At 70.6% G+C, this 56,086-nt stretch carries 55 protein-coding genes (2 of these 55 only partly in view); 27 read left to right on the top strand and 28 right to left on the bottom strand.

The annotated features are described in order from the left end of the window. Window positions 1-1,009, top strand: the 3' portion of a protein-coding gene (locus OHA58_RS13210) for a hypothetical protein (RefSeq protein WP_405478877.1). The gene continues 134 nt to the left of window position 1, outside the view; 1,009 of the gene's 1,143 nt are visible here — the last part of the coding sequence; its start codon lies beyond the left edge, outside the window; it ends in the stop codon at window positions 1,007-1,009. A gap of 210 nt (window positions 1,010-1,219) precedes the next feature. Here the strand turns inward: OHA58_RS13210 and OHA58_RS13205 are convergent, their stop codons facing one another. Continuing rightward, window positions 1,220-2,059: a L,D-transpeptidase family protein gene (locus tag OHA58_RS13205; protein WP_405478876.1), complete on the bottom strand. Its 840-nt coding sequence runs from the start codon at window positions 2,057-2,059 to the stop codon at window positions 1,220-1,222. 247 nt (window positions 2,060-2,306) lie between these two features. Between OHA58_RS13205 and OHA58_RS13200 the strand changes: the two genes are divergently transcribed. Together OHA58_RS13200 and leuE are read left to right on the top strand one after the other, a co-directional pair. Continuing rightward, window positions 2,307-3,896, top strand: coding sequence for a methylmalonyl-CoA mutase (locus OHA58_RS13200; RefSeq protein ID WP_405478875.1), 1,590 nt, complete (start codon window positions 2,307-2,309; stop codon window positions 3,894-3,896). 91 nt (window positions 3,897-3,987) lie between these two features. After that, window positions 3,988-4,644 (top strand): leucine efflux protein LeuE, encoded by a 657-nt coding sequence (gene leuE, locus OHA58_RS13195; protein ID WP_405478874.1) that lies wholly within the window; start codon window positions 3,988-3,990, stop codon window positions 4,642-4,644. A gap of 20 nt (window positions 4,645-4,664) precedes the next feature. Here leuE and OHA58_RS13190 read toward each other — a convergent pair whose 3' ends face one another. From OHA58_RS13190 to OHA58_RS13175, 4 genes are all read right to left on the bottom strand, one after another. Beyond that, window positions 4,665-5,564 (bottom strand): class I SAM-dependent methyltransferase, encoded by a 900-nt coding sequence (locus tag OHA58_RS13190; protein WP_405478873.1) that lies wholly within the window; start codon window positions 5,562-5,564, stop codon window positions 4,665-4,667. Between the two features lie 94 nt (window positions 5,565-5,658). Then, the gene (locus OHA58_RS13185; RefSeq protein WP_405478872.1) at window positions 5,659-6,804 is read right to left on the bottom strand and encodes an acyltransferase family protein; all 1,146 of its coding nucleotides are present in this window, start codon (window positions 6,802-6,804) and stop codon (window positions 5,659-5,661) included. After that, the gene (locus OHA58_RS13180; RefSeq protein ID WP_405478871.1) at window positions 6,801-8,138 is read right to left on the bottom strand and encodes a polysialyltransferase family glycosyltransferase; all 1,338 of its coding nucleotides are present in this window, start codon (window positions 8,136-8,138) and stop codon (window positions 6,801-6,803) included. The genes OHA58_RS13185 and OHA58_RS13180 overlap by 4 nt, the downstream gene beginning before the upstream one ends. Beyond that, the gene (locus OHA58_RS13175) at window positions 8,135-9,115 is read right to left on the bottom strand and encodes a glycosyltransferase family 2 protein (RefSeq protein ID WP_116510712.1); all 981 of its coding nucleotides are present in this window, start codon (window positions 9,113-9,115) and stop codon (window positions 8,135-8,137) included. The genes OHA58_RS13180 and OHA58_RS13175 overlap by 4 nt, the downstream gene beginning before the upstream one ends. 198 nt (window positions 9,116-9,313) lie before the next feature. On the opposite strand from OHA58_RS13175, the gene OHA58_RS13170 reads away from it, so the two are divergent. From OHA58_RS13170 to OHA58_RS13110, 13 genes are all read left to right on the top strand, one after another. Further along, on the top strand, window positions 9,314-10,630 hold the full coding sequence (locus OHA58_RS13170; protein ID WP_405478870.1) for a DUF6716 putative glycosyltransferase: 1,317 nt from the start codon (window positions 9,314-9,316) through the stop codon (window positions 10,628-10,630). A gap of 26 nt (window positions 10,631-10,656) precedes the next feature. After that, window positions 10,657-11,958, top strand: coding sequence for a cytidylyltransferase domain-containing protein (locus tag OHA58_RS13165; RefSeq protein WP_405478869.1), 1,302 nt, complete (start codon window positions 10,657-10,659; stop codon window positions 11,956-11,958). A 14-nt stretch (window positions 11,959-11,972) separates the two neighbouring features. Then, the gene (locus OHA58_RS13160) at window positions 11,973-12,911 is read left to right on the top strand and encodes an N-acetylneuraminate synthase family protein (protein WP_405478868.1); all 939 of its coding nucleotides are present in this window, start codon (window positions 11,973-11,975) and stop codon (window positions 12,909-12,911) included. A gap of 86 nt (window positions 12,912-12,997) precedes the next feature. Beyond that, window positions 12,998-14,086 (top strand): hypothetical protein, encoded by a 1,089-nt coding sequence (locus OHA58_RS13155; RefSeq protein WP_405478867.1) that lies wholly within the window; start codon window positions 12,998-13,000, stop codon window positions 14,084-14,086. A 181-nt stretch (window positions 14,087-14,267) separates the two neighbouring features. Further along, window positions 14,268-15,050, top strand: coding sequence for a glycoside hydrolase domain-containing protein (locus OHA58_RS13150; protein ID WP_405484946.1), 783 nt, complete (start codon window positions 14,268-14,270; stop codon window positions 15,048-15,050). 169 nt (window positions 15,051-15,219) lie between these two features. After that, complete coding sequence (locus OHA58_RS13145; protein WP_405484944.1) at window positions 15,220-16,479, top strand: M20 family metallopeptidase; 1,260 nt, start codon at window positions 15,220-15,222, stop codon at window positions 16,477-16,479. Between the two features lie 209 nt (window positions 16,480-16,688). Continuing rightward, a complete protein-coding gene (locus OHA58_RS13140) occupies window positions 16,689-17,750 on the top strand; it encodes a BMP family ABC transporter substrate-binding protein (protein WP_326774390.1) in 1,062 nt (353 codons plus the stop codon). A 193-nt stretch (window positions 17,751-17,943) separates the two neighbouring features. Then, entirely contained in the window at window positions 17,944-19,575 is a 1,632-nt protein-coding gene (locus tag OHA58_RS13135; RefSeq protein WP_405484942.1) for an ABC transporter ATP-binding protein, read from the top strand. Continuing rightward, window positions 19,572-20,717 (top strand): ABC transporter permease, encoded by a 1,146-nt coding sequence (locus OHA58_RS13130; protein ID WP_405478866.1) that lies wholly within the window; start codon window positions 19,572-19,574, stop codon window positions 20,715-20,717. Before OHA58_RS13135 ends, OHA58_RS13130 begins: the two co-directional genes overlap by 4 nt. Beyond that, complete coding sequence (locus OHA58_RS13125) at window positions 20,714-22,003, top strand: ABC transporter permease (protein ID WP_405478865.1); 1,290 nt, start codon at window positions 20,714-20,716, stop codon at window positions 22,001-22,003. The genes OHA58_RS13130 and OHA58_RS13125 overlap by 4 nt, the downstream gene beginning before the upstream one ends. Next, complete coding sequence (locus tag OHA58_RS13120; RefSeq protein WP_405478864.1) at window positions 22,000-22,389, top strand: cytidine deaminase; 390 nt, start codon at window positions 22,000-22,002, stop codon at window positions 22,387-22,389. The genes OHA58_RS13125 and OHA58_RS13120 overlap by 4 nt, the downstream gene beginning before the upstream one ends. 113 nt (window positions 22,390-22,502) lie before the next feature. Next, window positions 22,503-23,780: a thymidine phosphorylase gene (locus OHA58_RS13115; protein WP_405478863.1), complete on the top strand. Its 1,278-nt coding sequence runs from the start codon at window positions 22,503-22,505 to the stop codon at window positions 23,778-23,780. A gap of 96 nt (window positions 23,781-23,876) precedes the next feature. Continuing rightward, entirely contained in the window at window positions 23,877-24,461 is a 585-nt protein-coding gene (locus OHA58_RS13110; RefSeq protein WP_405478862.1) for a Uma2 family endonuclease, read from the top strand. A 1-nt stretch (window position 24,462) separates the two neighbouring features. Here OHA58_RS13110 and OHA58_RS13105 read toward each other — a convergent pair whose 3' ends face one another. Then, window positions 24,463-25,386: an AEC family transporter gene (locus OHA58_RS13105; protein WP_405478861.1), complete on the bottom strand. Its 924-nt coding sequence runs from the start codon at window positions 25,384-25,386 to the stop codon at window positions 24,463-24,465. 349 nt (window positions 25,387-25,735) lie between these two features. On the opposite strand from OHA58_RS13105, the gene OHA58_RS13100 reads away from it, so the two are divergent. Next, window positions 25,736-26,107, top strand: coding sequence for an STAS domain-containing protein (locus tag OHA58_RS13100; protein ID WP_405478860.1), 372 nt, complete (start codon window positions 25,736-25,738; stop codon window positions 26,105-26,107). Here the strand turns inward: OHA58_RS13100 and OHA58_RS13095 are convergent. Together OHA58_RS13095 and OHA58_RS13090 are read right to left on the bottom strand one after the other, a co-directional pair. Further along, a complete protein-coding gene (locus tag OHA58_RS13095) occupies window positions 26,009-27,001 on the bottom strand; it encodes a sigma-70 family RNA polymerase sigma factor (protein WP_405478859.1) in 993 nt (330 codons plus the stop codon). The genes OHA58_RS13100 and OHA58_RS13095 overlap by 99 nt on opposite strands. 149 nt (window positions 27,002-27,150) lie before the next feature. Further along, entirely contained in the window at window positions 27,151-28,440 is a 1,290-nt protein-coding gene (locus OHA58_RS13090) for an MFS transporter (protein WP_405478858.1), read from the bottom strand. Window positions 28,441-28,502: 62 nt separating this feature from the next. Between OHA58_RS13090 and OHA58_RS13085 the strand changes: the two genes are divergently transcribed. After that, on the top strand, window positions 28,503-29,474 hold the full coding sequence (locus tag OHA58_RS13085) for a LysR family transcriptional regulator (RefSeq protein WP_405478857.1): 972 nt from the start codon (window positions 28,503-28,505) through the stop codon (window positions 29,472-29,474). Here the strand turns inward: OHA58_RS13085 and OHA58_RS13080 are convergent, their stop codons facing one another. Further along, window positions 29,475-30,233, bottom strand: a complete 759-nt coding sequence (locus tag OHA58_RS13080) for a prolyl oligopeptidase family serine peptidase (RefSeq protein ID WP_405478856.1) — start codon at window positions 30,231-30,233, stop codon at window positions 29,475-29,477. 113 nt (window positions 30,234-30,346) lie between these two features. On the opposite strand from OHA58_RS13080, the gene OHA58_RS13075 reads away from it, so the two are divergent. Both OHA58_RS13075 and OHA58_RS13070 read left to right on the top strand, forming a co-directional pair. Continuing rightward, a complete protein-coding gene (locus tag OHA58_RS13075; protein ID WP_405478855.1) occupies window positions 30,347-31,504 on the top strand; it encodes an adenosine deaminase in 1,158 nt (385 codons plus the stop codon). A 142-nt stretch (window positions 31,505-31,646) separates the two neighbouring features. Beyond that, the gene (locus OHA58_RS13070) at window positions 31,647-31,991 is read left to right on the top strand and encodes an ATP-binding protein (RefSeq protein WP_405478854.1); all 345 of its coding nucleotides are present in this window, start codon (window positions 31,647-31,649) and stop codon (window positions 31,989-31,991) included. A gap of 118 nt (window positions 31,992-32,109) precedes the next feature. Here the strand turns inward: OHA58_RS13070 and OHA58_RS13065 are convergent, their stop codons facing one another. The 5 genes from OHA58_RS13065 to afsQ1 form a co-directional block, all read right to left on the bottom strand. Continuing rightward, complete coding sequence (locus OHA58_RS13065) at window positions 32,110-32,310, bottom strand: PspC domain-containing protein (RefSeq protein ID WP_100594716.1); 201 nt, start codon at window positions 32,308-32,310, stop codon at window positions 32,110-32,112. Between the two features lie 108 nt (window positions 32,311-32,418). After that, window positions 32,419-32,961 carry a VanZ family protein gene (locus OHA58_RS13060; protein WP_405478853.1) on the bottom strand — a complete coding sequence of 181 codons (543 nt, stop codon included), beginning with the start codon at window positions 32,959-32,961 and terminating at the stop codon, window positions 32,419-32,421. Window positions 32,962-33,038: 77 nt separating this feature from the next. Next, entirely contained in the window at window positions 33,039-33,650 is a 612-nt protein-coding gene (locus tag OHA58_RS13055; protein WP_405478852.1) for a hypothetical protein, read from the bottom strand. Further along, window positions 33,647-35,227, bottom strand: coding sequence for an ATP-binding protein (locus tag OHA58_RS13050; RefSeq protein ID WP_405478851.1), 1,581 nt, complete (start codon window positions 35,225-35,227; stop codon window positions 33,647-33,649). The genes OHA58_RS13055 and OHA58_RS13050 overlap by 4 nt, the downstream gene beginning before the upstream one ends. Beyond that, entirely contained in the window at window positions 35,224-35,901 is a 678-nt protein-coding gene (gene afsQ1, locus OHA58_RS13045; protein WP_030682803.1) for a two-component system response regulator AfsQ1, read from the bottom strand. The genes OHA58_RS13050 and afsQ1 overlap by 4 nt, the downstream gene beginning before the upstream one ends. A gap of 238 nt (window positions 35,902-36,139) precedes the next feature. Here afsQ1 and OHA58_RS13040 point away from each other — a divergent pair, with 238 nt between their 5' ends. After that, window positions 36,140-36,913: a SigE family RNA polymerase sigma factor gene (locus OHA58_RS13040; protein ID WP_405478850.1), complete on the top strand. Its 774-nt coding sequence runs from the start codon at window positions 36,140-36,142 to the stop codon at window positions 36,911-36,913. A 160-nt stretch (window positions 36,914-37,073) separates the two neighbouring features. Here the strand turns inward: OHA58_RS13040 and OHA58_RS13035 are convergent, their stop codons facing one another. Beyond that, window positions 37,074-37,709, bottom strand: coding sequence for a uridine kinase (locus tag OHA58_RS13035; RefSeq protein WP_405478849.1), 636 nt, complete (start codon window positions 37,707-37,709; stop codon window positions 37,074-37,076). Between the two features lie 155 nt (window positions 37,710-37,864). On the opposite strand from OHA58_RS13035, the gene OHA58_RS13030 reads away from it, so the two are divergent. Further along, the gene (locus OHA58_RS13030; RefSeq protein WP_405478848.1) at window positions 37,865-38,281 is read left to right on the top strand and encodes a hypothetical protein; all 417 of its coding nucleotides are present in this window, start codon (window positions 37,865-37,867) and stop codon (window positions 38,279-38,281) included. Window positions 38,282-38,326: 45 nt separating this feature from the next. On the opposite strand, the gene OHA58_RS13025 is transcribed toward OHA58_RS13030, so the two are convergent. Further along, complete coding sequence (locus tag OHA58_RS13025; protein ID WP_405478847.1) at window positions 38,327-39,859, bottom strand: MDR family MFS transporter; 1,533 nt, start codon at window positions 39,857-39,859, stop codon at window positions 38,327-38,329. A gap of 33 nt (window positions 39,860-39,892) precedes the next feature. After that, window positions 39,893-40,492, bottom strand: coding sequence for an NADPH-dependent FMN reductase (locus tag OHA58_RS13020; protein WP_405478846.1), 600 nt, complete (start codon window positions 40,490-40,492; stop codon window positions 39,893-39,895). Between the two features lie 121 nt (window positions 40,493-40,613). On the opposite strand from OHA58_RS13020, the gene OHA58_RS13015 reads away from it, so the two are divergent. Continuing rightward, window positions 40,614-41,360, top strand: a complete 747-nt coding sequence (locus OHA58_RS13015; protein ID WP_405478845.1) for a TetR/AcrR family transcriptional regulator — start codon at window positions 40,614-40,616, stop codon at window positions 41,358-41,360. A gap of 135 nt (window positions 41,361-41,495) precedes the next feature. On the opposite strand, the gene OHA58_RS13010 is transcribed toward OHA58_RS13015, so the two are convergent. From OHA58_RS13010 to deoC, 3 genes are read right to left on the bottom strand one after another with little or no spacing between them, the layout of a single operon-like run. Continuing rightward, window positions 41,496-42,392 (bottom strand): aldehyde dehydrogenase family protein, encoded by an 897-nt coding sequence (locus OHA58_RS13010; protein ID WP_405478844.1) that lies wholly within the window; start codon window positions 42,390-42,392, stop codon window positions 41,496-41,498. Then, window positions 42,393-43,844 carry an aldehyde dehydrogenase family protein gene (locus tag OHA58_RS13005; protein ID WP_405478843.1) on the bottom strand — a complete coding sequence of 484 codons (1,452 nt, stop codon included), beginning with the start codon at window positions 43,842-43,844 and terminating at the stop codon, window positions 42,393-42,395. A 3-nt stretch (window positions 43,845-43,847) separates the two neighbouring features. Continuing rightward, complete coding sequence (gene deoC / locus OHA58_RS13000) at window positions 43,848-44,798, bottom strand: deoxyribose-phosphate aldolase (RefSeq protein ID WP_116513451.1); 951 nt, start codon at window positions 44,796-44,798, stop codon at window positions 43,848-43,850. A 293-nt stretch (window positions 44,799-45,091) separates the two neighbouring features. Between deoC and OHA58_RS12995 the strand changes: the two genes are divergently transcribed. Beyond that, on the top strand, window positions 45,092-45,715 hold the full coding sequence (locus OHA58_RS12995; RefSeq protein WP_405478842.1) for a PH domain-containing protein: 624 nt from the start codon (window positions 45,092-45,094) through the stop codon (window positions 45,713-45,715). Window positions 45,716-45,764: 49 nt separating this feature from the next. On the opposite strand, the gene OHA58_RS12990 is transcribed toward OHA58_RS12995, so the two are convergent. The 3 genes from OHA58_RS12990 to OHA58_RS12980 all read right to left on the bottom strand — a co-directional run bounded on the left by OHA58_RS12990 (window position 45,765) and on the right by OHA58_RS12980 (window position 48,814). Next, window positions 45,765-47,408, bottom strand: coding sequence for a phospho-sugar mutase (locus OHA58_RS12990; protein WP_405484939.1), 1,644 nt, complete (start codon window positions 47,406-47,408; stop codon window positions 45,765-45,767). A gap of 39 nt (window positions 47,409-47,447) precedes the next feature. Then, entirely contained in the window at window positions 47,448-48,284 is an 837-nt protein-coding gene (locus OHA58_RS12985) for a purine-nucleoside phosphorylase (RefSeq protein ID WP_116510654.1), read from the bottom strand. 92 nt (window positions 48,285-48,376) lie between these two features. Next, window positions 48,377-48,814, bottom strand: coding sequence for a gamma-glutamylcyclotransferase (locus OHA58_RS12980; RefSeq protein ID WP_116510652.1), 438 nt, complete (start codon window positions 48,812-48,814; stop codon window positions 48,377-48,379). A gap of 116 nt (window positions 48,815-48,930) precedes the next feature. Here OHA58_RS12980 and OHA58_RS12975 point away from each other — a divergent pair, with 116 nt between their 5' ends. After that, complete coding sequence (locus OHA58_RS12975; RefSeq protein WP_100594701.1) at window positions 48,931-50,379, top strand: NAD(P)H-quinone dehydrogenase; 1,449 nt, start codon at window positions 48,931-48,933, stop codon at window positions 50,377-50,379. Window positions 50,380-50,561: 182 nt separating this feature from the next. Further along, the gene (locus OHA58_RS12970; RefSeq protein ID WP_116510650.1) at window positions 50,562-51,527 is read left to right on the top strand and encodes a DeoR/GlpR family DNA-binding transcription regulator; all 966 of its coding nucleotides are present in this window, start codon (window positions 50,562-50,564) and stop codon (window positions 51,525-51,527) included. Between the two features lie 73 nt (window positions 51,528-51,600). Here OHA58_RS12970 and OHA58_RS12965 read toward each other — a convergent pair whose 3' ends face one another. Together OHA58_RS12965 and OHA58_RS12960 are read right to left on the bottom strand one after the other, a co-directional pair. After that, entirely contained in the window at window positions 51,601-52,206 is a 606-nt protein-coding gene (locus OHA58_RS12965) for a TetR/AcrR family transcriptional regulator (protein ID WP_405478841.1), read from the bottom strand. Window positions 52,207-52,352: 146 nt separating this feature from the next. Beyond that, window positions 52,353-54,107, bottom strand: a complete 1,755-nt coding sequence (locus tag OHA58_RS12960; protein ID WP_405478840.1) for an acetyl/propionyl/methylcrotonyl-CoA carboxylase subunit alpha — start codon at window positions 54,105-54,107, stop codon at window positions 52,353-52,355. Window positions 54,108-54,463: 356 nt separating this feature from the next. On the opposite strand from OHA58_RS12960, the gene OHA58_RS12955 reads away from it, so the two are divergent. Further along, a complete protein-coding gene (locus OHA58_RS12955; protein WP_405478839.1) occupies window positions 54,464-54,937 on the top strand; it encodes a hypothetical protein in 474 nt (157 codons plus the stop codon). 25 nt (window positions 54,938-54,962) lie between these two features. Here OHA58_RS12955 and OHA58_RS12950 read toward each other — a convergent pair whose 3' ends face one another. The 3 genes from OHA58_RS12950 to OHA58_RS12940 all read right to left on the bottom strand — a co-directional run. Beyond that, window positions 54,963-55,598 (bottom strand): Maf family protein, encoded by a 636-nt coding sequence (locus OHA58_RS12950; protein ID WP_405478838.1) that lies wholly within the window; start codon window positions 55,596-55,598, stop codon window positions 54,963-54,965. A gap of 91 nt (window positions 55,599-55,689) precedes the next feature. Next, entirely contained in the window at window positions 55,690-55,818 is a 129-nt protein-coding gene (gene mmpB / locus OHA58_RS12945) for a morphogenic membrane protein MmpB (protein WP_264484688.1), read from the bottom strand. A gap of 71 nt (window positions 55,819-55,889) precedes the next feature. Beyond that, window positions 55,890-56,086, bottom strand: partial view of an acyl-CoA carboxylase epsilon subunit gene (locus tag OHA58_RS12940; protein ID WP_116510641.1) — the 3' portion only. It continues 13 nt past the right edge of the window; the window shows 197 of its 210 coding nt (coding positions 14-210); its start codon lies off the right edge, out of view; the stop codon is at window positions 55,890-55,892.

The raw sequence follows: 56,086 nt of genomic DNA, 5'->3' as shown, positions 1-56,086 counted from the left end.
CGTGACACGCGTAGACGGAGGCGAGCTGCCGGGCGAGGCGGCCGCGTTGGCCGCGTTCCGCAAGGCGCACGAATCCGTCGCGGAGGAGCCCGGCGCGGCGGCCCTGAAGGCACGCCGTGCCAGGCACCGCGGGGCTCTCGCCCCGGTCTCCTCGCTCCACGGAGCCGTGGGCCGGGAGAGCGACGCGAACGCAAATGCCGACGCCGACGCGCTCGCCGCTTCCGACGTCGGCAGTGTCCGCCTCGCGAGACCCGGCGCGCGGCCCGTCCGCTGGGGGCGCCCGGTGCGCTTCGGGATGGCCGCCGCGCTCGCCGGATGCATGATCGGCGGCGTCGCCGTCGCGGCCGGAACCGGAGTGCTCCCGTCGCCGTTCGGCGGTCCCAGCGAACCCGGGCCCGCCGCCAGCGTCTCCGCCGCCGCGTCTCCCGAACAGCCCCTCACCTCACCGTCGCCCGACATCTCGGAGACCGACGGCGGACGCTCGGGCAGCGCCGTGCCCGACGGCCACTCGCACGCGCCGGGCTCGGGCGCCCCGTCCCAGGACGACACGGCGGGCCGGCCCGGCCGGGCGACGACGCAGCCCGGCACCGGCCTGCGCGAATCGGACGCCGCGGACCGGGAGGCCTGGCGGCAGCACCTGGTCGACGCCTGCCGCAAGTATCGCAGCGGCACCCTGAGCGACTCCGAGGAGGAGCGCCTCAGGGCCGCCGCGAAGCGCATCGCCACGAAGAAGCGGGACCGTGACCCCGACCGGTTCTGCGCCCGGGTCCTCGAAGAGGCCGACGACTCCGGCAGCGGGGACGACGGCGGCAACAAGAACGACGACATGAACAGCGGCAAGGACGGCGACGAGGACAGCCAGAACGGCGAGGACTCCGGCGTCAGCGGCGCCGTGCCTTCCGCCTCGTGGGTCCCGTCCGATCCGGGCGACGCCGCCTCGGGCACCGGGCCGACGACGCCGTCCGCGACGGCCTCGGCCTCGTACAGTGCCGCGGCCGCGCAGCCCTGAGCCCGTCCTGACCTGCGGGAACAAAGAATTTCCCAGGCGGGTGTGACGTTTTTGGACGGCATGGCGCAGTAACAAGTGAGCCGACTGGTCATCGGCCGTGCACGAGCCGCGGGTTCCCCCCGTACCTTCGGCTCTGTGCCACTGGCGCGGGCGGGACACGTTCCCCCGGTCCCGCCCGCGCCCCACTCCCTCTCGCCACCTGTGCGCAGGTCACCAGTAGACGACGACCTTGTCGCCGTTGCGGACCTGTGCGAACAGCGACGCGATCTTCCTCTCGTCCCTCACGTTCACGCACCCGTGCGACGCCCCGCTGTAGCCGCGGGCCGCGAAGTCCGCCGAGTAGTGCACCGCTTGGCCGCCGCTGAAGAACATCGCGTACGGCATGGCCGTGTGGAAGATCGTCGAGACGTGGTGCCGGGACTTCCAGTACACGCTGAAGACGCCCTCGCGGGTGGGTGTGAACTGCGAGCCGAACCGCACGTCCGTGGTCATCAGCGCCTTGCCGTCGATCATCCACGTCAGCGTGCGGCTGGTCTTGCTGATGCAGACGACGCGGCCCGTCATGCAGCGCGGGTCCGGCTTCGCCGCGGGCTGCCCGCCGGACGCGTACAGCTCGTCGCGCGTCGGGGCGTGCGTCATCTTCACAAGACGCGCCCAGGTCACCGTGTCCGTGTTCCCCGTGCGCGGCAGGCCCCGCTTGCCCTGGAAGCCCTCGACCGCCTTGGTCGTCGCCGGGCCGTACTTTCCGTTCGGCCCCTCGAAGAGCCACGCGATCTGCCGCAGCCTGGCCTGGAGTTCGCGCACCTTGCCGCCGCTCGCGCCGCGCGCCATGAGGACCTTCGGCGGCGGCGTCGGTCTGACCGACGGGGTGCGGGAGGGGGACGGACCCGGCCCCTTCGCGTCGTCCGGTCTCTTCGCGTCGTCGGACGGGGCCGGTGGCGCCGAGGCGTTCGCCTTCGGCGGCGGCTGCTTGCCTCCGCTGTCGACGGCCCCTGCCCTGCAGCCGCCGACCAGGGCGATGACCCCGGCGACGGCGAGTGATCCACGCATGACGGTCGCACGCATCCGGGCCCCCGCAGTCTCGCCACTAGTCCGATGTGCCAACAGAGATGATTCCCGCGCGCGTCCGGTTGCGAACTCGGCGTAAGTGCCGCGCATTGTGGGATGGAGAAACGTGACGGACGCGCTGTGAGCAAGGTCCCAGCATGCGGCTCTCCACCGCGAGCAGGCGCGCCGCTACAGTCCGTCGCGGGGGTCGAACCGACTGGCAAGTAACAACCGAGCTGGAGGCACAACCATGGCGCGCGAGTCTGAGTCAGGACTGCCCATCGAGCCGGTCTACGGCCCCGATTCGCTGGCCGACTGGAACGCGGCCGAGAAGCTCGGCGAGCCCGGAAAGTACCCGTACACGCGGGGCGTCTACCCGTCGATGTACACCGGCCGCCCGTGGACGATGCGCCAGTACGCCGGCTTCGGCACCGCCGTCGAGTCCAACGCCCGCTACAAGCAGCTCATCGCCAACGGCACGATGGGCCTGTCGGTCGCCTTCGACCTGCCCACCCAGATGGGCCACGACTCGGACGCCCCGATCGCGTCCGGTGAGGTCGGCAAGGTCGGCGTGGCCATCGACTCGATCGACGACATGCGGATCCTGTTCGGCGGCATCCCGCTCGACAAGGTGTCCACGTCGATGACGATCAACGCCCCGGCGGCGCTGCTCCTGCTCATGTACCAGCTCGTCGGCGAGGAGCAGGGCGTCCCCGCGGACCAGCTGACCGGCACGATCCAGAACGACGTGCTGAAGGAGTACATCGCGCGGGGCACGTACATCTTCCCGCCGAAGCCCTCCCTGAGGCTGATCGCCGACATCTTCAAGTACTGCAAGGCCGAGATCCCGAAGTGGAACACCATCTCGATCTCCGGCTACCACATGGCCGAGGCCGGTGCCTCGCCCGCGCAGGAGATCGCGTTCACGCTCGCGGACGGCATCGAGTACGTGCGCACGGCCGTCGCGGCCGGCATGGACGTCGACGACTTCGCGCCGCGCCTGTCCTTCTTCTTCGTGGCCCGGACGACGATCCTGGAGGAGGTCGCCAAGTTCCGCGCGGCCCGCCGGATCTGGGCCAAGGTCATGAAGGAGGAGTTCGGCGCGAAGAACCCCAAGTCGCTGATGCTCCGCTTCCACACCCAGACCGCGGGCGTGCAGCTCACCGCCCAGCAGCCCGAGGTCAACCTCGTCCGCGTCGCCGTCCAGGGCCTCGGCGCCGTGCTCGGCGGCACGCAGTCGCTGCACACGAACTCCTTCGACGAGGCCATCGCGCTGCCGACCGACAAGTCCGCGCGCCTCGCCCTGCGCACCCAGCAGGTCCTCGCCTACGAGACCGACGTGACCGCCACCGTCGACCCGTTCGCCGGGTCGTACGTCGTCGAGAAGATGACGGACGACGTGGAGGCCGCCGCCCTCGAACTCATGACGAAGGTCGAGGACCTCGGTGGCGCGGTCAACGCCATCGAGCACGGCTTCCAGAAGAACGAGATCGAGCGCTCCGCGTACCGCATCGCGCAGGAGACCGACTCCGGCGAGCGCGTCGTGGTCGGCGTCAACCGCTACCAGCTCGACGCCGAGGAGCCGTACGAGCCGCTGCGGGTCGACCCGGCGATCGAGGCGCAGCAGGCCGACCGCCTCGCCAAGTTGCGCGCCGAGCGGGACCAGGAGGCCGTGGACGCTGCGCTCGCGGCGCTGAAGAAGGCCGCGGAGAGCGACGCGGACACAGCCAACGTCCTCTACCCGATGAAGGACGCCCTGCGCGCCCGCGCCACCGTCGGCGAGGTCTGCAACGCGCTGCGCGACGTGTGGGGCACGTACATCCCGACCGACGCGTTCTGAGGCCGTGGTCCGAGGCCGCGTTCTGAGGCCGCGTATCAGCCTCTGACCAGGGAGTGTCGTATAGCCCTATAGGCGTGCGACACTCCCTTTCATGCTCGGTGTCATCAATCTCCCGACCTATCTGGCCGGTCTCGTCCTCATCGTCCTGCTCCCAGGACCGAACTCTCTCTACGTGCTCTCCGTGGCCGCCCGCAAAGGCATACGCACCGGATACGCGGCCGCCGCGGGTGTCTTCACCGGGGACACGGTCCTGATGACACTGGCCGCGCTCGGCGCGGCCTCCGTGCTGCAGACGACGCCCGTGCTCTTCCTCGTCGTGAAGTACGCCGGAGCGGGCTATCTGACGTGGATGGCGATCGGCATGATCCGGTCGGCGCGGGCCCTGTGGAAGCAGCGCGGTGGGCCCGTCGTGGAGAGCGAGAAGCAGCCGGTCACCGGGAGCGGTGACGAGCACCCGTACCGCCGCGCCCTGATCGTCAGCCTCTTCAACCCGAAGGCGATCCTCTTCCTGATCTCCTTCTTCGTTCAGTTCGTGGACCCCGGTTACGCCTACCCGGCGCTGTCCTTCGTGGTCCTCGGCGGACTGCTCCAGACCGCGAGCTTCCTCTACCTCTCCACCCTGATCTTCAGCGGGACCCGCCTGGCCGGCGCCTTCCGGCGCCGCAAGCGGCTCTCGGCGGGCGCGACCACTGCGGCGGGCGTGCTGTTCCTGGGCTTCGCGGTGAAGCTGTCCCTCGCGGGGGCCTGAGGCCCCGGGCTGCTTTCGGCCTAGCCCCTACGGGCGCGGCGCACGGCCCGGGTGACCACCGGTGGTGTCAGGTCCACGGCGATACGGCGGGCAAGGCTCCGCCTGCGTACGGGGACCGGCTGCGGGGCGGGGGCGGCCTTCGGTTCCTCCGGCACCTCCACGTGGTGGCGGGAGCGCGGGGAGGCGGGCGCCTTGACCGCCTTCGACTTCACGCGGATCAGGCGGTGTCCGGCCGCCTGCTGCACGCTCAGGGCGATGTCGTCGCGCTCCCTGAGCATGTCGAGGAGCTCGTCCTGGAGGGGCGCGGGGTCCTCCCAAGTGGCGTACATCTTCTGGGTGCTCAGGCACAGCGGGCGCAGGCCGCGGTTGAGCACGGCCTCCCACGCGGCGACGGAGACGCCCGGCGTGTGCTCGGAGCGGAAGTCGTCCAGGACGACGATGCCGCCCGGGCCGAGCAGCTCGCGCGCCGCGCCGATGTCGCCGTACACGTGCTCGTAGAGGTGCGAGGCGTCGATGTGGACGAAGCGGCAGGAGCCGGGGTCGACCTCGGCGGAGATCACGGAGCTGGGCGCCTGGACGACCTTCGGCAGCTCGTCGTGGAACGAGAGGTAGTTCTCCTCGAAGGCCTGCCGGGTCAGTGAGGCGTACGACTTGGTGGCCTCGGCCCGGTTCGCCTCGTCCGGGGCGTCGCCCTCGAACAGGTCGCACACGGTGAATTTCTCGGCGCCGTCCAGGTGGTGTCCGAGAAGCACCGCGCTCTTGCCCATGTAGACGCCGAGCTCCAGCAGATCGCCGCGGACCTCGTGCCGCGCCTGCCGTTCGAGGAACCAGGTGAACAGGAGTCGGTCGAGCGGGGGAAACCAGCCGGGTACGTCGTCGAGGTCGATCGGGCGCCGGGCGGTGGTGTGCACAGCAGTCATGGGACGCGAACCTATGAGCTACTGATCGGCAGGGTCAAGGCGCTCACAGATCGCATCCGCCAACTGTGCAGCAAACTCCACAGGGCATGAATCCTCAGTGAATCCTGGCGGAAGCGGGGTTCAGGCGTTTGCGCAGGAAAGGTGCAAGCGGCTTCTCGACGAAGCGGTTCAGGAGCCACGCGAGGGTGAGCATCGCGGCCACCGTGAGGGTGAACGTCGCGGCCGACGGCAGCCCGAGACGCCGGTGCAGCACCTCGATCGTCACCCAGCCCAGATGCTCGTGGACCAGGTAGAACGGGTACGTCAGCGCACCGGCGACCGTCAGCCACCCCCAGTTGACCCGGTTCAGCAGCCCGAGCGCGATCGCGCCGACGGCCACAAAACCGAGCGTCACTATCAGGATGATCGTTCCCGACCCGCGGTACGAGAAGAAGTGAGGATTCGGTGCGTGCCACAGTGCGGCCACCGCGTAGTGCTGACCGATCAGCCAGCTCACGAGGACGATGCCCCACGCGGTCATGTCGCGGCGGTCGAGGTGGAGCAGATACAGGCCGACGCCGCCGATGAAGTAGGGCGCGTACTCCGGCATCAGGATGACCTCGAGGGCCGGCTCGCCGGACGCCTGGGTGATCGCGGCGGCCAGCGTCCACACGGCGCAGAACAGCACGATGCGGCGCCGGTTCGCGCCCGGCAGGACGACGCACAGGGCGAACAGCGCGTAGAAGCGGACCTCGGCCCACAGCGTCCAGCACACGCCGAGGACCCGGTCCACGCCGAGCGGCTGCTGAAGCATCGTCAGATTGAGGAGCGCGTCACTGGGCGAGACCGCCTTGTACGCGACCACGGGCAGCGCGAAGACCGCCGTCACCAGGATCACGGCCGCCCAGTACGACGGCAGCAGACGGGACGCGCGCGAGGCGAAGAACGAGCGCAGGGGCTTGCCCCAGCCGCTCATACAGATCACGAAGCCGCTGATGACGAAGAAGATCTGCACCCCGAGGCAGCCGTAGGCGAACAACTGGTGCAGTGAAGGGAATTGGACTTTCGGCGACGTGCCCCACGCCTGGGACACCTCACCGTCGCGGCCGCCGTAGTGGTACGCGGCGACCATCAGGGCGGCTATGAGCCGTAGTCCGTCCAGGGCTCTCAGCCGCGGTGCGTGCGCGCCGGAGCGCGCGGTCCGCACCGTGGCGTCCGCTCCCGGGGAAAGCTTCGGGAGCGTCGTCTCTGAAGTACTCATCCGAGGGCTGCCCGCTTGAACGAGCGCGCGCGGCGGGCGACTCGGCGCACCGTCGCGTTGCGCGGAATGAACGCGAGCTGGGCCGGGACGGCGCCGGGCAGCGCGAGGGACGTGAGCCGGCGGCGCTTGAAGTAGCGCCACGTGTGGTCGTTCAGACGCGTGGAGAGGTAGCGCTCGGCCGCCGCCCGCAGCTTCGGGTAGATCTTCGGCTGCATCGCGAAGCCGACCGCGCGCACCAGCTGGTTCAGCTCGGCGGTCGCCGTGCCGGACTCCTGCGCGGTGACGGCCGCCTGCTCCGACAGCTCCGGCAGCAGCGCGTCCACGATCGTGACCGGGACGCGGTTGCTGTTCTGGTAGGGCGCGAGGCGGTCGAGGAGGGTGCCGGTGCCGATGCGGGCGACCGGGATGCCGTAGAACGCGGACGCGGTAAGGAGTGCCGTCGAGAAGCAGCCGACCACCAGGGCCGGGCGCATCCGCTGGTACAGGACCTCGGCGAGCACGGGCGTGTCGAGGACGGTGAGTTCGGCGCCGAGCTTCTCCGCCTCCGCCTCCAGCGTGCGCGACCAGGTGGCCGGCGCCGTCGGATGGGGCTTGAAGACGATCCGCGTGTGGCCGAGGGCGACCGCACCGCGCATCATCCGCACATGCAGGTCCTCCTCCTCCTGTGCGGTGAGGATGTCGAGCGCGGACAGGTACTGCCCGAGCAGCACGGCCGGTTCGGGCCCGACGGGCGGCAACTCGCCGCTCACATCGCCCAGTTCGGCCAGCACCTTCACGAAGACGTCCGTCGGGACGACCTCGGGCTCCACGCCGAACTCCGTGAGGAGCAACGGCTTCAGGTCCGGCACGAGGTCCAGATGCAGCAGCCGCCGTACGCGCGTGCCGACCAGCGGGTCGATCTTGTTGCGGGTGGGGCCGTAGCTCATCAGGCCGTCCGCGTACACGTCGACGGGGACGCCGGTGAAGATCTGCGCCACCGCCATCGCCGGGTTGACCTGGATCGACTCCACGGCCAGCTCGACGTCGTCGTCGCCCAGATCCCAGGCGAGACGCAGATGGCGCTCCCACAGCGGTACGTCGTCCAGGCGCGGGGCCCAGCCGCCCGGGTGGAACGGCGCGATGGTCTCGTTCCACGACACGACGTCGTCGAAGCGGCCGCGCAGCCGCTCGAAGCCCGGCATCTCGTCGACGGCGGGCGTCGTCTCCGGGGTCGCCGCGTTGTTGGCGACGAGCAGGATGCGCCGGTCCGCGGGCGCGAAGCAGTCCGCGTCGAGGGCCGCGGCGAGCGTCGCGGTCCCGTACAGCGTGGAGGCGAAGAAGATCTGCGTGGTCACGCGGCAGCCACCCCCGCCGCGGCGGGGCGGCGCCGCAGCCGGCGCAGGCGCGTCGCCCGCTGCACGTCCATCGAGTCGAGCGCGTCGTCGAGCACGTCCTGCGGCATGCGCTTCAGCGCCGCGGAACTCATTGTCTTCAATTTGCGCGCCACTGCCGGTTCGAACCTTTCGATGGATCCCAAGTGGTGGGAAATAATCGCGCAGTACGTACGGACGGCCTTCGGCAGAAGTTTTTCCGCGTCCTTGTCCTGCGCCGTTTCGGCCACCACCTGGTCGAACGCCTTGATGAAATCGAGCTGCCGGACATCGCCGATCTGCGTCAGTGACGACGCGACACCGCGCCGGTAGAAAACCCCGAGAAGTCCCACCGCGGCAAAGGATTTCGCCTCGCGGTGCAGCCGCCAGATCCACGGCCGGTCCTCGGCCGTACGCAGGCCGTCGGTGAAGTGGAGGAGGCCGGCGTCGGCGAGCCGGCGGTGATACATACCGGCCCACGCGTACGCGTAGTCGACGGACGTCGAGCGGTCGGCGGGCAGGATCGCCTCGCGCGGATCCATGACGACACCGCGCCTGCCGGTCGGCACGCGGTGGACGGTGCGGGCCCGCGCGGTGCACTGGACATGGTCCGTGCGGACGAAGTCGCAGCCCAGGCCCTCGATGGAGGCGAGGAGTCGCTCGTAGTATCCGGGGGCGAGCCAGTCGTCGCCGTCCAGGAATGTCAGGTACTCACCGCGCGACGCGTCGAGTCCGGTGTTGCGCGCGGTGGCCAGGCCTCCGTTCTTTTCGTGTCTGACCAGGACTGCGCCGGGCAGCTCGCGCTCGGCGCGCGCGAGAATGTCCGGGGTCTCGTCCTTCGAACAGTCGTCGACGAGAATGAATTCGAAGTCGTCGCGCGCGTTGGCGCGAAGACTTCTGAGGGTGTCGGGCGCGTATTGCTGCACGTTGTAGAACGGCACGATGACGGAGAGCTTGACCACGTGAAGGACGCTAGGCGGCGGCCCGGCATTCGTCTTTACCGATGGTGAGATGTCAGGTGAACGACGCGTGGCGGAATAGTGAACCCGCCTGCTTCCCGCCTGCTTCCCGGCCGGATTCGCCATTCGTCGGTGCGCTGTTAACCGTTTGTTGCACTCCGGTTGGGCCGCGGTCCCACATCGCTTCCTAGCTTCTTCGGTGTGCCAGCAAGTACCTCTGAGACCCGACGGGTCGCCGTGCTCGCGGACTCCGACACCCGGTGGAAGTGGGGCGCGCTCACCGCGCGCCGCCTCACCACCGACGAGAGCCCGCTCAACGGATTCCTCCTGCGCGGCCGGGCCACCCCCACACCCCGCCAACTCGACGAAGTCGGCGTCCGCGCCGACAGCCTCGACGAAGTCACCGCCGTCGAATTCCTGCGCCGCATGGAGCAGGACGCCGACCGGTACGACGTCGTCGTCCTCGCCCTCGTCGGCGGCGCCGTCCAGGCCATGCTCCACGGCCTCGCGCGGGCCTGGCAGGGCCGGGCGAAGCGGCCCGTCGTCGTCACCGGATACGTGGGCGTCGTCTACGAGAAGCTCGCCGACGGACTGCTCCTGCGGCACGGCGCCGACCTCGTCCTCGCCAACTCCCGCCACGACGCGGAACGTTTCCGCGCCGTGTACGAGGGTGTGGACGCCGACGCCTCCTCGGTGACCGAGTGCGCGCTGCCGTTCCTCGGCGGCACGCCCTACGAGGAGAAGCACGACCCGTACACGGTCGTCTTCGCCGCGCAGCCCTCCGTACCGGACACCCCCGCCGACCGCGCCTACCTGCTCAAGCGGCTCGTCGGACACGCCCGGCTGCACCCCGAGCGCGAGGTACTGCTCAAGCTGCGCAGCAAGCCCGGCGAGCACACCACGCACATCGAAGAGGCGCCCTACCAGAAGCTCGCCCAGCGGATCGACGGCGGACTGCCCGCCAACTGCCGCCTCGTCTACGGGCACATGGGCGAGGTACTCGACCGCACCGACCTCCTGGTCACCGTCAGCTCGACGGCCGCGCTCGAAGCCCTGCACCGGCGCATCCCCACCGCGCTGCTCACCGACCTCGGGGTGCGCGAGGCGCTCGGCAACCACCACTTCACCGGCTCCGGGTGCCTCGCCTCCTGGGACCAGCTCGACGCGGGCCACCTGCCGAAGGCCGACGAGGAGTGGGTGGCACGCCAGGGCGTCGCGGCCGACGGCACGTACGACACCGCCTTCGACACGGCCCGCGCCCGGGTCACCGGCCTCACCGGAGCCGACCGGCTCCCGCCCCTGGCCCCCTACTACAGCCTCACCACCGCCCCCGGCTATCTGCCGCGCATCCTCGCCCGCCACCACCTCGCCCCCGACGGGACGCCGCTGCCCGGCGCACCCGCCGCCGGCAAGGAGCCCGGCCCCGTCCGGCAGATCGTGCGCCGCGCCGCCCGTGGCGCCTACCGGCACGGAGTGCAGCGCGTGGCGCCCGTCATCCGGCGGATGGGCGAGCTGTGAACGCCCGTACCCCTCAAGGAGACCTGATGACCAACCCGGAAGCGGGCACAGCGGCACCGGTCCGCCGCGTCCTCGCCGTGATCCCCGCCCGTGGCGGCTCCAAGGGAGTGCCCGCCAAGAACCTCGCCCCGGTCGGCGGCGTGCCCCTCGTGGCCCGCACCGTCCGCGAGTGCCGCGCCACCCGGCTCGTCACGGACGTCGTGGTCTCCACCGACGACGCCGCGATCGCCGCCGCGGCCCGCGAGGCGGGAGCCGAGGTCGTCCTGCGGCCGGCCGCCATCGCCGGCGACAAGTCGAGCTCGGAGGCGGCCGTGCTGCACGCCCTCGACGCCCACGAGGCCCTCCAGGGCGCAGCGGTCGACGTCGTGCTCCTCGTCCAGTGCACCAGCCCCTTCATCGTCCGCGAGGACATCGACGGCGTCGTCAACGCGATCGTCGAGAAGGGCGCCGACACGGCCCTGACCGTCGCCCCCTTCCACGGTTTCGTGTGGCGCGACGCCGATGACGAGCCGGCCGCGCCCGCCGCGGTCGAGCGCGCCGCCGTCGAAGGCGGCACGGACACGCTTCTCGCCCCCGCGGCCACCAGCGGCGGCTACGGCGTCAACCACGACAAGTCCTTCCGCCAGATGCGCCAGGACCGCCCCCAGGACCTCCTGGAGACCGGCGCGGTCTACGCCATGGACGCGAGCGGCTTCCGCGAGGCCAAGCACCGCTTCTTCGGCCGCACGGAACTCGTCCGCACCGACCCCGCGCGGGTCCTGGAGATCGACGACCCGCACGACCTCAACCGGGCCAGGGCGCTTGCCCCGCTGTTTGACGCTTCACGCCCCGGCTCCCTCCCGACCGCCGAAGACATCGACGCGGTCGTCCTCGACTTCGACGGCACCCAGACCGATGACAAGGTGCTGATCGACTCCGACGGACGGGAGTTCGTCACCGTGCACCGCGGTGACGGCCTCGGCATCGCGGCCCTGCGCAAGTCGGGCCTGCCGCTGCTGATCCTGTCCACGGAACAGAACCCGGTCGTAGCCGCCCGGGCCAGGAAGCTCCAGATCCCGGTCCTGCACGGCATCGACCGCAAGGACCTCGCACTCAAGCAGTGGTGCGAGGAGCAGGGCATCGCGCCCGAGCGCGTGCTCTACGTCGGCAACGACGTCAACGACCTCCCGTGCTTCGGCCTTGTCGGCTGGCCCGTGGCGGTCGCGAGCGCCCACGACGTCGTACGAGGCGCCGCGCGCGCGGTCACCACTCTCCCCGGTGGTGACGGCGCGATCCGAGAGATCGCCACCTGGATCCTCGGCCCTTCTCTCGACTCCCTCAACAAGTAAGGAACTCCCCAGTCATGAGCACCAACTCCCGCCTGCGCACGTTCGGTTCGAAGACGGCCGGCCCCGGTCAGCCCGTGTACATCACCGGCGAGATCGGCATCAACCACAACGGCGACCTCGACAACGCCTTCAAGCTGATCGACGTGGCCGCCGAGGCCGGCTGCGACGCCGTCAAGTTCCAGAAGCGCACCCCCGAGATCTGCACCCCGCGCGACCAGTGGGACATCGAGCGCGACACCCCCTGGGGTCGCATGACGTACATCGACTACCGCCACCGCGTCGAGTTCGGCGAGGACGAGTACCGCCAGATCGACGAGCACTGCAAGAAGCGCGGCATCGACTGGTTCGCCTCCCCGTGGGACACCGAGGCCGTCGCCTTCCTGGAGAAGTTCGACATCCCGGCCCACAAGGTCGCCTCCGCGTCGCTCACCGACGACGAACTGCTCCGCTCGCTGCGCGCCACCGGCCGCACGGTCATCCTGTCCACCGGCATGTCGACCCCGAAGCAGATCCGCCACGCGGTCGAGGTCCTCGGCTCGGACAACATCCTGATGTGCCACGCCACGTCGACGTACCCGTCGGTGGCCGAGGAGCTCAACCTCCGCGTCATCAACACCCTCCAGGCCGAGTACCCGAACGTCCCGATCGGCTACTCCGGCCACGAGACCGGCCTGCAGACCACGCTCGCCGCGGTCGCCCTCGGCGCCACCTTCGTCGAGCGCCACATCACCCTCGACCGCGCCATGTGGGGCTCCGACCAGGCCGCCTCCGTCGAGCCGCAGGGCCTCACCCGCCTCGTGCGCGACATCCGCACCATCGAGGCGTCCCTCGGTGACGGCGTCAAGAAGGTCTACGAGTCGGAGCTCGGCCCGATGAAGAAGCTCCGCCGCGTCGCGGGCGTCGTCGCCGAGTCGGAGATCGCCGTCGCCGCGGGCGAGCCGGTCGGCGTCTGACCGTCCGACGTCCGCCCGTGTGGGCCGGCGCCCGACCCGGCGCCGGCCCACGGGCCCCAACCCCCCACAGGTCCCTCGGAGGGCCCATGTCGCCCATGTCAGCAGCACGCTCCGGACGCCGCTCCGGAACCCTGTGTTTCGTGGAGAGCCCCGTCCAGCTCCTCAACGTCCTGGAATGGGCGCATCGCGCCGAGAGCACCGACACGACGGACCGGATCACCCTGGTCGTCCTGTCGCCCACGGACCCCATGACCCGCGGCCAGCTGCGCCGCATGGCCGAACTCGCCCGCGACGAGGGCCACACCGTCCGCTGGGAAGAGGCACGCGGCGGCGCCACGGCGCCCTTCCACACCATCGGCGGACTCGCGGGCGCGCTGCGCAAGGCCGCCCGCATCGTCATCGGCGACCCGTTCTCCCGCTACGTGCAGCTCCTGCTGACGATCACCCGGGCCGCCGAACTCGTCGTCGTCGACGACGGCACCGCGACCATGGAGTTCGTCTCCCAGCTCGCCCGCGGTGAGCGCCTCGTGCGCTGGCACCGCCGCGGCGGCCGCCCCGGACCGCGCGACGTCGTCTTCGCACCCGTCTCCGCCGCCGCCCGCCGCCGCCTCACCCCCGACGGCACCCGCCGCACCGTCGAGGTCTTCTCGGCCATGCCGATCGACTCAGTCCCCGACGGTGTCCGCGTCACCCGCAACGACTTCACCTGGACCCGCGCCCGCTTCGGCCCGCCCCGCATGACGAAGGGCGCCGACCTCGTCGGCACGTCCCTCGTCGAGACCGGCGTCGTCGACCCGGACCGCTACCTGGAGGCCGTCCAGGCCCTTGCCCGCGCCCACGGCGCGACCCGCTACTTCGCCCACCGCCGCGAGAGCTCGGACAAGCTGCACCGCCTCGCCACCGAGACCGGCCTCGAAGTGGTCCGCCCCGACCTCCCCCTCGAACTGATCGCCCGCCGCGGCCCCATCGGCCGTACGATCCTCAGCTTCCCCTCGACGGTCGTCCACACCCTGCCCCTGGCGCTCGCCGGCACCGAGGTCCGCGTCGCCGTCTGCGACATCGACCCCGCGTGGCTGACGGAGAACGCCTCACCGCGCGCCCAGGGCTTCCTCTCCGGGGTCACCGGCACCGCACGCGACGTACACCGCCTCGCCTCGGTCGCCCCGGCGATGTGAGCCCCAGCTCCCGGGATCTTGGCCAGAGCTTGGTGATCGCATAGCCATCCGAAGGGCAACGCGACGGGGTGCCGGTCGGTCAGAATCACCGCAGCCCCCACTCCGCATCCGTTCAGAGCGCCCAGAGGAACCCGTGACACACCCCCGGCACCGCCTGTCCAAGAGACGCCGCTACCTCGCCATGTCCGCCGCAGGCGTGGCACTGGCCGCCACCGGAGCGATCGTGGCCCAGTCCGCGACAGCCACCACCCTGCCCGCGGCCAAGACGTACACCGGCCGCGCCTTCGACACCTGCACGGCCCCCTCCCTCTCCGCCATGAAGGCCTGGAAGACCGGCTTCTACGGCGCCGCCGCCGTCTACGTGGGCGGCAAGAACCGCGGCTGCGCCCAGCCCAACCTCACCGCCTCGTGGGTGAAGTCGGTCAGCGCCTCCGGCTGGAAACTGATCCCGCTCTACGTGGGCGCCCAGCCGCCCTGCCAGTCCGGCGCGAACCCCGAGAAGATGACCGCCACCACGGCCGCCTCGCTCGGCGCCACGGACGGCGCCGACGCCGTCACCAAGGCCGCCGCCCTCGGCATGAAGAGCGGCTCCCCGCTCTACCTGGACATGGAGTCGTACGACACCACCAACACGTCCTGCAACAACGCGGTCCTCACCTACGTCCGCGCCTGGGACAAGGCCGTGCACGCCAAGAACTACCGGACCGGCTTCTATGGCTTCCGCAGCTCCAGCGCGAAGGCCGTCGCCACGACGACGAACCGCACCGACATGCCGGACATCCTCTGGTACGCCCTGTGGGACAAGGTCAACACCACGACGTCCGACTGGCCCTTCGCCTCCACCCTGTGGACGGGCCACCGCCGCGCCCACCAGTACATGGTGAACAGCAAGGAGTCCCGCGGCGGTTACACGATCACCGTGGACCGCGACGCGTGGGACGCGCCGGTAGCGATCGTCGGGTAGCTGAGGCCGGTGGGGGGTAGCGGGGGGTATGAAAGAGATGTCTTACCCCCCGTACGGGTAGGCCATGCGAGCCGGGCCCGAGTTTCTTACCCCAATTCGATTGAACTTTTGTTGATCGTGGGGCGGTTGCCCCCCGCCCCGGCCTACCCTTCAAAGGGTGAACCAATCGATGTCCCGAGGGTCCGAGGCCGGTCAGCCCGCGGAAGTGGTCCCCGCAGGAGCGCTGCCCGGCACGCTGTCCGAAGAGCTCCGTGCCGAACTGATCGCCTTCCGGCGTGACTTGCACATGCACCCCGAGCTCGGCAACCAGGAGTTCCGCACGACGGCGGCGATCAGGGCCCGCCTCGAGAAGGCCGGACTCACGCCACGCATCCTGGACATCGGCACCGGACTCGTCTGCGACATCGGCACCGAGGACGGGGAGTGGCGGGGCGGGCGCCCCATGCTCGCCCTGCGTGCCGACATCGACGCGCTCCCCATCCCGGACACCAAGGCGAGCTGCGCCTACCGCTCCACCGTGCCCGGCCGGGCCCACGCCTGCGGTCACGACGTGCACACGACGGTCGTGCTCGGGGCGGGCCTGGTCCTCGCCGAGCTGCACCGGCAGGGCCGGCTCCCGCACCCCGTACGCCTGATCTTCCAGCCCGCCGAGGAGGTGCTGCCCGGCGGCGCCCCCGACGCCATCGAGTCGGGCGTCCTCGAAGGCGTCGGGTCGATCATCGGCGTGCACTGCGACCCGAAGGTCGACGCGGGCCGGATCGGACTGCGGCAGGGCGCGATCACCTCGGCCTGCGACCGTCTCGAGGTCGCGCTCGACGGGCCCGGCGGGCACACCGCGCGCCCCCACCTCACCACCGACCTCGTGACCGCCGCCGCGAAGGTGGCCACCGAGGTCCCCGCGCTCGTCGCCCGCCGCATCGACGCCCGTTCGGGCCTCGCCGTGACCTGGGGCCGTATCGAATCCGGCCACGCGTGCAACGTGATCCCGCAGCACGCCGAGCTGTCGGGCACCGTCCGCTGCCTCGACCTGGAGGCGTGGCGGCAGGCGCCCGACCTGGTGCACGGCGCGATCCAGGAGATCGCCGACCTCTACCGCGCCAAGTCGGAGATCAACTACATCCGCGGGGTGCCGCCCGTGGTCAACGACCCGGACGTCACCGATCTGCTGCACAAGGCCATGACCACCCGCCGCGGCCCCCACTCCGTCGAGGACACCCAGCAGAGCCTGGGCGGCGAGGACTTCTCCTGGTATCTGGAGCACGTCCCCGGCGCGATGGCCCGCCTCGGGGTGCGCACCCCCGGCGAGCGCGGCGGACGCGACCTGCACCAGGGCGACTTCGACGCGGACGAGTCGGCGATCACCGTCGGAGTGGAGCTGTTCACGGCGGCGGCGCTGATGGACGGGGCCGCCCGGGAGCAGGGGGAGTGAACCGGTGCGGGGAAAGGGTCGGTGTGGGCGGCACGTAACCCACCCGACCCACCCCCGTAACGCCCCGTAGACCGGACGGCCGGGCGGCGTTCGCGTCAATCCGATAACGGCTGCGGAACGGCCCTTTATCTGACATCTACGCGCGTTACGATCCGTCCGAAAACCAGCGCCGGGAGCCCGGCGCTCAGGTCAGGTCGAAGGAGCCTCCCTTGCGCCGGGTAGCCAAAATCTCTGCTGCGTGCATAGCCACCGCGGCACTCGCTCTCACCGCCACCGCATGTGGCGGCACTTCCTCGGACAACGAGTCCTCGGGCTCCTCGTCGGACTCCGGCAAGAAGGGCGGCGTCAAGATCGGCCTCGCCTTCGACGTCGGCGGCCGCGGCGACCACTCCTTCAACGACTCCGCCGCGCGCGGTGCCGACAAGGCCAAGAAGGAGTTCGGCGGTGACCTCAAGGAGCTGACCGCCAAGACCTCCGACACCGAGGCCGACCGCGAGCAGCGCCTGTCCGACCTGGCCGACGCCGGCTACAACCCCATCATCGGGGTCGGCTACGCGTACGCCACCTCGATGACCAAGGTCTCCGCGAAGTACCCGAAGACCACCTTCGGCATCGTCGACTCCGTGGTGAACGCCAAGAACACCGACTCCATCGTCTTCACCGAGGAGCAGGGCTCCTACCTGGCCGGCGTCGCCGCCGCGCTGAAGACGAAGAAGGACCACGTCGGCTTCATCGGCGGTGTCGACGTCCCGCTGATCAAGAAGTTCGAGGCGGGTTACGTCCAGGGCGTCAAGGCCACCAACCCGAAGATCAAGGTCGACGTCCAGTACCTGAGCCACGGTTCGGACACCTCCGGCTTCGCCTCCCCGGACAAGGGCAAGGAAGCCGCCCAGGGCATGCTCGACAAGGGTGCCGACGTCGTCTACTCGGCGGCCGGCTCCTCCGGCAACGGTGCCATCGAGGCCGTCTCCGGCACGAAGGGCGCCTGGGCGATCGGCGTCGACTCGGACCAGTACAACATCCCGGGTCTGGCCAAGTACAAGTCCTCGATCCTGACTTCGGTCGTCAAGAACGTCGACATCGGCGTCTACGACCTGATCCAGTCGGTCAAGGACGGTTCGCCGAAGACCGGCACCAACACCTACGCCCTGAAGGACGGCGGCGTCTCGCTCGCCACCTCCGGCGGCTACATCGACGACATCCAGGCCAAGCTGGACGCCGCCAAGGAGCAGATCGCGAGCGGCAAGGTCAAGGTCAAGACCACCCCGTGACCTGAGGCCCCTGAGGGCCCGGCTCGGCGGGGGGAGTAGCGAAAGCTTCCCCTCGCCGGGCCATAACAATGTGTCAACTCTACGCGTGTAGCTAAGAGTTGGCGTATTACCGTCGCCGACGCGCCCCCGCGCGGCTCCGCGCGACCGTTCACCCCTTCCGTACGTACGTCCTGTCCCCCGAGGAGAGTGCGCCATCAACGCGTCCAGCCCTCCCGCCGTCGAACTGCGCGGCATCACCAAGCGCTTTCCCGGCGTCGTCGCCAACCGCGACATCGACATCACCGTACGGCGGGGCACCGTCCACGCCCTGTGCGGTGAGAACGGCGCCGGCAAGTCGACCCTGATGAAGATCCTCTACGGCATGCAGAAGCCGGACGAGGGCACCATCGCGGTCGACGGCACCCAGGTCACCTTCGCCACGCCCGCCGACGCCATCGCGCGCGGCATCGGCATGGTCCACCAGCACTTCATGCTGGCCGACAACCTCACCGTCCTGGAGAACGTCGTCCTGGGCGCCGAGAAGCTGCACGGCATCGGCGGCAAGGCGCGTACGAAGATCCGTGAGATATCCGAGGCGTACGGCCTCGGGGTGCGGCCCGACGTCCTCGTCGAGGAGCTCGGGGTCGCCGACCGGCAGCGCGTCGAGATCCTCAAGGTCCTCTACCGGGGCGCCCGGACGCTGATCCTCGACGAGCCCACCGCGGTCCTCGTGCCGCAGGAGGTCGACGCGCTCTTCGACAACCTGCGCGAGCTCAAGTCCGAGGGCCTCACCGTCATCTTCATCTCCCACAAGCTGGGCGAGGTGCTCTCCGTCGCGGACGAGATCACGGTCATCCGGCGCGGGACGACGGTCGGCTCCGCCGTTCCGAGCGAGACCACCCCGCGACAGCTGGCCGAACTGATGGTGGGCAGCGAGCTTCCGACCCCGGAGACCTCCGAGTCCACGGTGACGGACGTGCCGATGCTGGAGGTCGGCGGGCTGACCCTGGGCGACGGCGGACCCGTCTCGATGAAGCCGGCGGGTAAAGCCACCTCGACGAGCATCCTCTTCGTCGACCACGTCAACCAAGAGACGACGCGGCTGCTGCTGGACAACGTGTCCTTCACCATCCACAAGGGCGAAGTCCTCGGCATCGCGGGCGTGGAGGGCAACGGCCAGTCCGAGCTGGTCGAAGCCATCATGGGCATGCGCAATCCCGACTCCGGCACGATCGTGCTGGAGGGCGAGAACATCGCCAAGGCCCCCACCCGCAAGCGCCGCGAAGCCGGTGTCGGGTACATCCCCGAGGACCGGCACCGCCACGGTCTGCTCCTCGAAGCGCCGCTGTGGGAGAACCGGGTCCTCGGCCACGTCACCGAACGCCCCAACTCCAAGGGCGGGCTGCTCGACCTGAAGGCCGCCCGCGCCGACACCGAGCGCATCGTGCGCGACTACGACGTCCGCACCCCCGGCATCGAGGTCACCGCGGCCTCCCTGTCCGGCGGCAACCAGCAGAAGCTGATCGTCGGCCGCGAGATGAGCCACGCGCCCAAGCTGCTGATCGCCGCCCACCCCACCCGCGGTGTGGACGTCGGCGCGCAGGCCCAGATCTGGGACCAGATCCGCCGCGCCCGCCGCGAAGGCCTCGCCGTGCTGCTCATCTCGGCCGACCTGGACGAGCTGATCGGCCTGTCCGACACCCTGCGGGTGATGTACCGCGGCCGCCTGGTCGCCGACGCCGACCCCGCCACCATCACCCCGGAGGAGCTGGGCTCCGCCATGACAGGTGCGGCCTCCGGCCACCTCCAGCACACGGAAGACGCCGAAGGCGGGGACGCCCGATGAAGACACTGATATCCCGGGGCAAGTCCCGGATCGACAAGGAGCGGCTGATCCTCGCGGTCGCCGCCCCGCTCCTGGCGATCATCGCCGCACTCGTCGTCACCGCCGTGATCATCGCGGCGACCGGCAAGGACCCCTTCGCCGCGTTCAGCGACATGGTGACCTACGGCTCCGCGAGCGACAGCCAGGTCTACATCCTCAACAAGGCGACGACGTACTACCTCGCGGGTGTCGCGGTGGCCATCGGCTTCCGCATGAACCTGTTCAACATCGGTGTCGACGGCCAGTACCGGCTCGCCGCGTTCGTCGCCGCCGTGCTCGGCGGGGCGCTCACGCTGCCCGGCTGGCTCTCCATCCCGCTGATCATGCTCGCCGCCATGGCGACCGGCGCCCTGTGGGCCGCCATCGCGGGCATCCTCAAGGTGACCCGCGGGGTCAGCGAGGTCATCGCGACGATCATGCTGAACGCGATCGCCACCGCGATCATCGCCTACCTGCTCCAGCCCGAGCAGCTCGGCCAGCTCGACGACGCCGGCACCCTGGTCTCCACCAAGCCGCTGCCGAAGTCCTCGTACTTCTTCGCGATGGACGCGGGACCGGCCGGCCAGGTCTGGGGCTTCATCGTGATCGCCGTGCTCGTCGGCATCGCGTACTGGTTCGTCCTCGGCCGCACCCGCTTCGGCTTCGACCTGCGCACGGTCGGCCAGTCCGAGTCGGCGGCCGCCGCGAGCGGCGTCAGCGTCAAGAAGATGGTCGCCACCAGCATGATCATCTCGGGTGCCGTGGCCGGTCTGGTCGGCATGCCGACGCTGCTCAACGACAGCCACCAGTACGACAACAGCTTCCCGGTGGGCCTCGGCTTCACGGGCATCGCCATCGCGCTGCTCGGCCGCAACCACCCGGTCGGCATCGCGCTCGGCGCCCTGCTGTGGGGCTTCCTGGAGCGCACCACCAACCACCTGGAGTTCCAGGGCTACGACAAGGAGATCCTCGGCGTGATCCAGGGCGTCATCGTCCTGTGCGTCGTCATCGCCTACGAGGTCGTACGCCGCTACGGGCTCAAGCGCCAGCAGCAGCGGGTCGGCGCCGAGCTCGCCGCGCAGGCCGCCGCCGTCCGCACCGACAAGCAGGAGGTGGCCGGATGAGCGCCACGAAGACCGACACCCCGCCTCCCGCGGCCCCCGCGGTGAGCGGCGCCAAGAAGGCGCGCGGCCGGCTCTCCACGGGCCAGACTCTGATGATCGTCGTCGGCGCGCTGTTCCTGGTCTCCGCCGTCCGCGTCATCACGGGCGCCGACCAGCTCACCTCCGGCGGCCAGATCAGCGCCGCGCTCGGACTCGCCGTGCCCATCGGCCTCGCGGCCCTCGCGGGCCTGTGGTCGGAGCGGGCCGGCGTGGTCAACATCGGCCTCGAAGGCATGATGATCCTCGGCACGTTCGGCGCCGGCTGGCTCGGCTGGCAGACCAGCCCGTGGCTCGGCCTCGTCTGCGGCATCGGCTTCGGTGTCCTCGGCGGTCTGATCCACGCCGTCGCCACCATCACGTTCGGTGTCGACCACATCGTCTCCGGTGTGGCCGTCAACCTCCTCGCCCTGGGCGCCACCCAGTACCTCGCCAAGCTGTTCTTCGCCGACGGCGAGCCCGCGGCCAAGGGCGGCAACCCCAAGCAGTCGCCGCCCGCCGAGTCGCTGGGCGACGTCACGATCCCGGGCCTGTCCAGCGGGCTGCACTCCATCGAGCAGCACCACTGGTTCCTGGTCTCCGACCTCGCCGGCATCCTCGGCGGCCTCGTCACGAACGTCTCCGTGATCACGATCCTCGCCGTGCTGCTCTTCGTGGGCAGCTGGTGGGTGCTGTGGCGCACCTCGTTCGGTCTGCGTCTGCGCTCCTGCGGCGAGAACCCGGTCGCGGCCGAGTCCCTCGGCGTCAACGTGTACGCGCACAAGTACGCGGCCGTCGCCATCTCCGGCGGACTCGCGGGTCTCGGCGGCGCGTTCCTCGCGCTGGTCACCTCCCACAGCTACCTGGAGGGCCAGACCGGCGGGCGCGGCTACATCGGCCTCGCCGCCATGATCTTCGGCAACTGGCGGCCGGGCGGACTCGCCATGGGTGCGGGCCTGTTCGGCTTCTCCGACGCGCTCCAGCTGCGCAACGGCGGCGAGACCGTCCACGCGCTGCTGCTCCTGCTGGTCGTCCTGCTCGCCCTCCTGGCGGGCTGGAAGGCGTACCGAAAGGCCATGATCCAGGCCACGATCAGCGCGGTGATTGCCGTGGTCGTCCTGGTCTGGTACCTCCTGACGGATGAGGTGCCCGGCGACTTCGTCGGCGCCACCCCGTATGTCGTCACCCTCCTGGTGCTCTCGCTGTCCGCGCAGCGGCTGCGGATGCCGAAGGCCGACGGCATGCGCTACCGGAAGGGTCAGGGCAAGTGACGGAAGCCGACTGGGAAGCACTCAGGGAGGCGGCCCGCGAGGCCATGTCCCGCGCGTACGTGCCGTACTCGACCTTCCCGGTCGGCGCCGCGGCCCGCGTGGACGACGGCCGCACCGTGTCGGGCTGCAACGTCGAGAACGCGTCGTACGGGCTCGGCCTGTGCGCCGAGTGCGGGCTCGTCTCTCAGCTCCAGCTGACCGGCGGCGGCCGCCTGACGCACTTCACGTGCGTGGACGGCAAGGGCGAGATCCTGATGCCGTGCGGCCGCTGCCGCCAGCTCCTGTACGAGTTCGGGGGGCCCGAGCTGCTCCTGGAGACGACGTCGGGGATCCGCCCGCTCGGCGAGATGCTCCCCGACGCGTTCGGACCCCAGCACCTCAACTGACCGAAGGCCCTGCCCTGTTGGGCGGGGCCGCTTTCAACGGGTCGCTCTATGCGCGTAGAGTCGCCCCTGCTGTCACCTGTCGGCCCTGCTGCCACCTGTGGAAGGACAACGCCATGGACGTCATCTCCGTCATCCGGACCAAGCGGGACCGGGGCGAACTCAGCGACGAGCAGATCGACTGGGTCATCGACGCGTACACGCGCGGCGTCGTCGCCGACGAGCAGATGTCGGCGCTCGCCATGGCGATCCTCCTCAACGGCATGAACCGTACGGAGATCGCCCGCTGGACCGCCGCGATGATCGCCTCCGGCGAGCGCATGGACTTCTCGTCCCTGTCCCGCCCGACCGCCGACAAGCACTCCACCGGAGGCGTCGGCGACAAGATCACGCTGCCGCTCGCCCCGCTGGTCGCCGCGTGCGGCGCCGCCGTCCCGCAGCTCTCCGGCCGCGGCCTCGGCCACACCGGCGGCACTCTCGACAAGCTGGAGTCCATCCCCGGCTGGCGCGCCCAGCTGTCCAACGACGAGATGCTGAACGTCCTCGACACCGTCGGCTCCGTGATCTGCGCGGCCGGTGACGGGCTCGCCCCCGCCGACAAGAAGCTCTACGCGCTGCGCGACGTCACCGGCACCGTCGAGGCGATCCCGCTCATCGCCTCCTCGATCATGTCGAAGAAGATCGCCGAGGGCACCGGCTCGCTCGTCCTCGACGTCAAGGTCGGCACCGGCGCGTTCATGAAGACGATCGAGGACGCCCGCGAACTCGCCTCCACCATGGTCGAGTTGGGCACCGACAGCGGCGTGCGCACCGTCGCCCTGCTCACCGACATGTCGACGCCCCTCGGCCTCACCGCCGGCAACGCCCTCGAAGTCCGCGAGTCCGTCGAGGTGCTTGCGGGCGGCGGCCCCGCCGACGTCGTCGAGCTCACCCTCGCCCTGGCCCGCGAGATGCTCGACGCCGCGGGCATCAAGGACGCCGACCCGGCGAAGGCCCTCGCCGACGGCTCCGCGATGGACGTCTGGCGCCGCATGATCGCCGCGCAGGGCGGCGACCCGGACGCGGCCCTGCCCACGTCCCGTGAGCAGCACGTGGTGGTGGCCGGGAAGTCCGGCGTCCTGACCCGCCTCGACGCGTACGACATCGGCGTCGCCGCCTGGCGCCTCGGCGCGGGCCGCGCCCGCAAGGAGGACGTGGTGCAGGCCGCCGCCGGCGTCGAACTCCACGCCAAGCCGGGCGAGTCGGTCACGGCGGGCCAGCCGCTGCTCACGCTCCACACGGACACGCCGGAACGCTTCGCGTACGCGCTCGAGTCCGTCGAGGGGTCGTACGACATCTCGGCTCCGGGGACGGCGTACGCGGCTACGCCGGTCGTGCTGGAACGTATCGGCTGACCTGGGGTTTCCTCGTACGGGTGAACGGGATCGGTAGACCTCTGCCGGTCCCGTTCGGCATGCTGGACTCGGTGACGCACCGATAAGGAGACCGCCATGAGCGCACTCACCGTCCGCCATGACCCCGAGCAGGGCTGGGACGAACTGGTCCGGCTCTGGGAGGAGATGGAATGGCCGGAGGGCTGCAAGGTGGAGATCATCGACGGGAATATCACCGTGTCACCTGCACCCGCTTACCAGCACAATCTGATCGCAGCGCGCATTCAGCGGCGCCTGTACTCCGTGATCCCGGAGGAGTGGGAGATCTTCCAGACGCAGGCCATCGCCGTGCCGTCCCGCATGGGCATGCTCATCCCGGACCTCCTCGTGGCGCCGAGCCAGGAGGACGTGGAGTCTGATTCGCACATTCCGGCGGCTCTGGCCGAACTCGTCGTCGAGATCACCTCGAAGTCCAACGCCGTGCACGACCGCATCAGCAAGTGCGCCGCGTACGCGGCCGCGGGCATCCCCTTCTACCTGCTCGTCGACCGCTGGTCGCCGGTAGGCCCGGTGGCGACCCTCTACGGCGAACCCACCGGCGACGTGTACCGGCCGCTGAGTGTCGTCAAGTTCGGAGATCCCCTCCAACTCCCGGCACCTTTCGGCCTCACCATCGACACCGGCGAGTTCCCCACCCCCTAGATCACCCCAACACCGCCGCCACCACCACAAGCGCCGGCACCGAAGCCAGCGTCGACAGCAGGATCGACTCCCGTGCCAGCTTCTCCGCAACGCCGTAGCGCGACGCGTACGTGAAGAGGTTCTGCGCGGCCGGGAGCGCCGACGTCACCACCACGTCCAGGAGTGACGCGCCCCGCAGGCCGAAGACGCCCGCCGCGAGCACCCACGCCACCGCGGGCTGGCCCACCGACTTCAGTGCCACCGACAGCAGCACCGGGACCCGGTCGGAACCGCGCCGGGCCGGCAGCGAACTCCCGCACAGCGAGATCCCGTACGCGAGCAGCACCACCGGCACGGACATCTTGCCGATCAGATCGACCGGGTTGAAGACCGGGCCCGGCACCGTCCATCCCGTGGCCGCCACCGTCACCCCGGCGAGCGCGCCGACCGCGATCGGGTTGCGCAGCGGCGTGACGAGCCGCCGCCACAGCGACTGCTTCTCCCCGGCCTCCGACAGATCGAGGACCGTCATCGCTATCGGCGTCACCACGATCTGCTGGAAGAGCAGCACGGGCGCGACCAGCGAGGCGTCGCCGAGGACGTACACGGCGATGGGGATGCCGAGGTTCCCCGAATTGACGTAGCTGGAGCACAGGGCGCCGATCGTCGTCCGCCCCACGCCCCAGCGGCGCGCGACGCCCACCGCGATGAACACCCCGGCGGCCGCCGCCGTGCTCAGCGCCGTCACCAGCAGCCGCGGCGACAGGATCACCGAGAGGTCGGCCTTCGCGAGCGTGGTGAACAGGAGCGCGGGCGTGGCGACATGGAAGGCGAGCTTGGTGAGGACCTCGCGGCCGTTGTCCCCGAGATAGCCGCGCTTGCCGATCAGGTAGCCGACGGCGATGACCACCGCGATGACGGCGAACCCGTTCAGCACCCCTGTCACGATGCTCCCTGCCGGCGTCGTGCGGACGGCTGAGCAGGTACGCGATCAAGGAGCATCCCCATAGCGTCGGAGGGCACCCGACGCGGGGTCAACGTGATGCGCGCGACACATGGGGAACGTGATGCATGGCACTAGGGTCTTTCGTTTGGATCAGGCCGGGCTCGCGGGGTCTGGCACCGCACCTCGCGGCGTTGTCGTCACTCGCCGACGCTCCGCGTCGACTCCTTCCTCCGCCTTGCGATGCACGGCACCAGACCCCGCTCCCTGATCCGGCCTGATCCAAACGAAAGACCCTAGGCGCGCGGCCGGACCGCCGATGAGTTCCCGTCGCCGGGCAGGTCTCCCCTGCGTGGCTGTTTCCCGACTTCCCGACCTGGCTCTCGCCGGCCCCCTGCGCCGCGGCGACGTGCCGCACCTGTGCGAGCAGGTGCGCACGGCGTGCGCCCGCGCCCCCGCACGCGACGTCGTCTGCGACCTCGCGGCCGTCACCACGGCCGACCTCGCCACCGTGGACGCGCTCGCCCGGATGCAGCTCGCCGCCCGCAGGGCCGGGTCAGGACTGCGGCTGCGCGATCCGTCCCCGGCCCTGTGGGCCCTGCTTCAGCTGGTCGGCCTGCCCGGCCTAGGCGGCCTGGTCGTCGAGATGGAGCGGCAGACCGAACAGCGGGAAATAGCGGGCCGTGTCCAGGAAGCAGTGGAGTCCGGTGATCCGGCCCTCTGAGATCTCCAGGACCTGGACGGCCCACGGCGCGAACCCGCCGTTGTCCGGGTCGGGCTTGTAGTGGGCGAACGCGGGCGATCCGTTGGCCTCGACGGGCATCAGGCGGCTGTCGGCACATGAGGCGCCGATCGTCGTCATGAAGCCCGTGATGTCCGGCGTGCCGCGCAGCCACAGGTCGAACGGCGGCATGGTCATGATGGCGTCCTCGGCGAGCAGCGCCGTGAGGGCCTTCATGTCGTATCCCTCGAACGCGGCGACATAGCGCTCGAGGAGCGCCTGGTGCTCCTCGTCCAGCTCGCTGTCGGAGCCCTTCTTCTCGGCCGGGGGTTCGGCGAGCGTGGCGCGGGCCCGCTGGAGCGCGCTGTTCACCGACGCCACCGACGTGTCGAGCAGCTCGGCGACCTCCTGTGCCTTCCAGGCCAGGACCTCGCGCAGGATGAGCACAGCCCGCTGCTTGGCGGGCAGCTGCTGGAGCGCCGCCACAAAGGCGAGGCGCACCGACTCCCGCGCCACCGCCGCCTCCGCAGGGTCGTGCACGGTCGGCAGCACGCGCGCGTCCGGCATCGGCTCCAGCCACACGTTGTCCGGCCGGGGTGTGAGCGCCGCCTGCGCCAGCGGCGCCGCCGCCGTCAGGTCCATCGGTCGGGCCCGCTTGTTGCCCGCGTTCAGCATGTCCAGGCAGACGTTCGTCGCGATGCGGTACAGCCACGACCGCAGGCTGGAGCGGCCCTCGAACTTGTCGAAGCTGCGCCAGGCGCGGACCATCGTGTCCTGCACCGCGTCCTCGGCCTCGAAGGCCGAGCCCAGCATCCGGTAGCAGTACCCGGTCAGCTCGACCCGGTACTGCTCGAGACGGACGTCCAGCTCAGTGGTCGTCCCTGCGATGTCACTCATGTCCACACCCCGCCCTGCGGCTTCTGGCAAGTCCCGAAAGTCCATGCAAGTCCCAGCACTTCGGAAGCTACCGCAGTGCACTGACAACGGCCCCCGGACCGGCGAAATACGCCGGTCCGGGGGCCGTTGTCAGTAAGATCCGAACGCGGTCAGTGCGCCGCCACGAGCGTCTGCCGCTGCTGAACGCGCGCCGCGTGCGAGCCCCACAGAGTCACCGACACGACGCCGAGCACCGCCACCAGGCCGAGGGCCACGGTCCCGGCCCAGCCGCCTGCGTGGAAGGCCACCGCGCCGAGCGTGCCGCCCACGCTGGAGCCGATGTAGTACACGGACTGGTACAGCGCGGACGCCTGCGCCCGCCCGTGCGTCGCCGTGTGGCTGACCGAGGACGACGCCACCGCGTGCCCGGCGAAGAAGCCCGCCGTGATCAGGACGAGGCCGAGCAGCACCAGGATGATCGAGTCGCCGAGCGAGAGCAGCAGCCCGGACGCCGTCGTGCCCACCGCCAGGTACAGCGCCCCGCGCCGCCCGAGCCGCGCGACGAGCTTGCCGGCCGCGGCCGAGGAGACCGTACCCACCAGGTACACCAGGAAGATCGAGCCGATGATGCCCTGCGGGAGCGAGAACGGCGCGGCCGTGAGCCGGTAGCCGATCACCGTGTACACGGCGCCGAAGACCGTCATGAAGAGGGCGCCGATCACGTACAGACGGCACAGCAGCGGGTTCGCGAGGTGGCCGCGCACCGTGCGGGCCAGGACCCGCGGCCGCAGCGAGCCGGGGTTGAAGTGCCGCGGCTGGGGCAGCAGCAGCCGGAACGCGATCGCGCACGCCACGGCGATCACGCCGATCGTGCCGACCGCCGCGCGCCAGCCCCACTCCTGCGCGACCCACCCGGTGATGACCCGGCCGCTCATCCCGCCGATGGAGTTGCCCGCCACGAACAGGCCGATCGCGGCGACCAGTGCCTTGGGCCGCACCTCCTCCGCGAGATACGCCATCGCCGAGGCCGGCAGACCGGCGAGAGCGGCACCCTGGAGCGCCCGCAGCGCGATCAGCGCGCCGAGCGAGGGCGCGAACGGCACGAGCAGGCCGACCGCGACCGCCACCGACAGGGACGCCGTCATCACGGTGCGCCGCCCGAACCGCTCCGACAGGGCGCTCAGCGGCAGGACACACAGAGCGAGCGCGCCCGTCGCGCCGGACACCGTCCAGCTCGCGGCGCTCGCGCTGACGCCGAAGTCCGCCGAGACGAGCGGGAGCAGGGCCTGCGTGGAGTAGAGCAGGGCGAAGGTCGCGACCCCGGCCAGGAAGAGGGCGAAACTCATCCGGCGGTAGCCGGGTCCGCCCGGGTTCAGACGGGTGTCGGGGGCTTCGGGGGACGACGGCTTACGGGCGGCGACCGCGTGGGTGGCGGCCGCCCCGCTACTGGCAGGAGGCATGTCTCGAACGTAGGCCTCCGTGTTTCATGCGTCCAATGCATGAAAACGCCATAATCGATCCCATGGCGCATAAACAGAGTTCAGAGGCTCGTCTGTCACCATCCAGTGACACAGAAGACATCGTGACGACGCTCGCGCCACGCTTGTCGTACTTCGCCGCGGTCGCCCGCACCGAGCACGTCACGCGGGCCGCCCACGAGCTCGAGATCCCCCAGTCGACGCTGTCGCGCGCCCTGGTCCGCCTCGAACAGGACCTCGGCGTGGAGCTGTTCGCGCGCCACGGCCGCACCGTCTCGCTCACCCCGGCGGGCCGCACGTTCCTCACGTCCGTCGACAAGGCGCTCGCCGAGGTCGGCCGCGCCGCCGAGTCGGTACGGGCCGACGCCGACCCCGCGTCGGGCAAGGTCGCCTTCGGCTTCCTGCACACCATGGGCTCCGAGACCGTCCCCGGCCTGATCCGCGCCTTCCGCGCCGACCATCCGCGCATCCGCTTCAGCCTCGTCCAGAACTACGGCGAGGCGATGCTGGAGCGCCTGCGCGCCGGCGAGCTCGACCTCTGCCTCACCTCTCCCATTCCCGACGCGCCCGGCCTCGTCGCGCGCCGCCTCGACGAGCAGCGCCTGCGCCTGGTCGTCCCCGACGACCACCGCCTCGCGGGCCGAAAGCGCGTCCGTCTCGCGGAGGCGGCCGACGAGACGTTCGTGACCCTCGAACCCGGCTACGGGCTGCGCCGCATCACGGACGGCCTGTGCACGGAGGCGGGGTTCAAGCCGCGCATCGCCTTCGAGGGGGAGGAGACGGAGACCCTGCGCGGCCTGGTCGCTGCGGGCCTCGGCGTGGCGCTCCTGCCGCCACCTGCCGTACCACGCCCGGGAGTTGTGGAGCTGACGGTGACCGGGCAGAGGGCGGTGCGCGAGATCGGCGTGGCCTGGCTCGACGGGCATCCGGACACCCCGCCGGTGGCCGCGTTCAAGAAGTTCCTGCTCTCCCGGCGCGGCAAGCTGCTCTCCGAGTGGACCCGCGCGGAGGAGTAGTCACCGCCCGAGGGACCTGCCGAAGCCCGAGGCCAGGGGCATCCGCAGCCCCAGCGGCGGCGGCGCGGCGAGCGCGTCCTGCACCGGGCGCGAGAACGCCCGGCCGAAGAGCGAGCCGAGCACGAAGTCACGGGCCAGGGCGTGGACTTCGGTGCGGTGCTGGTGGAGCGCGTGACCGTCGGAGTGCACCTCGAAACGGCAGATGTCGCGGTTGGACTTCTTCGCGCGGGCGGCCAGACGGAACGACAGCTCGGGATCCGTGCGCTCGTCGTTCGTGCCGTGCACGATGAGGACGCGGCGGCCCGCGAGCTGTTTCACCGGTTCGAGGGGCGCGGCGACGTCCTCCTCGGGCAGCCAAGGGGCAAGCGCGAGCACCGAGTTGACGGCGCTGTGCCCGCCCGCGTGCAGCGCCGCGCGGGCGCCCATGTCGACGCCGACGAGGCACACGGGGACGTCGCCGTAGCGCCGCACGGCCTCGTCCGCCGCCCAGTCGGCGTCGCGCGCGAGCTGCGCCTGCGTGCCGTTCCAGCCGCGACTGCGGTAGTGCACGACATGCGCCGCAAGGCCGTCCCGCCGCCCCTCGCGCGCGAGGGCGCGCCCCAGGGTCCGTACGGTCGCCGAGGCCAGCGGTGACGGTCTGCGCGCAGAGGTCTCCGCGCCTGCGGGAAGCAGCAGGACCACACCGCTCACCGTCGCGGGGACGGGCCCCACGGCCTTCCCGAGCCGGGCCTCACGGACCGTCGTCGCTTGCTGTCCCATGACAGAACAGTGTCAGAAGGCCCGGTGTACGCCACCCGTCCGCAGGGTCACTGTTACGTATCGACAGGCGGACGCCACCCGGAATCTACGCGCGTAGGCGTTAGAGTGCCGAAATGACGAGCCAGACCAGCGGAAACTCACAGATTCCGACCCGCGAGCAGATCGTTCGCGCCCCCAAGGTACTGCTGCACGACCACCTCGACGGCGGGCTTCGACCCGGCACCATCGTCGAACTCGCCCTGGAACAGGGGTACGAGAACCTCCCCGAGACCGACCCCGACAAGCTCGGCATCTGGTTCCGCGAGGCCGCCGACTCCGGCTCCCTCGAGCGCTACCTGGAGACCTTCGCCCACACCTGCGCCGTCATGCAGACCCGCGAGGCGCTGTTCCGGGTCGCCGCCGAGTGCGCAGAGGACCTCGCCGAGGACGGCGTCGTCTACGCCGAGATCCGCTACGCCCCCGAGCAGCACCTCGGACAGGACCTCACCCTCGAAGAGGTCGTCGAGGCGGTCAACGCGGGCTTCCGCGAGGGCGAGCGCCGCGCCAGGGCCAACGGCCACCGCATCCGCGTGGGCGCCCTGCTCACCGCCATGCGGCACGCGGCCCGCGCCCTGGAGATCGCCGAACTCGCCAACCGCTACCGCGACACGGGCGTCGTCGGCTTCGACATCGCGGGCGCCGAGGCGGGCTTCCCTCCCACCCGCCACCTCGACGCCTTCGAGTACCTCAAGCGCGAGAACAACCACTTCACGATCCACGCGGGCGAGGCCTTCGGCCTGCCCTCGATCTGGCAGGCGCTCCAGTGGTGCGGCGCCGACCGCCTCGGCCACGGTGTGCGGATCATCGACGACATCAAGGTCGAGGACGACGGCACGGTCGAGCTCGGCCGCCTCGCCTCCTACGTACGCGACAAGCGCATCCCCCTGGAGATGTGCCCGAGCTCCAACCTCCAGACAGGCGCCGCCGACTCCTACGAGGCCCACCCCATCGGCCTGCTCCGCAAGCTGCACTTCCGCGCCACGGTGAACACGGACAACCGCCTCATGTCCGGCACCAGCATGAGCCGCGAGTTCGAGCACCTGGTCGACGCTTTCGGCTACACGCTCGACGACATGCAGTGGTTCACTGTCAATGCGATGAAATCAGCATTCATTCCTTTCGATGAACGACTGGCCATGATCAATGACGTCATCAAGCCGGGGTATGCCGAGTTGAAATCCGAATGGCTGTTCCGTCAGACCGCCTCGACCAGGGGTTCTGTCGCGCAGTAGCGTCTCTTTGTGCGAATCCGGAGCGGCCGGGAGTATTGACTCCCGGCCGCTTCCGCGCGTATTTCGCTGTTTGCAACGCGCCCTGACGCATGTTTACGGTCGTGGACCGCTCAAGCCCCCGTTCACGAGGACTCATTTCATAATGAAGCAGTCTGCTGTCAAGACCCTCGGTGTCGCCGCTCTCGGTGCCGCCTTCGCCGCCGCGGGCGCCGGTGCCGCGTCCGCCGCCCCCGCCCTGCCGGACGCGGGCTCCGCCCTGGACACCGTGACCAGCACGCTCCCCGCCGAGCAGGTCGCGCAGGTGCTGCCGGCCGGTGGCACCGAGTCCCTGACCGCCGGCAAGAACGCCGTCGCCGGTGGCCTGAACGCCGCCGCGCCCGCCGTCCAGAAGGCCCTCCCCACCGACGGCAGCGACCCGGTCTCCGGGCTCCTCGGCGGCCTGCCCGTCAACTCGCTGCCCGCCGGCGGCGCCCTGCCCGTCGGCTGACCCACCCGACACGGCACACGCACGGACACGCAGGAGCACACGCACGGAAACACAGGAGGGGCGCACCCGCGCGCGGGTGCACCCCTCCTTGTCGTACATCAGCCTGCGGGCCCCGTCGTCACCACGCCTGGCGGACCTTGCCCTCGCTCGGCAGCAGGATCCACAGCGCGATGTACAGCAGGAACTGGGGACCGGGAAGCAGACACGAGAGCACGAAGATCACGCGCATCGTGGTCGCGGAGGTGCCGAAGCGCCTTGCCAGCGCTGCGCACACTCCGCCGATCATCCGTCCGTTCGTGGGGCGGGCAAGGGCGGTCATGGTGGGCTCCTTCGCGAACCGTAGCGGTGAGGCGCCCCCTTGGCCGGGACGGCCGGGACGTCTCTGATGGCTTCAAAGCTACGGTGACGAACCGGGCGAAGCGTCAGCTCACGGGGCGACGCCGACCCTGGAAATCGTCGGGGTCCGCCCCTGAGACGGCTCCTCCCGGGGGAGGGCGGTGACCTCGGTCCTGCGGCGGAGCCAGCCCCTGAGGGTCGGCACCACGGCCGCGTGCGCGAGGGCCACACCCAGCGTGTTCAGGAACAGTGAGTCGATGTCCACGACCTGCCCCGGCACCCCGGTCTGCAGCAGCTCGATGCCGAGCGAGAGCAGCGCTCCGGCGGCGACCGTACGCACCAGCGAACCCAGCGGCGAGACGACGAGCCGCCCCCCGGCGATCGGCAGCAGCACCCCCAGCGGGGCGAGCAGCAGCAGCTCCTTGCCGATCCGCCGCACCGCCTCCGCCGGGCCGAGCGCGAGATCCGCCCGGATCCCCGCGAACGGATGCAGGTTCGCGGCGCTGACCCACGGCACGTCCAGTGGTCGCAGCGTGATCCAGCAGACGAGAAGCAGATGCGCGGCAAGGAGGACTACCCCTGCCGTACGGAAGCGGATGGCGGCCTTGGAGCCGCCCGGGCGATGGCGCTGCACGCCCCCCAAGACGCGGACGGCGGGACGATCGGTTCCGCGTCGCCGGCGTCCGCCCGCGACCACCGCGCCCGCCCCCGTCAGCCGACCGTCTCTGCGGGCGCCGGGACGAGCCCCGGCCGCGTCCGCATCTCCGGAGAACAGTCGTACGCGCGCAGAGCGTCGTCACCCGGCCCGCCGAGCACGACCTTGTCGTCCTTTGCCGCGGCCCCGCCGTTCGCATACGTACACACGATCTGGGCCAGCGCGTACGGCGAGAGGTCGTCCGGCGGGACGCTCAGCCGCAGCGCGTTGTCCGGGTCACCCTTGCCCGGCCCCGAGACGGTCATCCCGGGCCTGACGTCCGTGGTGTACCCCGCCTGCCGCTCGGCGCCGCCCGGAGACTGCTCCAGCTCGTCGAGCAGCGCCTGCGCGAGCCGCACCCGGTCCGAGGCGCCCTGCCCCTTCGGCAGGGTCACCGACCGGTCGACGCTCACCAGCTGCGACGTACAGACCAGATACACCTGCACGGCGAACTCGCCGCCCGAGCGCGACCCCAGATCCGGCCCCGACAGCGTGCACGGCACCCGTGACGGCGCGGCCCCGAAGTCCGTCGGCACCTCCGTCGGCCTGATCCCGCACCCGGCGAGCAGCACGGCGAGAACCGCCGCGCCCAGCACCGCGTAACGCCGTCTTGCCTTGCGTGCGGTCATCGCGCGCCGCCCTCCTCACCGGAACCGCCACCGACGGCGCCCTCGTCATCGGGCGGCAGCGTCAGCGGTGACGCGTCGAGCGGCAGCCGGAACGTGAACACGGCGCCGCCCTCGGGGGAGTTGGCGGCCGTGATCTCGCCGCCGTGGATGTGCGCGTTCTCCAGGGCGATCGAGAGCCCGAGCCCGCTGCCCTCCGAACGCGGCCGCGACGCGCTCGCCTTGTAGAACCGGTCGAAGACATGTGGGAGCACGTCCTGCGGGATGCCGGGCCCGTGGTCACGCACCTCGATCACCAGCGCCGAGTCCGCAAGCCGCACGGACACCCGCACCGGCGAGCCGCCGTGCTTGAGCGCGTTCCCGATCAGGTTCGCCATGATGACGTCGAGGCGGCGCGGGTCGATGCGGGCCATGATGCCGCGCTCCGCGTCCAGGTCCACCGCGTCGAGCCAGGCGCGGGCGTCGATGCAGGCCGTGATCTGGTCGGCGATGTCGACGTGGTCGAGGACGAGCCGGGCGGTGCCCGCGTCGAAACGGGTCACCTCCATCAGGTTCTCCACCAGGTCGTTCAGCCGGCGCGTCTCGCTCACCACGAGGCGCACGGCCGGCTCGATCATCGGGTCGACCGAACCGGTCTCCGCGTCGAGCTCCTCCTCGAGTACCTCCGTCACCGCGGTGATCGCGGTCAGCGGCGTACGCAGCTCGTGCGACATGTCGGCGACGAAGCGCCGGGACGCCTCCTCGCGCGCAGTCATGTCGGCGACCTGCTTCTCCAGATTCTCCGCGGTCCGGTTGAACGTCCGGGAAAGATCGGCCAGTTCATCCGTACCGGACACCCGCAGACGCGTGTCCAGCTTCCCTTCGCCGAGCCGCCGGGCCGCCCTCCCGAGCCGGTGCACCGGCTTGAGCACCGTCGTCGCCGCGGCCTGCGCGAGCAGCGCCGAACCGATCAGCGCGAGCAACGTGGCGATCCCGAGCGACCAGGCAAGGGAGTTGAGATCCTTCGCCTCCGGCTCCAGGGACTTGAGCATGTAGCCCGTCGGCCCCCCGTCGATCACCCGCGCCCCACCGACCAGATACGGCGTGTCATTGCTGACGATCCGCTGCCAGTACAGGTGGTACGGGTGCTTGTTGCCGTCCGTGAGGGGCTGCTTCCTGTTCACTGCGTCCCGCAGCGAACGCGGCACCTCGGCCAGCGTGATCGCGTCCAGATCGGAGTTGCCCGCGATCCGCCGTCCATCCTTGTCGTCGCTGATCAGCAGCACGCTGAAGTGCTGGCTGCTGGACGCCATCAGGTTCGCGGCATGCTGCAACTCGCCCTGCGTCGGATGCTCGGGCAGCGCCGCGGCGCGGTTCTGCATCTCCTGCTGGAAGTCGCTGAGCGCCGCGTCCTGCGCGCGGGTCAGGACCGCCTCGCGGTTGAGCCAGTACGCGATCCCCGACGCCGACACCGCCGCGGTCAGCGCCACCAGGGCGAAGACGACGACGAGCCGCAGCCGCAGGCTCGTGAAGCGCAGGCCGGCGAGTATCGCCTTCTTCGCCGCGGCCCACCCCCGCAGCCGGTCGTGCGCATCAGTCACTGAGGCGTGTCCAGCCGGTAGCCGACCCCGCGCACCGTGCGGATCAGCGTCGGCGACGACGGCACGTCCTCGACCTTCGCGCGCAGCCGCTGCACACACGCGTCGACGAGCCGCGAGTCACCGAGGTAGTCGTGCTCCCACACCAGACGCAGCAGCTGCTGCCGCGACAGCGCCTGGCCCGGCCTGCGGCTCAGCTCGAGGAGCAACCGCAGCTCCGTGGGCGTCAGTTGGAGGTCCTCGCCGTTCTTCGTGACCGTCATCGCGGCCCGGTCGATGACGAGACTGCCGAACGACGCCGCGTCGTTCGCCTCCCGCTCGCCCCGCCGGAGCACCGCGCGGATCCGGGCGTCGAGCACCCGCCCCTGCACCGGTTTCACGACGTAGTCGTCGGCGCCGGACTCCAGCCCGACCACCACATCGATGTCGTCGCTGCGCGCCGTGAGCAGGATGATCGGCAACTGGTCCGTGCGCCGGATGCGCCGGCACACCTCGAACCCGTCGATGCCGGGCAGCATCACATCCAGCACGATCAGGTCCGGCCGCTGCTCACGCAACAGCTTCAGACCGTCCTCGCCGGTGGCAGCGGTGGCAACCCGATGGCCCTGGCGCGTAAGGGACAGCTCCAGGGCCGTTCGGATGGCGTCGTCGTCCTCGATCAGCAACAGGGAAGGCACAGACGCCATTCTGTCCCATGGCACGGCTCAAGTTCGACCGTTGGAGCGCTCCCAAGCTCGTAATGAGGGGGCATCGGGCCCCATCCGCACACGACTCGCACACGCCCGGGCTCTGTGACAGGTCTGTGACAGTCGACGGACACCGTCATGAAGTGGCCCGGGCAAGCTTTTGGACATCGCAAGGACGCAAGTCCTTACGAGCCACGGGAAACCGAGACTCCACGACGGGGGGCGCGAGATGAACACGCTGCACAGCACCACCACTGGCGCAGTTGTCACACGTCTTCATGACGCTCTCGTGCGGAGTCCCGGTTCCGGGAAGCACGAGTTGTCCGGTGCCGTGAGCGGGCGGGGGTGCGCTCGCGGCGCCGGGCGTCAGCACACCACGTACATGACGGTGGTTGACGCGAACCAGGCGGTATCCGACGGGGGAGCCGCGTACGGGGAGGAATCGGGGGAGCGGAAGAAGTCCCTGTCGGAGACTGCAGACGCCGAAGCGGCGTTTACGGCCTACGTCCAGGAACGCCGCGCCTCCCTGTACGCAACCGCCTACCACCTGACCGGTGACCGGTTCGAGGCCGAGGACCTGCTCCAGAGCGCCCTCTTCTCGACGTACCGCGCCTGGGACAGGATCAGCGACAAGGCGGCGGTCGGGGGCTACCTCCGCCGCACCATGACCAATCTGCACATCAGCGCGTGGCGCCGCCGCAAGCTGAACGAGTACCCGACCGAGGAACTGCCGGAGACGGCGGGCGACACGGACGCGATGCGCGGCACGGAGCTGCGCGCGGTTCTCTGGCAGGCCCTGGCCCGCCTTCCCGAACTGCAGCGCACGATGCTCGTCCTGCGGTACTACGAGGGTCGTACGGACCCCGAGATCGCGGACATCCTCGACATCAGTGTCGGCACGGTGAAGTCCAGCATCTGGCGCTCCCTGCGCCGGCTGCGCGAGGACGAGGTCCTCAGCTTCGGCCGTGACCTGGAGGAGTCCTTCGGCGAGCTGGTGGCCTGAAGGCAGGGGGCGGGCCGTCGCTCCGGGGGGACGCGACGGTGGTACGGGGGAGCGGTACCGGGGGGATCACGGGGGATCTTCACGGGGGAATGAAGCGGGACCGGAGGGCCGGGGGGTCTCTCCGGTCCCGTTTCTCATGCGTACGGGGTGTGCGGGCCGCTCACGCCTGGGCTCGGGCCTTCACGCAACGGCCCGCGGCGGCCGCGGCGAGGCGGCCGAGGGCCTCCTCCTTGCCGCACGCGTGCGCGCCGAGCGCCGTCTGGCGGGCCACGATGGCGCGCTCCGCGCGCATCAGGCGCCAGCCGCGGCGCAGCAGGAACGGCACGGACTTGCGGCCCTCCCTGAGGTCCCGCAGCAGCCGGCGCCGGAACGTCGTGGACGGGCGGCCGCGCAGGCACAGTGCGTCGGCGAGCAGACCGAGGTCCCGGCAGCGCTCCACGATGTCGGCGGCGAAGATGCCCTCCGCGATGAACAGCGGCGTGCGCTCGATGTCGAGCGTCTCCTCGCCCACGCGCGAGCTGGACGCGATGTCGTAGACGGGAACACGGGTGCGGCCCGTGCGGCACAGCTCCGCGATCGCGGCGACGGCCGTCTCCGTGTCCCAGGAGCGGGGCGAGTCCCAGTCGATGTCCGAGCTGCCCGGCACCTGCGGCAGCGTCGGGTCGTCGCTCTCCTTGTAGAAGTCGTCCAGGCACAGCACGGGAAGCCCGGAGCGGGACGCGAACGACGACTTGCCGGAGCCGGAAGGACCTGCCAGCAGGACGACCCGGGTCGGTATCGGGGGATGGGAACTCACGAGACACCAGTGTGCTGCATCCTCCGCCCCCGGTGGACCCTGCGGGTCGGCCTTTGTGGCACGGCCGCGCCTCAACTACTCTGCGTACGCGTACGATTACTCGATCTGCGGCGGCGGGCCAACCGGCCGCCGGTACCGGAAACGGGCGGCACCTCATGGCACGACACTCAGCGAAGAAGTCCTCGACGGCCCAGCGTGCGCTGCTGCGCGCGGGGCTCACCCTCACCGCCGCGGGGGCGGCGCTCGGCGGGGGTGCGGTGAGCGCCAGTGCGGCGGAGCCCGCCGCCGCGCCTCTTGCCTCGCCGGTCGGCGACCTCGACGCCGCGGCGGCCGGGGGAGCGGTGGCGGGGGCGCTCGAGTCCGCATCGGCCGGGGGTCTCGCCCCGGTCAAGCACCTGAAGCTCAACCCGCTCTCCGGCACCGGGGTCGATCCGCTCGACAACGCGGTCGGTACGCAGGTCGCCGACTTCAAGCCGGTGACCACGGCCGTCGCGACCGGTCCCGTGGCCAAGGGCGGCGCCCTGGCCGACCTCCCCCTGGTCGGACCGGCCAGCTCTCTGCTCCCGGGCTAGGGCCTTTCGTTCGGATCAGGCTGGGCTCGCCCCGGACGAAAGACCCTAGGACGCCTTCGTTCGCAGCGGGACCTCTCGGATCAGCCAGGCCGCGGCGAACGTGACCGCGCACAGGGCCGCCGTGCCCAGTGCCACGCCGTGCAGGCCGCCGGTCACCGCCGTGCGGAAGGCGTCCTGCGCGGAGGGCGGGAGGTCCCGCAGGAGGGCGGGGGTGACGGAGCCGCCGGTGAGGTGCGCTCCGTCGGAGCCGAGGCGGTCGGCGAGCTCGGCGGACATGCGGCTCGCGTAGACGGAGCCGAGCACCGCGACGCCCAGTGAGCCGCCGACCGTGCGCAGCAGGGTCGTGGTGCCGCTCGCGGCGCCCATGTCGCGGGGTTCGGCGCTGTTCATGGTGATCAGCATCGACGGCTGCATCAGGCAGCCGACGCCGACGCCGAGGACGAACGTCACACCCGAGGCCACCCACGCCGCCGTGCCGACACCGAGCGTGAGCAGCGCCAGGGCGCCCGCCGTGGCCAGTGCGCCGCCCACGATCGGATACACGCGGTAGCGGCCCCCGTTGCCGACCCGACGCCCGATCGCGAGCTGCGCGCCCATCATGCCCAGCATCAGCGGGAGCAGCAGCAGCCCGCTCGCCGTCGACGACATGTCCTGCACGAACTGCATGTACTGCGGCAGATAGCCGGCTGTCGCCATCATCGCCGCGCCGGTCACGAAGCTCAGGACCTGCGCGAGCGTGAAGTTGCGGTCGGCGAAGAGACGGGGCGGGATCACCGGTTCGGTGGCCCGCCGCTCCACGCGTACGAACGCGGCGAGTGCGCCCGTCGAGACCAGCGCGAGGCCGATGATCTGCGGTGACGTCCAGCTGTACGTCGTACCGCCCCAGCTCGCGAGAAGGGTCAGGGTCAGGATCGCCGCGGTCAGCAGGGCCGCTCCCGCGGCATCGATCCGCGCCTTGACGCGCGGGGCGTGCACGTGCACGCCGAGTCCGACGATCGCGAGCGCCACGGCGCCGACCGGCACGTTGACGTAGAACGCCCAGCGCCAGTCGAGCCGGTCGGTGAGGAAGCCGCCGAGCAGCGGGCCGCCGATCAGGGCCGCGGGCATCAGTACGCCGATCACGGACTGGGCGCGGCCGGCCTCCGCCGGGGTCAGGAGTGTGCCGATGAGGGACAGGGCGCCTACGAAGAGGCCGCCCGCGCCGATCCCCTGGACCGCCCTGAACGCGATCAACTGGCCCATGTCCTGGGCGAGTCCGCACAGGACCGAACCGGCCAGGAAGACGGTGATCGAGGCGAGGTAGCTGCCCTTGCGGCCGTACAGGTCCCCGAACTTCCCCCAGATCGGCGTCGAGACCGCGGTGGTCAGCAGGTAGGCCGTGAGGACCCACGAGAGGTGGTCGAGGCCGCCCAGGTCGCCGACGATCGTCGGCAGGGCGGTGCCGATGATGGTGCCGTCGAGCGTGGCGAGCACGATGCCGAGCAGCAGGCCGAGGATCACGAGGCGGGAGGGCGGGGTGGGCTCCGCCGGTTCTTGGGCGACGCTCGTCGGTGCTTCTGTGTTCGCGCGTTGGTTCATGGCTCCCCCTGGTTTCGTCCGGATGTAGGTGTCTCAAGCCGCGTACGGACGCACCGACTTGGCGTCCCGCAGGGCGTGCGCCCACCAGGCCAGCTGGTCGAGCATCGCCTTCGCCGCGGCCTCGACCGCCGGGTCCGCGTGCTCGCCCGAGGCGTCGAACTCGGCCCACGCGTTGTGGAAGCTGACCGTCTTCCGGATGGTCGTGGCGTTCAACTCGGCCATCACGACGCGCAGTTGCTCCACCGCGCGCAGACCGCCCGACAGGCCGCCGTACGAGACGAACGCGATCGGCTTCGCGTGCCACTGCTCGTTGTGCCAGTCGACGGCGTTCTTCAGGGAGGCCGGGAAGCTGTGGTTGTACTCCGGCGTGACGAAGACGAACGCGTCGGCCGCGGCCAGGCGCGGCGAGACGGCGGCGAGCAGCTCCGTGCTGTCCTGCGGCAGCTCCTGGCCGAAGGCCGGGAACACGGTGGGCAGCGGCGTCTCGGCGAGGTCGACCACGTCGGCGGTCATGTCACCGCGCTCGTCGAGCCGGCCGGCCAGCCACTTGGTGACGACCGGCGCGAAGCGGCCCTCCCGGGTGCTGCCGATCAGGACGGCGATGTGGAGCGGGGCGGGTGCGGGCGTGGGCATGGGGAACTCCCTGGGGGCCGGATGTGTACGGCGTATCTATGTGAGTACAACGTACACAGCTAATGTGTACGGCGTCTACTGGGGATACGCTGTACACGAGACCGAGGGAGAGGGGCGCACCGTGGCCGCGCAGAAGAAGGTGCCGAAGGACGGCGAGGACGGGCTGGTGGAGCCCTCGCTGTGGGAGCGGCTCGAACGGCCCGCGCCCGCCCGCGCCACCCTGACCCTGGAGCGGATCGCCGCCGCCGCGGTCGAGATCGCCGACACCGAGGGCGCCGCGGCCGTCACCATGCGCCGCCTCGCCGCACAGCTCGGCGTCGCGCCCATGGCCGCGTACCGGCACGTGTCCGGCAAGGACGACCTCTGGGCGCTCATGATCGACCGCGTCTCGGCCGAACTCTCCGTCCCCTCGGAGGTGACCGGCTGGCGTGAGGTGCTGCGCTCCTTCGCCGTGCAGACACGGAAACTGATGCTGCGTCACCCCTGGATGGGGCAGGTGCCCGCGCCGCTCATCTCCCTCACGCCCGCCCGCATGGCCGTGGCCGAGCGGCAGTTGGAGGAACTCGCGACGACGGGTCTCGACGCCGACTCGATGATGGCCGCGTTCCGGACCGTCAGCTCCTACGTCCATGGCGCGACCCAGTCCGAGCTCGCCCTGCGCGAGTACAAGGAGCGGCACGGCTGGTCCAGCGGCGCCGAGACCCGGCAGGCGCTCGCCCCGCAGATGAACTACCTGATGAGCACGGGCCGTTACCCGAACTATCGGCGCTACGGCCTGGGCGCGGCCCACAAGGACGACCCCACTTGGGAGTTCGACCTCGGCCTCGACTGCATCCTCGACGGGATCGCTGCGCGGCTCGGGGTCTGAATCGTGTTGCCGACGACATGACGAAGTGCACGGCGACATGACGAAGTGCCGACGACGTGACGAAACCCCGGCCCTCCTGGACGGAGGAGGGCCGGGGTTTCGGATTTCGGGTCGGGTCCGGCTTCGGGCTGGGACCTAGTACGAAGAGCCCGATGCGCCGAGTGAACCCGTCGGGTGCCACACCGTCTTCGTTTCCAGGAACGACGTGAGCCGGTCCGTGCCCGGGTCCGTCGTCCAGTCCGTGTCCACAGCCTGGGGACGGCGTACGCGCTTCAGGTTGTCCGCCGCCGCGATCTCCAGGTCACGGGCCAGGTCGGCGTCCGCGCCCGTCAGGTCGATCGCGTTCACGTCCTGGTGCGCGGCCAGCGGCGCGGCGATCTCCGCCGTCCTGCCGGACAGGACGTTCACGACACCGCCCGGCACGTCGGACGTGGCGAGCACCTCGCCCAGCGACAGCGCCGGCAGCGGGGACGTCTCGCTCGCGATCACCACGGCCGTGTTGCCCGTCGCGATCACCGGGGCGATCACCGAGACCAGGCCCAGGAACGACGACTTCTGCGGCGCCAGCACGGCCACCACTCCGGTCGGCTCGGGCGTGGACAGGTTGAAGAACGGGCCCGCGACCGGGTTCGCCCCGCCCACGACCTGGCTGATCTTGTCTGTCCAGCCCGCGTACCAGACCCACCTGTCGATCGCCGCGTCCACGACCGCCGCCGCCTTGGACTTCGACAGGCCCTCGGCGTCCGCCACCTCCCGCACGAACTGGTCGCGGCGGCCCTCCAGCATCTCCGCCACGCGGTAGAGCACCTGCCCGCGGTTGTACGCCGTCGCGCCCGCCCAGCCGCCGAACGCCTTGCGCGCCGCCACTACCGCGTCACGCGCGTCCTTGCGGGACGACAGCGGGGCGTTCGCCAGCCACTTGCCCTTCGAGTCCGACACCTCGTACACCCGGCCGCTCTCGGAACGCGGGAACTTCCCGCCCACGTACAGCTTGTAGGTCTTCAGGACTGTGAGTCGCTCAACCGTGCTCATTTATCGCGTGCCCTCCGGGCTCGACGGGGCGAGGTATGCCTCCAGGCCGTGGCGGCCGCCCTCGCGGCCGTGACCCGACTCCTTGTAGCCGCCGAACGGCGAGGTCGGGTCGAACTTGTTGAACGTGTTGGCCCAGACGACGCCCGCCCGGAGCTTGTTCGCGACCGAAAGGATGCGCGAGCCCTTCTCCGTCCAGATGCCGGCCGAGAGCCCGTACTGCGTGTTGTTCGCCTTCGCCACCGCCTCCTCCGGAGTGCGGAACGTGAGGACGGACAGCACCGGGCCGAAGATCTCGTCCCGCGCGATCGTGTGCGCCTGCGTGACGTTCGTGAAGAGCGTCGGCGCGAACCAGTAGCCGCTGTCCGGGAGCTCGCACGGCGCCGACCAGCGCTGCGCGCCCTCGGCCTCGCCCGTGTCCGCGAGCGCCTTGATCCTCGCGAGCTGCTCCGCGGAGTTGATCGCGCCGATGTCGGTGTTCTTGTCCAGCGGGTCGCCCAGACGGAGGGTGGTGAGGCGGCGCTTCAGCGCGTCCAGCACCTCGTCGGCCACCGACTCCTGGACGAGGAGGCGCGAGCCCGCGCAGCAGACCTGGCCCTGGTTGAAGAAGATGCCCGTGACGATGCCCTCGACCGCCTGGTCGACGGGCGCGTCGTCGAAGACGATGTTCGCGCCCTTGCCGCCCAGTTCGAGCGTGACCTTCTTGTCCGTGCCCGCCACCTGGCGGGCGATCGCCTTGCCCACCGCGGTGGAGCCGGTGAAGGCCACCTTGTTCACGTCGGGGTGCGCCGTGAGCGCCGCGCCCGCGTCCCCGTAGCCCGGGAGGATGTTCACCACACCCTTGGGCAGGCCCGCCTGGCGGCAGATGTCCGCGAAGAACAGTGCCGAGAGAGGGGTCGTCTCGGCCGGCTTCAGGACGACCGTGTTGCCCGTCGCCAGCGCCGGGGCGATCTTCCACGCCAGCATCAGCAGCGGGAAGTTCCACGGGATGACCTGGCCCGCGACGCCCAGCGGCGCCGGGTTCGGGCCGAAGCCCGCGTGACCGAGCTTGTCCGCCCAGCCCGCGTAGTAGAAGAAGTGCGCCGCCACCAGCGGGAGGTCCGCGTCGCGCGTCTCCTTGATCGGCTTGCCGTTGTCCAGCGTCTCCAGGACCGCGAGCTCGCGGCTGCGCTCCTGGATGATCCGCGCGATCCGGAACAGGTACTTCGCCCGCTCCGCGCCCGGCAGCGCCGACCACTTCTCGAACGCCTTGCGGGCTGCCTTCACCGCGCGGTCCACGTCCGCCTCGCCCGCCTGGGCGATCTCGGAGAGGACCTCCTCCGTGGACGGGCTGACCGTCTTGAAGACCTTGCCGTCGGCCGCCTCGGCGAACTCGCCGTCGATGAACAGGCCGTAGCTGGGAGCGATGTCGACGACGGAGCGGGACTCCGGTGCGGGTGCGTACTCAAAAGTCATGGGTCAGTCCACCGTGACGTAGTCGGGGCCGGAGTAGCGGCCGGTGCTCAGCTTCTGGCGCTGCATCAGCAGGTCGTTGAGCAGGCTCGAAGCGCCGAAGCGGAACCAGTGGTTGTCCAGCCAGTCGCTTCCGGCGGTCTCGTTGACCAGCACGAGGAACTTGATCGCGTCCTTGGTCGTACGGATGCCTCCGGCGGGCTTCACGCCTACCTGTACGCCCGTCTGGGCGCGGAAGTCACGCACCGCCTCCAGCATGAGCAGGGTGTTCGCCGGGGTGGCGTTCACCCCGACCTTGCCGGTCGACGTCTTGATGAAGTCCGCCCCGGCCATCATGCCCAGCCAGCTCGCACGCCGGATGTTGTCGTACGTCGACAGCTCGCCCGTCTCGAAGATGACCTTGAGGCGCGCGGCGCCCGAGGCCTCCTTCACGGCGACGATCTCCTCGTACACCTTCAGGTAGTGGCCCGCGAGGAACGCTCCGCGGTCGATGACCATGTCGATCTCGTCGGCTCCGGCGGCGACCGCCTCGCGGACGTCCCCGAGCTTCACCTCCAGGGCGGCGCGGCCCGCCGGGAAGGCGGTGGCCACGGAGGCGACCTTCACGTCGCTCCCGGCCACGGCCTCCTTGGCCGTCGCCACCATGTCCGGATAGACGCAGACGGCGGCTGTGCGCGGAGTCGTACGGTCGGTGGGGTCCGGGTGCACGGCCTTCGCGCCGAGCGCGCGGACCTTGCCGGCGGTGTCGGCGCCTTCGAGGGTCGTCAGGTCGATCATCGAGATCGCCAGGTCGATGGCGTACGCCTTGGCCGTCGTCTTGATCGACCGCGTGCCGAGGGACGCGGCGCGAGCCTCCAGGCCGACCGTGTCGACCCCGGGCAGCCCGTGAAGGAAGCGACGCAGTGAACGGTCCGAGGCGACCGCGTCGGCGAATGCGGGTGCGGGTGCAGTGGGCATGGTCACGAGGGGAGCATATCTACGCGCGTAGCTGCTGTACAGGGGGAGGGGTGAGTGGTGGGTCTCTGTGCGGCTTCGGGTGGCGGGGCCGCGCGGGCATGTACGTGCTCGCTGTTCTACGGGTGCACGTTGGCCAGTTAATTGCCTGTACGTGGTGCTGGTGGCTGCGCGCGCACATACCCCCGCGTCCCCTCCCGTCTCGTACGCGGCTGATCGCCGGTGGGGCTCCCGGCCTCTGTGGTTGTTCTCAGGCCGTAATCAACGTTCTTCCCGGCTTCAGGCATCATCGGTGTATGAAGACCCCGGACTCCCAGCCCTCCGTCACGGCACCCGTGGCGGCGGAGCGGGCCTACCGTTCTCCCGCCGGTATCGCAGGTGGCGTCCTGCTGCTCGTGATGGGGGCCTGGCTCGGTTTCGACGCCCTGGTCAACGGCGACGCCCGCACCGCCTGGCTGGCCGTCGCGGGGCTGCTTCTCGTCGTGCCGCTCGTCGTCGCGTTCACGATCCGGCCCGCGGTGTACGCGAATGAGGACCGGCTGCGCGTCCGTAATCCGTTCCGTGTGATCACCCTGCCCTGGGCGTCCGTCGCCGATCTGCGCGCCAGCTACTCCAGCGAGGTCTTTACCGAGGGCGGGGACAAGTACCAGCTCTGGGCCATCCCCGTCTCCATGCGCGCCCGTAAGAAGGCCAATCGGCGCACGGGTGGGCGCAAGGACAGGAGCCTGAGCGGGGCCGCCGATTTCGTGCCGCGCAAGGCCGCCGGCGATCAGTCGTTGGACGAGATTCGCGAGCTGGCCCGGGACCGCGCCGACAAGCCGTCCGCGCAGGGCGAGCCTTCGATCCGCTGGGCCTACGAGATTGTTGCGCCCGTCGTTGTGGGGGCGGTTCTGATGGCCGTTCTGCTTGTGATCGGTTGAGCTCAGGGACGGGGAAGGCCGGGGTCGGTTTCGACCCCGGCCTTTTGTTCTAGATGCCTGCCGCCGTCGACAGGTCCCGCTTGATCGCGTTCAGTACCCGTGTGCCCTCAGCTCGGGCCGAGGCGAGGTCCGAGTGTGCTTCTACTGGGATCACTGCCTCCAAGTAGCACTTGAGCTTGGGCTCCGTGCCGCTCGGGCGGACGATGACCCGGGCTCGGTACTCGCCGTCCAGCGTGTAGCGCAGGCCGTCCGTCGGCGGGAGCGTGGCCGTGCCTCGGGTGAGGTCCTCCGCCTGCGCCACCCGGAGGCCTGCCAGTTCGGTCGGCGGTGTTTCGCGGAGTGTGGCCATCGCCTTGGTGATGATCGCGAGGTCCTCCACCCGTACCGACAGCTGGTCCGTCGCGTGCAGGCCGTGGGCCACCGCCAGGTCGTCCAGCGCGTCCAGCAGGGTGCGGCCCTGTTCCTTGAGCGTCGACGCCAGTTCGGTGACCAGCAGCGCCGCCGTGATGCCGTCCTTGTCCCGTACGCCCTCGGGGTCCACGCAGTAGCCGAGCGCCTCCTCGTAGCCGTAGCGCAGGCCGTCCACCCGGGCGATCCACTTGAAGCCCGTCAGGGTCTCTTCGTAGGGGAGGCCGGCTTTTTCGGCGATCCGGCCCAGGAGGGAGGACGACACGATCGACTCTGCGAATACTCCGCTTGCTCCTCGTGCCACCAGGTGGGCCGCCAGCAGCGCGCCCACCTCGTCGCCTCGCAGCATTCGCCAGTTTTCGTTCTCTTTTACGGCTACTGCGCAGCGGTCCGCGTCCGGGTCGTTCGCGATGATCAGATCGGGGTTCGCGGTCCGGGCTGCTGCGAAGGACAGGTCCATCGCGCCCGGTTCTTCCGGGTTCGGGAACGCCACCGTCGGGAAGTCCGGGTCCGGGTCCGCCTGCTCGGTCACGAGGACGGGCTCGGGGAAGCCCGCCCGTGCGAACGCGGCGAGAAGGGTGTCCTTGCCGACGCCGTGCATCGCCGTGTAGACCGTGCGCGCCGTGCGGGGGGAGTCCGGGGCCAGGACCGCGTCCGTGCGGGCCAGGTAGGCCTCCAGGACGTCCTCGTCGAGCGTTTCCCAGCCGGAGTCCGGGCGGGGTACGTCGTGGAGGGTGCGGATCGCCTCGATCTCGGCTGCGATCTCGGCGTCCGCGGGCGGCACGATCTGGGAGCCGTCGCCGAGGTAGACCTTGTAGCCGTTGTCGCGGGGCGGGTTGTGGCTGGCCGTGACCTCCACGCCCGCGACCGCGCCCAGGTGCCGTATGGCGAAGGCGAGGACCGGGGTGGGCAGCGGGCGCGGCAGCACCGCGGCGCGCAGGCCGGCGCCCGTCATGACGGCCGCCGTGTCCCGCGCGAAGTCCGCCGACTTGTGGCGCGCGTCGTACCCGACGACGACGAGCCCGCCCGCCTCGCCCTTGCTCCTGAGATACGCGGCGAGGCCCGCCGCCGCGCGGATGACCACGGAGCGGTTCATCCGCATGGGGCCCGCGCCGAGCTCGCCGCGCAGACCCGCGGTGCCGAACTGGAGCGTGCCGGCGAAGCGCTCGGCGAGCGCCTGGGTGTCGGCGCTCTCGATGAGCTTCGCTAGCTCCTCGCGGGTCTCCGGGTCGGGGTCCTCGGCCAGCCAGGCCTCGGCCCTGGCGAGCAGTTCGGTGTCCTGCAAGGTCACGGTTCGTCCAGCCTCTCGCGTGTCTCTACGGGATCAGATGCGGCCCAGGACCTTGCCCAGGAGCTCGCCCATGCGGGTGGCGGAGTCGCGGCCGGCCTGGAGCACCTCTTCGTGGTTGAGGGGCTCGCCCGTCATGCCCGCCGCCAGGTTCGTGACGAGGGAGATGCCGAGCACCTCGGCGCCCGCCTCGCGGGCCGCGATGGCCTCGAGGACCGTCGACATGCCGACGAGGTCCGCGCCGATCGTGCGGGCCATGCGGATCTCGGCCGGGGTCTCGTAGTGCGGGCCGGGGAACTGCGCGTAGACGCCCTCCTCGAGGGAGGGGTCGATCTCCTTGCACAGGGCGCGCAGGCGCGGGGAGTACAGGTCGGTGAGGTCGACGAAGTTCGCGCCGACGATCGGCGACGTCGCCGTCAGGTTCAGGTGGTCGCTGATCAGGACCGGCTGACCGGGGCGCATGCCCTCGCGCAGACCGCCGCAGCCGTTGGTCAGGACGATGGTCTTGCAGCCCGCGGCAACGGCGGTACGGACGCCGTGCGCGACGGACGCGACACCGCGGCCCTCGTAGTAGTGCGTGCGGCCGAGGAAGACGAGGGTGCGCTTGTCACCGATCTTGTACGAGCGGATCTTTCCGCCGTGGCCCTCGACGGCCGGCGGCGGGAAACCGGGCAGTTCGGTGACGGGGAACTCGGCCTCGGGGGTGCCGAGGGCGTCCACGGCCGGTGCCCAGCCGGAGCCCATCACGAGGGCGACGTCGTGGGTGTCGGCGCCGGTGAGCTCGCGCAGGCGCGTGGCGGCGGCGTCGGCGGCGACTCGGGGATCGAATCCGGCGGCGCCCTGGATGTTGTCCGGAGTAACAGATGCGTTCACGCGATCGAGGGTAGCCGGTTCGGTCCTACGCGCGTAGATGACAGACCTCACGGGAATGGGATCGTTGTGTTGTCGTTTCCGACGAAGCCTGCTCAGCAGGGGCGCTTGCGCAGTTCCATCACGTAGTCGTGCGGGGCTCCGGCCGATTCCGCCGCGTCCGCCAGCTCGCCGAGATAGCGGGCGGAGGGGAACCCGCCCTCGTACCCGTTGAGCACGTACACCCAGGCGGGTTCCTCGCCCTCCAGCGTGTCCACGCGCACGCGCATGCGCCGGTAGATGTCGAGCCCCACGCCCTCCCAGCGGTCCATGGAGTCCTCGTCCATCGGCGCGATGTCGTACAGCGCGACGAAGACCTGCGAGCGGGGCGCCTCGACGAGGGTCGCGAGCGCGCCTTCCCAGCCCATGTGCTCGCCCCCGAACGTCAGCCGCCAGCCGCTGAGCCAGCCCGTCGCGCGCATCGGCGAGTGCGGTGCGCGGCGCGTCATCAGCCGCGCGTCGAGATTGCCGGCGTATGCGGCGTAGAGCGACATGTGGTCGAGGGTACGGCAGGTGTGGCCGAGGTCTCTCCTGTAACAGGAGCCCCTCCGACGTGGGACGCGCACGGACGGAGGCCCCCGGGGCGAAAGCACTTGAAGCGTGCGGGACAATGGAGTACGTGACTCGGATCGTGATCATCGGTGGCGGACCTGGCGGATATGAGGCGGCCCTCGTGGCTGCCCAGCTCGGCGCGGAGGTGACCGTCGTCGACTGCGACGGCCTGGGCGGGGCGTCGGTGCTCACCGACTGCGTCCCGTCCAAGACCCTGATCGCGACGGCCGAGGTGATGACCACCTTCGACTCGTCGTACGAGGAGCTGGGGATCATCGTCGCCGATGACACCCCGCACATCGACAGCCCCGCGCGGGTCGTCGGTGTGGATCTCGGCAAGGTCAACCGGCGTGTGAAGCGCCTCGCGCTCGCCCAGTCCCACGACATCACCGCGTCCGTCACCCGGGCCGGCGCCCGCGTGATGCGCGGCCGCGGCCGTCTGGAGGGCCAGCAGGCCGCCGACGGCTCCCGCAAGGTCGTCGTGCGCACCGCCGACGGCACCGAGGAGACCCTCACCGCCGACGCCGTCCTGATCGCCACCGGCGGTCACCCGCGCGAGGTGCCCGACGCCCAGCCCGACGGCGAGCGCATCCTCAACTGGACCCAGGTCTACGACCTCGACGAGCTCCCCGAAGAGCTCATCGTGGTCGGTTCCGGTGTCACCGGCGCCGAGTTCGCCGGCGCCTACCAGGCCCTCGGCTCCCGCGTCACGCTCGTGTCCAGCCGCGACCGCGTCCTGCCCGGTGAGGACCCGGACGCCGCCGCTGTCCTCGAGGACGTCTTCCGCCGCCGCGGCATGAACGTCATGGCGCGCTCGCGCGCCCAGTCCGCCAAGCGCGTCGGCGACCGTGTCGAGGTCACCCTCTCCGACGGCCGCGTCATCTCCGGCACCCACTGCCTGATGGCCGTCGGCGCCATCCCGAACAGCAGCGGGATGGGCCTCGAGGAGGCCGGGGTCAAGCTCAAGGACTCCGGGCACATCTGGACCGACAAGGTCTCCAGGACCACCGCTCCCGGCGTGTACGCCGCCGGTGACGTGACCGGCGTCTTCGCGCTCGCCTCCGTGGCCGCCATGCAGGGCCGCATCGCCGTCTACCACTTCCTCGGCGACGCGGTGGCGCCGCTGAACCTCAAGACGGTCTCCTCGAACGTCTTCACCGACCCCGAGATCGCCACGGTCGGCTACACGCAGGCCGACGTCGACGCCGGGAAGATCGATGCCCGCGGGGTGAAGCTGCCGCTGCTGCGCAACCCGCGCGCCAAGATGCAGGGCATCCGCGACGGCTTCGTCAAGATCTTCTGCCGGCCCGGCACGGGCATCGTGGTGGGCGGCGTGGTCGTCGCCCCGCGCGCGAGCGAACTGATCCATCCCATCTCGATCGCGGTCGACAACAACCTGACCGTCGAGCAGATCGCGAAGGCGTTCACCGTGTACCCGTCACTTTCGGGCTCGATCGCCGAGGTGGCGCGTCAGCTGCACACGCGGAAGACGGCCGACGAAGCCTGACGGCCGCGAGTTCGACGGACACGATCAACTTCCCGCAGGTCACAGCCTGTTGCCGGCCATGCGGCGGACATAGGAGCGGGAGACAGGCGTCTATACCACTTCCTGTCGTTCCTTGCGAACAACTTCTGTTATTCGGCGCAAACTGCTGAAAGCAGACGGTCGTTGGGGTTACTGTCAGTTTCGTGTTCGCTGCAGAACGTCGTCAATTGATCCTCGAAATGGTGCGGGCCAATGGAGCGGTATCGCTCCGGGAGCTCGCCCGCGTCGTCCAGACCTCCGAAGTGACCGTACGGCGGGACGTGCGCGCACTGGAGGCAGAAGGACTCCTCGACCGCCGGCATGGCGGTGCGGTATTGCCGGGCGGATTCACGCGGGAGTCCGGCTTTCCGCAGAAATCACATCTCGCGACCGCAGAGAAGACGGCCATCGCCGACCTCGCCGCGGGCCTCGTCGAAGAAGGCGAAGCCATTGTGGTGGGGGCGGGTACGACCACGCAGGAGCTGGCACGCCGGCTCGCGCGGGTGCCCGGGCTGACCGTCGTCACCAACTCCCTTCTGGTGGCACAGGCGTTGGCCCATGCCAACAGGGTCGAGGTCGTCATGACGGGCGGCACTCTGCGCGGTTCCAACTACGCACTCGTGGGCAGCGGGGCCGAGCAGTCCCTCCAGGGACTCAGAGTCTCCCGCGCCTTCCTCTCCGGCAGTGGTCTGACCGCCGAACGCGGCCTCTCCACGTCCAACATGCTGTCGGCCTCCGTCGACCGCGCGCTGGTGCAGGCCGCCGCTGAGGTCGTCGTCCTCGCCGACCACTCCAAACTCGGCACCGACACGATGTTCCAGACGGTGCCGACCGATGTGATCACGCGCCTCGTGACGGACGAACCGCCCGCCCACGACGACCGCGCCGTCACCGAACTCCAGGCACTCGCCGACCAGGGGGTGCAGATCGCGATCGCCGGAGCCTCGGCGACCGGAACCGGGCCGGCGGGGGGAGATCCCGTCCCGACGCGGCAGACGCGCCGGGACGTACCTCTGCCGGGCCAGCGCCGCACCCAGCTACCGGGCGGCCCCCAGCTGCGCAGCGCTTCCGCCCTCGACCAGGCACCCCCTGAGCGCGCGGCAAGGGTGGCCGACCTCCGGCGGCGCTGAGCAGCACTCCGAGCGGGGCCGAGCCCGGTGTGGAGCTTTCTCCGTACGGCTGCGGGTTGCCGTCGGACGGTCGCTAGCCCGCGGTGATGCCGCGCAGCGTCAGCCGGAGCAAACGATCCGCCAGCTCCGGGTCGTCCGGGGTCTCCTCCGCGGCCAGCGCGATCGCGTTGGTCAGCTGAAGCAGATCGCCGATCGACACGTCCGCGCGCACGGCACCCGCCCGCTGCGCCCTGGACAGCAGGGCCTGGCCCGCCTCGCGCATCGGCGTACTGCACCGCGAAAGGGCCGAACTGGCGTCGTGCGACGCCGACATGAGGGCACGTGAGAGCCCGCGGTACTCACCCGCATGAGTGATGATGTCGCGCAGCCATGCCACCAGCGCCGAGCATGGCTGCGGGTCCGCGAGCAGCGCCCGCGAGCGCGCAAGGAGATCGCTCACCGCGTCCTCGAAGACCGCGCTCATCAGCGCGTGCCGGTTCGGGAAGTGCCGGTAGAGCGTCCCGATGCCGACGCCCGCGCGCCGCGCCACGTCCTCCAGGGACGCGCCCGTGCCGTGCTCCGCGAACGCCGTACGCGCCTCCGCGAGCAGCCGCTCGTAGTTCCGGCGTGCGTCGGCCCGCATGGGGCGTACGGAAGGGGCCGGGCGGGGCCGGTCCGTCTGGTCCGTGCCGGTCGTCATCGGTCCTCCCTGGTCGTGCGCGCGCTCTCCAGGATGCCTGATCGCGCGACAGCCGGACCACGGACCGAAACAACGCGAACGCCCGGTGGACCGTGTCGTGGTCCGCCGGGCGTTCGTGTCAGGCGCTCTGAGAGCAGATCAGGTGGTCAGTCCTTGATCTCGCAGATGGTGGCGCCGGAGGTGATGGAGGAGCCGATTTCGGCGTTGAGGCCCTTGATGATGCCGGTGCGGTGGGCGTTGAGGGGCTGTTCCATCTTCATGGCTTCGAGGACGACGACGAGGTCGCCTTCCTTGACTTCCTGGCCTTCCTCGACGGCGACCTTGACGATGGTGCCCTGCATCGGGGAGGCGAGGGTGTCGCCGGAGGCGGCCGGCCCGGACTTCTTCGCGGCGCGTCGCTTGGGCTTGGCGCCGGCGGCGAGTCCGGTGCGGGCCAGCGACATGCCCAGGGAGACCGGCAGGGACACCTCGAGGCGTTTGCCGCCGACCTCGACGACGACGGTCTCGCGGCCGGCTTCCTCGTCGGTGTCGGTGTCGGGAGTGGCGGCGAAGGGCTTGATCTCGTTGACGAACTCGGTCTCGATCCAGCGGGTGTGGATGGTGAACGGGTCGCTGGTGAAGGCCGGGTCGGTGACGACGGCGCGGTGGAAGGGGATGGCGGTGGCCATGCCCTCGACCTCGAACTCGGCCAGGGCGCGGGCGGCGCGCTGCAGGGCCTGTTCGCGGGTGGCGCCGGTGACGATCAGTTTGGCGAGCAGGGAGTCCCAGGCGGGGCCGATGACGCTGCCGGTCTCGACGCCGGCGTCGAGGCGCACGCCGGGGCCGGTGGGGGGTGCGAAGCGGGTGACGGTGCCGGGGGCGGGGAGGAAGCCGCGGCCGGGGTCTTCGCCGTTGATGCGGAACTCGAAGGAGTGGCCGCGCAGGGCGGGGTCGTCGTAGCCGAGTGCTTCGCCGTCGGCGATGCGGAACATCTCGCGCACGAGGTCGATGCCGGCGACCTCTTCGGTGACGGGGTGTTCGACCTGGAGGCGGGTGTTGACCTCGAGGAAGGAGATGGTGCCGTCCGCGCCGACGAGGAACTCGACGGTGCCGGCGCCGACGTAGCCGGCTTCCTTGAGGATGGCCTTGGAGGCGGTGTAGAGCTGCTCGTTCTGCGCGTCGCTCAGGAAGGGGGCGGGGGCCTCTTCGACGAGTTTTTGGTGGCGGCGCTGCAGGGAGCAGTCGCGGGTGGAGACGACGACCACGTTGCCGTGGGTGTCGGCCAGGCACTGGGTCTCCACGTGGCGGGGCTTGTCGAGGTAGCGCTCGACGAAGCATTCGCCGCGGCCGAACGCTGCGACGGCTTCGCGTACGGCGGAGTCGTAGAGCTCGGGGACCTCTTCGAGGGTGCGGGCGACCTTGAGGCCGCGGCCGCCGCCGCCGAAGGCGGCCTTGATGGCGATGGGCAGGCCGTGTTCGCGGGCGAACGCGACGACCTCGTCGGACCCGGATACGGGGTCCGGGGTGCCGGCGACCAGCGGGGCGCCGGCGCGCTGGGCGATGTGGCGGGCGGCGACCTTGTCGCCCAGGTCGCGGATGGCCTGCGGGGGCGGGCCGATCCAGATCAGGCCGGCGTCCAGGACGGCCTGGGCGAACTCGGCGTTCTCCGACAGGAATCCGTAGCCGGGGTGGATGGCGTCCGCGCCCGAGTCCTTGGCGGCCTGCAGCACCTTCGCCATGTCGAGATAGCTGGTGGCCGGGGTGTCACCGCCCAACGCGAACGCCTCGTCCGCCGCCCGGACATGCGAAGCGTCCCGGTCCGGTTCCGCATATACGGCAACGCTCGCGATACCGGCATCCCGGCACGCCCGCGCCACGCGGACAGCGATTTCGCCACGGTTGGCGATGAGCACCTTGCGCACGATGGCTCCCTCCTTGAAACAAGCCGAGTTTAGGGACTGCCGACACGGGCTTACGACCCGTCCCCATGAGTGAGCTTGCCCACACGGAGCGCTATTCGAGGCGCGCTCAAGTGGTGAATCCCCTTGTTGCGCCCGGGTACGCAGCCTTCCCTCTTCGAACCCTAGCCCGCCAATGTGGGCTAGGTCTCTGTGAGACGGTGCTGCGGCACTCCGTGATTCTTTGTGGAGTCCCTACGAATGGCCCAACGATTCTTTGCCCTGGGCAGACCCCTTGTCCCGGGGTTTACCCGTTAGTAGCGTTCGCGTTGTCTCGAACGTACTAGGGGTAACAGCAGTCGAAAGTGGGTGGGGTTCCGGTGGCACGCAGACCGGTGACGTGGGTGGCCGCGATCGTGCTCTTCGCGGAGGCGATCGGTATCGCCCTGCTCAACTGGTTCCTGGGGCTGGTCGTCGACCGCCAGGACATGTCCCTGGCCGGGCTCGACCCCCGCGCCATGTCCGTCTCCGCCTGGATAGCCGGCGCGCTCTTCGGGCTCTATCTCGCGCTGTGCGCGATCGTCCTCGCACGTGTAGCCGTGCGCGACCGCGGGCCGGCCGGCTTCGGCCGCATTCTGCTGATCAGCGCGGCCGTTGTGCACGGGCTGCTCGGGGCGTTCAGCATCGGCCTGGTCGGCTGGCTCGCGTTCGTCTTCATGATGGTCGTGCTCGGGCTCATCGTGCTCACGCTGGTCGCCTACGACCGGAAGGAGCAGACGGACGGAGCGGGAGCGGGTGCGGGTGACGCCCCTGCGGGACCGGCCGAAGGGGGCGGGGCGCCTCAGCCCGTCTGATCGGCCGGGGTGAGGCGAGCTGCGTTCAGTCCGCCCACAAGTCCGTGATGTTTACGCCCAATTGGGCCAGCAGGCGGCGCAGCAGCGGCATCGACAGGCCGATCACGTTCCCGTGGTCGCCGTCGATGCCGTCGATGAACGGTGCCGAGCGGCCGTCCAGCGTGAACGCGCCCGCCACGTGGAGCGGCTCGCCCGACGCCACGTACGCGGCGATCTCCGCGTCGCTCGGCTCGCCGAACCGGACCACCGTCGAGGCCGTCGCCGACGCGTAGCGGTTCACCGCCGTGTCGTACACGCAGTGGCCCGTCTGCAGGGTGCCCGCGCGGCCCCGCATCGACTTCCAGCGCGCCGTGGCCTCCTCGGCGTCCGCCGGCTTGCCGAGCGCCTGGCCGTCGATGTCCAGGACCGAGTCGCAGCCGATCACCAGCGCGCCGTGCACCTCCGGCTTCGCCGCGACCACGGACGCCTTCGCCTCCGCCAGCGCCAGGGCCAGTTCGGCCGGGGTGGGGGCGGACACGGCGTCCTCGTCGACCCCGCTGACCAGCACCTCGGGGGCCAGGCCCGCCTGGCGCAACAGGGCCAGCCTGGCCGGGGACCGGGAAGCGAGGACGAGGCGGCGGCGCGGGGTGCTCACGGGGGTGCTCACGTGGGGATCACTCATGCGGTCAGGGTTCCACATGTGGGCCGCTGGGGGTGCCTCGTCGGGTGACGGGTGGAGGGCTCGGCGTGGAGGGTGCGGTGTGGGGATCGGTTCAGACGATTCCCAGAACCAGCATCGCTATCACCATCGCCACCGCGAGCACGAAGCCCGCTCGGCGGAGCATCGCCTGGGTTTCGCGCAGCTCCTCGGGGGGCTCGTTCTCGGGGTCTGACCACAGCATGGATTCGATACTGCTGCCCCGGTACGCGGTGCGCCTGAGTACGCGTACTCAGGCGCACCCCCACGTAGGGACTAGGCCGGCCAGTACGTGCGCGCCCAGCTCGTGGGGCCCGGGGACGGGCGGCGCGCCTGCGCCACCCTTGCCGGGTCGGCCCATGCGTCGCGGGTGCCTGCCGCGCCGGGCGGGGTGGTGGCCACCGCCGCGGCGCGGGCCTGGACCACCGCCAGTGCGGCGGCCAGCTCCTCGGGGGTGGGGTTGCCCCGTACGA

The organism is Streptomyces sp. NBC_00009, from assembly GCF_045040855.1.
Lineage (GTDB): Bacteria > Actinomycetota > Actinomycetes > Streptomycetales > Streptomycetaceae > Streptomyces > Streptomyces aureus.
Note: the sequence above shows the minus strand (reverse complement) of the source record. Positions and strands in the feature narration are given on the sequence as shown.

Coding starts and splice junctions, on each gene's coding strand:
- OHA58_RS13155 (WP_405478867.1), top strand. CDS start 12,998: ATGTCGCCCATGTCAGCAGCACGCTCCGGACGCCGCTCCGGAACCCTG.
- OHA58_RS13125 (WP_405478865.1), top strand. CDS start 20,714: ATGAGCGCCACGAAGACCGACACCCCGCCTCCCGCGGCCCCCGCGGTG.
- OHA58_RS13150 (WP_405484946.1), top strand. CDS start 14,268: ATGTCCGCCGCAGGCGTGGCACTGGCCGCCACCGGAGCGATCGTGGCC.
- leuE (WP_405478874.1), top strand. CDS start 3,988: ATGCTCGGTGTCATCAATCTCCCGACCTATCTGGCCGGTCTCGTCCTC.
- OHA58_RS12965 (WP_405478841.1), bottom strand. CDS start 52,206: ATGACGACCGGCACGGACCAGACGGACCGGCCCCGCCCGGCCCCTTCC.
- OHA58_RS13025 (WP_405478847.1), bottom strand. CDS start 39,859: ATGAACCAACGCGCGAACACAGAAGCACCGACGAGCGTCGCCCAAGAA.
- OHA58_RS13005 (WP_405478843.1), bottom strand. CDS start 43,844: ATGACTTTTGAGTACGCACCCGCACCGGAGTCCCGCTCCGTCGTCGAC.
- OHA58_RS13040 (WP_405478850.1), top strand. CDS start 36,140: ATGAACACGCTGCACAGCACCACCACTGGCGCAGTTGTCACACGTCTT.
- OHA58_RS13095 (WP_405478859.1), bottom strand. CDS start 27,001: ATGAGTGACATCGCAGGGACGACCACTGAGCTGGACGTCCGTCTCGAG.
- OHA58_RS13165 (WP_405478869.1), top strand. CDS start 10,657: ATGACCAACCCGGAAGCGGGCACAGCGGCACCGGTCCGCCGCGTCCTC.
- OHA58_RS13145 (WP_405484944.1), top strand. CDS start 15,220: ATGTCCCGAGGGTCCGAGGCCGGTCAGCCCGCGGAAGTGGTCCCCGCA.
- OHA58_RS13030 (WP_405478848.1), top strand. CDS start 37,865: ATGGCACGACACTCAGCGAAGAAGTCCTCGACGGCCCAGCGTGCGCTG.
- OHA58_RS13020 (WP_405478846.1), bottom strand. CDS start 40,492: ATGCCCACGCCCGCACCCGCCCCGCTCCACATCGCCGTCCTGATCGGC.
- OHA58_RS13130 (WP_405478866.1), top strand. CDS start 19,572: ATGAAGACACTGATATCCCGGGGCAAGTCCCGGATCGACAAGGAGCGG.
- OHA58_RS12975 (WP_100594701.1), top strand. CDS start 48,931: ATGGAGTACGTGACTCGGATCGTGATCATCGGTGGCGGACCTGGCGGA.
- OHA58_RS13010 (WP_405478844.1), bottom strand. CDS start 42,392: ATGAGCACGGTTGAGCGACTCACAGTCCTGAAGACCTACAAGCTGTAC.
- OHA58_RS13070 (WP_405478854.1), top strand. CDS start 31,647: ATGAAGCAGTCTGCTGTCAAGACCCTCGGTGTCGCCGCTCTCGGTGCC.
- OHA58_RS13205 (WP_405478876.1), bottom strand. CDS start 2,059: ATGCGTGGATCACTCGCCGTCGCCGGGGTCATCGCCCTGGTCGGCGGC.
- OHA58_RS12980 (WP_116510652.1), bottom strand. CDS start 48,814: ATGTCGCTCTACGCCGCATACGCCGGCAATCTCGACGCGCGGCTGATG.
- OHA58_RS13200 (WP_405478875.1), top strand. CDS start 2,307: ATGGCGCGCGAGTCTGAGTCAGGACTGCCCATCGAGCCGGTCTACGGC.
- OHA58_RS13190 (WP_405478873.1), bottom strand. CDS start 5,564: ATGACTGCTGTGCACACCACCGCCCGGCGCCCGATCGACCTCGACGAC.
- OHA58_RS13065 (WP_100594716.1), bottom strand. CDS start 32,310: ATGACCGCCCTTGCCCGCCCCACGAACGGACGGATGATCGGCGGAGTG.
- OHA58_RS13160 (WP_405478868.1), top strand. CDS start 11,973: ATGAGCACCAACTCCCGCCTGCGCACGTTCGGTTCGAAGACGGCCGGC.
- OHA58_RS13080 (WP_405478856.1), bottom strand. CDS start 30,233: ATGGGACAGCAAGCGACGACGGTCCGTGAGGCCCGGCTCGGGAAGGCC.
- OHA58_RS13055 (WP_405478852.1), bottom strand. CDS start 33,650: ATGACCGCACGCAAGGCAAGACGGCGTTACGCGGTGCTGGGCGCGGCG.
- OHA58_RS13075 (WP_405478855.1), top strand. CDS start 30,347: ATGACGAGCCAGACCAGCGGAAACTCACAGATTCCGACCCGCGAGCAG.
- deoC (WP_116513451.1), bottom strand. CDS start 44,798: ATGCCCACTGCACCCGCACCCGCATTCGCCGACGCGGTCGCCTCGGAC.
- OHA58_RS12950 (WP_405478838.1), bottom strand. CDS start 55,598: ATGAGTGATCCCCACGTGAGCACCCCCGTGAGCACCCCGCGCCGCCGC.
- OHA58_RS13110 (WP_405478862.1), top strand. CDS start 23,877: ATGAGCGCACTCACCGTCCGCCATGACCCCGAGCAGGGCTGGGACGAA.
- mmpB (WP_264484688.1), bottom strand. CDS start 55,818: ATGCTGTGGTCAGACCCCGAGAACGAGCCCCCCGAGGAGCTGCGCGAA.
- OHA58_RS12995 (WP_405478842.1), top strand. CDS start 45,092: ATGAAGACCCCGGACTCCCAGCCCTCCGTCACGGCACCCGTGGCGGCG.
- OHA58_RS13185 (WP_405478872.1), bottom strand. CDS start 6,804: ATGAGTACTTCAGAGACGACGCTCCCGAAGCTTTCCCCGGGAGCGGAC.
- OHA58_RS13090 (WP_405478858.1), bottom strand. CDS start 28,440: ATGCCTCCTGCCAGTAGCGGGGCGGCCGCCACCCACGCGGTCGCCGCC.
- OHA58_RS13115 (WP_405478863.1), top strand. CDS start 22,503: ATGGACGTCATCTCCGTCATCCGGACCAAGCGGGACCGGGGCGAACTC.
- OHA58_RS13085 (WP_405478857.1), top strand. CDS start 28,503: ATGGCGCATAAACAGAGTTCAGAGGCTCGTCTGTCACCATCCAGTGAC.